At 72.8% G+C, this 57671-nt stretch carries 46 protein-coding genes (1 of these 46 running past the window's edge); 31 read left to right on the top strand and 15 right to left on the bottom strand.

The genetic code is table 11. The features are described 5' to 3' along the window. From ACFUJY_RS19885 to ACFUJY_RS19840, 10 genes are all read left to right on the top strand, one after another. Positions 1 to 742, top strand: partial view of a PucR family transcriptional regulator gene (locus ACFUJY_RS19885; protein WP_383301179.1) — the final stretch only. Its footprint begins 833 nt before the window's first position; the window shows 742 of its 1575 coding nt (coding positions 834–1575); its start codon lies beyond the left edge, outside the window; its stop codon occupies positions 740 to 742. 108 nt (positions 743 to 850) lie between these two features. Next, positions 851 to 2296 (top strand): aldehyde dehydrogenase family protein, encoded by a 1446-nt coding sequence (locus ACFUJY_RS19880; protein ID WP_383301177.1) that lies wholly within the window; start codon positions 851 to 853, stop codon positions 2294 to 2296. Positions 2297 to 2490: 194 nt separating this feature from the next. Continuing rightward, positions 2491 to 4437 (top strand): acyl-CoA dehydrogenase family protein, encoded by a 1947-nt coding sequence (locus ACFUJY_RS19875; RefSeq protein WP_383301174.1) that lies wholly within the window; start codon positions 2491 to 2493, stop codon positions 4435 to 4437. A gap of 84 nt (positions 4438 to 4521) precedes the next feature. Continuing rightward, entirely contained in the window at positions 4522 to 5757 is a 1236-nt protein-coding gene (aroA, locus tag ACFUJY_RS19870) for a 3-phosphoshikimate 1-carboxyvinyltransferase (protein ID WP_383301173.1), read from the top strand. Positions 5758 to 5833: 76 nt separating this feature from the next. Further along, positions 5834 to 7096, top strand: a complete 1263-nt coding sequence (dxr, locus tag ACFUJY_RS19865; protein WP_383301170.1) for a 1-deoxy-D-xylulose-5-phosphate reductoisomerase — start codon at positions 5834 to 5836, stop codon at positions 7094 to 7096. Continuing rightward, positions 7093 to 8403, top strand: a complete 1311-nt coding sequence (locus ACFUJY_RS19860) for a M50 family metallopeptidase (protein ID WP_383301167.1) — start codon at positions 7093 to 7095, stop codon at positions 8401 to 8403. The genes dxr and ACFUJY_RS19860 overlap by 4 nt, the downstream gene beginning before the upstream one ends. Before the next feature lie 186 nt (positions 8404 to 8589). After that, on the top strand, positions 8590 to 9744 hold the full coding sequence (gene ispG / locus ACFUJY_RS19855; protein WP_361029190.1) for a flavodoxin-dependent (E)-4-hydroxy-3-methylbut-2-enyl-diphosphate synthase: 1155 nt from the start codon (positions 8590 to 8592) through the stop codon (positions 9742 to 9744). A gap of 163 nt (positions 9745 to 9907) precedes the next feature. Next, positions 9908 to 10753 (top strand): GNAT family N-acetyltransferase, encoded by an 846-nt coding sequence (locus ACFUJY_RS19850; RefSeq protein ID WP_383301163.1) that lies wholly within the window; start codon positions 9908 to 9910, stop codon positions 10751 to 10753. A 91-nt stretch (positions 10754 to 10844) separates the two neighbouring features. After that, the gene (locus ACFUJY_RS19845) at positions 10845 to 11414 is read left to right on the top strand and encodes a GNAT family N-acetyltransferase (RefSeq protein ID WP_383301161.1); all 570 of its coding nucleotides are present in this window, start codon (positions 10845 to 10847) and stop codon (positions 11412 to 11414) included. A 69-nt stretch (positions 11415 to 11483) separates the two neighbouring features. After that, the gene (locus ACFUJY_RS19840; protein WP_383301158.1) at positions 11484 to 13187 is read left to right on the top strand and encodes a proline--tRNA ligase; all 1704 of its coding nucleotides are present in this window, start codon (positions 11484 to 11486) and stop codon (positions 13185 to 13187) included. 57 nt (positions 13188 to 13244) lie between these two features. Here the strand turns inward: ACFUJY_RS19840 and ACFUJY_RS19835 are convergent, their stop codons facing one another. Genes ACFUJY_RS19835 through ACFUJY_RS19825 form a run of 3 tightly spaced genes read right to left on the bottom strand, consistent with a single transcriptional unit; the run spans position 13245 to position 15205 of the window. Then, positions 13245 to 14168: an aminoglycoside phosphotransferase family protein gene (locus tag ACFUJY_RS19835; RefSeq protein WP_383301156.1), complete on the bottom strand. Its 924-nt coding sequence runs from the start codon at positions 14166 to 14168 to the stop codon at positions 13245 to 13247. 42 nt (positions 14169 to 14210) lie between these two features. Then, on the bottom strand, positions 14211 to 14693 hold the full coding sequence (locus tag ACFUJY_RS19830; protein ID WP_383301153.1) for a ferritin-like domain-containing protein: 483 nt from the start codon (positions 14691 to 14693) through the stop codon (positions 14211 to 14213). Next, entirely contained in the window at positions 14690 to 15205 is a 516-nt protein-coding gene (locus tag ACFUJY_RS19825; RefSeq protein ID WP_383301150.1) for a hypothetical protein, read from the bottom strand. The genes ACFUJY_RS19830 and ACFUJY_RS19825 overlap by 4 nt, the downstream gene beginning before the upstream one ends. 175 nt (positions 15206 to 15380) lie before the next feature. Here ACFUJY_RS19825 and rimP point away from each other — a divergent pair, with 175 nt between their 5' ends. The 9 genes from rimP (at position 15381) to ACFUJY_RS19780 (ending at position 27163) form a co-directional block, all read left to right on the top strand. After that, positions 15381 to 15878 carry a ribosome maturation factor RimP gene (gene rimP, locus ACFUJY_RS19820; protein WP_383301147.1) on the top strand — a complete coding sequence of 166 codons (498 nt, stop codon included), beginning with the start codon at positions 15381 to 15383 and terminating at the stop codon, positions 15876 to 15878. A 2-nt stretch (positions 15879 to 15880) separates the two neighbouring features. Then, on the top strand, positions 15881 to 16921 hold the full coding sequence (gene nusA / locus ACFUJY_RS19815) for a transcription termination factor NusA (protein WP_383301144.1): 1041 nt from the start codon (positions 15881 to 15883) through the stop codon (positions 16919 to 16921). A gap of 117 nt (positions 16922 to 17038) precedes the next feature. Next, a complete protein-coding gene (locus tag ACFUJY_RS19810) occupies positions 17039 to 17317 on the top strand; it encodes a YlxR family protein (protein ID WP_383301141.1) in 279 nt (92 codons plus the stop codon). A gap of 147 nt (positions 17318 to 17464) precedes the next feature. Beyond that, on the top strand, positions 17465 to 20530 hold the full coding sequence (gene infB / locus ACFUJY_RS19805; RefSeq protein WP_383301138.1) for a translation initiation factor IF-2: 3066 nt from the start codon (positions 17465 to 17467) through the stop codon (positions 20528 to 20530). 137 nt (positions 20531 to 20667) lie between these two features. Next, the gene (locus ACFUJY_RS19800; RefSeq protein ID WP_018521454.1) at positions 20668 to 20964 is read left to right on the top strand and encodes a DUF503 domain-containing protein; all 297 of its coding nucleotides are present in this window, start codon (positions 20668 to 20670) and stop codon (positions 20962 to 20964) included. Positions 20965 to 20987: 23 nt separating this feature from the next. Continuing rightward, positions 20988 to 21431: a 30S ribosome-binding factor RbfA gene (rbfA, locus tag ACFUJY_RS19795; RefSeq protein ID WP_143625185.1), complete on the top strand. Its 444-nt coding sequence runs from the start codon at positions 20988 to 20990 to the stop codon at positions 21429 to 21431. Then, a complete protein-coding gene (gene truB, locus ACFUJY_RS19790; protein ID WP_383301134.1) occupies positions 21428 to 22330 on the top strand; it encodes a tRNA pseudouridine(55) synthase TruB in 903 nt (300 codons plus the stop codon). The genes rbfA and truB overlap by 4 nt, the downstream gene beginning before the upstream one ends. A gap of 206 nt (positions 22331 to 22536) precedes the next feature. After that, on the top strand, positions 22537 to 26166 hold the full coding sequence (locus tag ACFUJY_RS19785) for a trypsin-like peptidase domain-containing protein (RefSeq protein WP_383301132.1): 3630 nt from the start codon (positions 22537 to 22539) through the stop codon (positions 26164 to 26166). Positions 26167 to 26209: 43 nt separating this feature from the next. Next, entirely contained in the window at positions 26210 to 27163 is a 954-nt protein-coding gene (locus tag ACFUJY_RS19780) for a bifunctional riboflavin kinase/FAD synthetase (RefSeq protein ID WP_383301129.1), read from the top strand. Between the two features lie 45 nt (positions 27164 to 27208). Here ACFUJY_RS19780 and ACFUJY_RS19775 read toward each other — a convergent pair whose 3' ends face one another. The 8 genes from ACFUJY_RS19775 to eccE all read right to left on the bottom strand — a co-directional run bounded on the left by ACFUJY_RS19775 (position 27209) and on the right by eccE (position 38338). Beyond that, positions 27209 to 28210 carry an oligopeptide/dipeptide ABC transporter ATP-binding protein gene (locus ACFUJY_RS19775; protein WP_383301126.1) on the bottom strand — a complete coding sequence of 334 codons (1002 nt, stop codon included), beginning with the start codon at positions 28208 to 28210 and terminating at the stop codon, positions 27209 to 27211. After that, entirely contained in the window at positions 28207 to 29235 is a 1029-nt protein-coding gene (locus ACFUJY_RS19770; RefSeq protein WP_383301123.1) for an ABC transporter ATP-binding protein, read from the bottom strand. Before ACFUJY_RS19770 ends, ACFUJY_RS19775 begins: the two co-directional genes overlap by 4 nt. Next, entirely contained in the window at positions 29232 to 30182 is a 951-nt protein-coding gene (locus ACFUJY_RS19765) for an ABC transporter permease (RefSeq protein ID WP_383301120.1), read from the bottom strand. The genes ACFUJY_RS19770 and ACFUJY_RS19765 overlap by 4 nt, the downstream gene beginning before the upstream one ends. Continuing rightward, a complete protein-coding gene (locus ACFUJY_RS19760; RefSeq protein ID WP_383301117.1) occupies positions 30179 to 31258 on the bottom strand; it encodes an ABC transporter permease in 1080 nt (359 codons plus the stop codon). The genes ACFUJY_RS19765 and ACFUJY_RS19760 overlap by 4 nt, the downstream gene beginning before the upstream one ends. 100 nt (positions 31259 to 31358) lie before the next feature. After that, positions 31359 to 33233 carry an ABC transporter substrate-binding protein gene (locus ACFUJY_RS19755; RefSeq protein WP_383301114.1) on the bottom strand — a complete coding sequence of 625 codons (1875 nt, stop codon included), beginning with the start codon at positions 33231 to 33233 and terminating at the stop codon, positions 31359 to 31361. Between the two features lie 196 nt (positions 33234 to 33429). Further along, on the bottom strand, positions 33430 to 36120 hold the full coding sequence (locus tag ACFUJY_RS19750; protein WP_383301111.1) for an SCO5717 family growth-regulating ATPase: 2691 nt from the start codon (positions 36118 to 36120) through the stop codon (positions 33430 to 33432). Between the two features lie 326 nt (positions 36121 to 36446). Next, on the bottom strand, positions 36447 to 37172 hold the full coding sequence (locus ACFUJY_RS19745) for a hypothetical protein (protein WP_383301108.1): 726 nt from the start codon (positions 37170 to 37172) through the stop codon (positions 36447 to 36449). Then, the gene (gene eccE / locus ACFUJY_RS19740; protein ID WP_383301105.1) at positions 37169 to 38338 is read right to left on the bottom strand and encodes a type VII secretion protein EccE; all 1170 of its coding nucleotides are present in this window, start codon (positions 38336 to 38338) and stop codon (positions 37169 to 37171) included. Before eccE ends, ACFUJY_RS19745 begins: the two co-directional genes overlap by 4 nt. A gap of 266 nt (positions 38339 to 38604) precedes the next feature. Here eccE and eccB point away from each other — a divergent pair, with 266 nt between their 5' ends. The 3 genes from eccB (at position 38605) to ACFUJY_RS19725 (ending at position 41018) form a co-directional block, all read left to right on the top strand. Beyond that, entirely contained in the window at positions 38605 to 40149 is a 1545-nt protein-coding gene (gene eccB / locus ACFUJY_RS19735) for a type VII secretion protein EccB (protein WP_383301103.1), read from the top strand. Between the two features lie 174 nt (positions 40150 to 40323). After that, a complete protein-coding gene (locus tag ACFUJY_RS19730; protein WP_383301100.1) occupies positions 40324 to 40674 on the top strand; it encodes a hypothetical protein in 351 nt (116 codons plus the stop codon). A gap of 38 nt (positions 40675 to 40712) precedes the next feature. Continuing rightward, positions 40713 to 41018, top strand: coding sequence for a WXG100 family type VII secretion target (locus ACFUJY_RS19725; protein ID WP_383301097.1), 306 nt, complete (start codon positions 40713 to 40715; stop codon positions 41016 to 41018). Positions 41019 to 41108: 90 nt separating this feature from the next. On the opposite strand, the gene ACFUJY_RS19720 is transcribed toward ACFUJY_RS19725, so the two are convergent. Then, positions 41109 to 41342, bottom strand: coding sequence for a DUF397 domain-containing protein (locus tag ACFUJY_RS19720; protein ID WP_361029265.1), 234 nt, complete (start codon positions 41340 to 41342; stop codon positions 41109 to 41111). A gap of 98 nt (positions 41343 to 41440) precedes the next feature. Beyond that, the gene (gene eccCa, locus ACFUJY_RS19715; protein WP_383301093.1) at positions 41441 to 45367 is read right to left on the bottom strand and encodes a type VII secretion protein EccCa; all 3927 of its coding nucleotides are present in this window, start codon (positions 45365 to 45367) and stop codon (positions 41441 to 41443) included. Between the two features lie 209 nt (positions 45368 to 45576). On the opposite strand from eccCa, the gene eccD reads away from it, so the two are divergent. The 6 genes from eccD to ACFUJY_RS19685 all read left to right on the top strand — a co-directional run bounded on the left by eccD (position 45577) and on the right by ACFUJY_RS19685 (position 52620). Beyond that, the gene (gene eccD / locus ACFUJY_RS19710; protein WP_383301090.1) at positions 45577 to 47016 is read left to right on the top strand and encodes a type VII secretion integral membrane protein EccD; all 1440 of its coding nucleotides are present in this window, start codon (positions 45577 to 45579) and stop codon (positions 47014 to 47016) included. Positions 47017 to 47192: 176 nt separating this feature from the next. Beyond that, positions 47193 to 47483: a 30S ribosomal protein S15 gene (gene rpsO, locus ACFUJY_RS19705; RefSeq protein ID WP_018102307.1), complete on the top strand. Its 291-nt coding sequence runs from the start codon at positions 47193 to 47195 to the stop codon at positions 47481 to 47483. A 270-nt stretch (positions 47484 to 47753) separates the two neighbouring features. After that, a complete protein-coding gene (locus tag ACFUJY_RS19700; protein ID WP_383301669.1) occupies positions 47754 to 49967 on the top strand; it encodes a polyribonucleotide nucleotidyltransferase in 2214 nt (737 codons plus the stop codon). Further along, entirely contained in the window at positions 49964 to 51343 is a 1380-nt protein-coding gene (locus ACFUJY_RS19695) for a M16 family metallopeptidase (RefSeq protein ID WP_383301088.1), read from the top strand. The genes ACFUJY_RS19700 and ACFUJY_RS19695 overlap by 4 nt, the downstream gene beginning before the upstream one ends. Positions 51344 to 51382: 39 nt before the next feature. Continuing rightward, a complete protein-coding gene (gene dapB / locus ACFUJY_RS19690; protein ID WP_383301086.1) occupies positions 51383 to 52135 on the top strand; it encodes a 4-hydroxy-tetrahydrodipicolinate reductase in 753 nt (250 codons plus the stop codon). Between the two features lie 11 nt (positions 52136 to 52146). Beyond that, positions 52147 to 52620 (top strand): hypothetical protein, encoded by a 474-nt coding sequence (locus tag ACFUJY_RS19685; protein WP_383301083.1) that lies wholly within the window; start codon positions 52147 to 52149, stop codon positions 52618 to 52620. Positions 52621 to 52687: 67 nt separating this feature from the next. On the opposite strand, the gene ACFUJY_RS19680 is transcribed toward ACFUJY_RS19685, so the two are convergent. Both ACFUJY_RS19680 and ACFUJY_RS19675 read right to left on the bottom strand, forming a co-directional pair. Continuing rightward, positions 52688 to 53239, bottom strand: coding sequence for a hypothetical protein (locus tag ACFUJY_RS19680; RefSeq protein ID WP_383301080.1), 552 nt, complete (start codon positions 53237 to 53239; stop codon positions 52688 to 52690). A 94-nt stretch (positions 53240 to 53333) separates the two neighbouring features. Beyond that, complete coding sequence (locus ACFUJY_RS19675) at positions 53334 to 53573, bottom strand: hypothetical protein (protein WP_383301078.1); 240 nt, start codon at positions 53571 to 53573, stop codon at positions 53334 to 53336. Between the two features lie 195 nt (positions 53574 to 53768). Between ACFUJY_RS19675 and thyX the strand changes: the two genes are divergently transcribed. The 3 genes from thyX (at position 53769) to ACFUJY_RS19660 (ending at position 57405) form a co-directional block, all read left to right on the top strand. Beyond that, a complete protein-coding gene (thyX, locus tag ACFUJY_RS19670) occupies positions 53769 to 54509 on the top strand; it encodes an FAD-dependent thymidylate synthase (RefSeq protein WP_383301075.1) in 741 nt (246 codons plus the stop codon). Between the two features lie 153 nt (positions 54510 to 54662). Next, positions 54663 to 55562, top strand: coding sequence for a 4-hydroxy-tetrahydrodipicolinate synthase (dapA, locus tag ACFUJY_RS19665; protein WP_383301072.1), 900 nt, complete (start codon positions 54663 to 54665; stop codon positions 55560 to 55562). Positions 55563 to 55719: 157 nt separating this feature from the next. Further along, positions 55720 to 57405 carry a ribonuclease J gene (locus tag ACFUJY_RS19660; protein ID WP_383301069.1) on the top strand — a complete coding sequence of 562 codons (1686 nt, stop codon included), beginning with the start codon at positions 55720 to 55722 and terminating at the stop codon, positions 57403 to 57405. Positions 57406 to 57671: the final 266 nt, after the last annotated feature.

Genomic DNA, 57671 nt, shown 5'->3' with positions numbered 1-57671 from the left:
GCGGATGCTGCTCGCCGGCCAGCCCGACCACGCCCGCGCGGTCGCCGGGGACCTCTACGGCGGGCTGCTCGACGCCCCCTTCCGGCTGCTCATCGCCGAGGGCCAGGACCCCTCGGCCACGGCGCTCCTGGCCGACGCGCTGGACACCGCCGCGGACCGGTCCGGCGAGACCCTGCTGATGGTGCCCGAGGGCGAACGCCTCCTGGTGCTGGCCGCCGACGGCGGCGCGGCGGTGACGGCCTGCGCGGCGTACGCCGAGGCGCAGGACGAGCTGACCCCGCGCGAGCCGGCCGCCGCCCAGGAGACCGATGTCGTGGTGGGCATGTCCGCACCGGCGGGCCCGGTCGCCGTGTCCGCCGCGTACAAACAGGCCGAGCAGGCCCTCTCGGTGGCCCGCCGCCGGGGCCGGGCCCTGGTCGAGCACGCGGAGCTGGCCACCGGGTCCGTGCTGCCGCTGCTCGCCGACGACGCGGTGCGGGCCTTCGCGGACGGCATGCTCCGCGCGCTGTACGAGCACGATGCCAAGGGCCGGGGCGATCTCGTCGCCTCCGTGCGCGCCTGGCTCTCGCACCACGGCCAGTGGGACGCGGCCGCCGCCGACCTGGGGGTCCACCGGCACACCCTGCGGTACCGGATGCGGCGGGTGGAGGAGATCCTCGGGCGCTCGCTGGACGACCCGGACGTCCGGATGGAGCTGTGGCTCGCCCTGAAGGTCACCACACCCCCCGGCACTGGCCAATAAGGCGCGCCCCGGCCCCGCTCCGCTCCACGAGGGACAAACGCCAGGCGGCCTCCCCGGCCCTACCGTGGGGCGGACACACACCCCACGCCATCGAAGGGCCGGAACTCCATGACCTCCACCCACGCCTTCTGGCTGGCCGGCCGCCAGGCCACCGGCGAGGAAAGCTTCGACGTCACCAACCCCTGGGACGGGCGCCTCGTCGGAACGGTCTCCGTCCCGACCGAGGCCCAGGTCGAGGAGGCCGTCGCCGCCGCGCACGGCGTGCGCGAGGAGTTCGCCGCGACCCCGGCCCACGTCCGCGCCGCCGCGCTCGACCACGTGGCCCGTCGGCTCGCCGAGCGCACCGAGGAGATCGCCCAGCTGATCTCCGCCGAGAACGGCAAGCCCGTCAAGTGGGCGCGCGGCGAGGTCGGGCGGGCCGTGTCCGTCTTCCGCTTCGCCTCCGAGGAGGCCCGCCGGTTCAACAGCGGCGAGGCCCAGCGCCTGGACACCGACGCCGGCGGCACCGGCCGCCTCGGCCTGACCCGGCGCTTCCCGCGCGGCACGGTCCTCGGCATCGCGCCCTTCAACTTCCCGCTGAACCTGAGCGCCCACAAGGTCGCCCCGGCCATCGCCGTCGGCGTCCCGATCATCCTGAAGCCGGCCCCGGCCACCCCGGTCTCCTCGCTGGTCCTGGGCGAACTGCTGGCCGAGACGGACCTCCCGGCCGGCTCCTGGTCGGTGCTCACGGTCCCCAACGACCGGATGCCCGCCCTGGTCCAGGACGAGCGGCTGCCCGTGATCTCCTTCACCGGGTCGGCCCCCGTCGGCTACGCGATCATGGACTCGGTCCCCCGTAAGCACTGCACGCTGGAGCTCGGCGGCAACGGCGCCGCCGTCGTCCTCGGCGACTACGCCTCCGACGAGGACCTGGACTGGGCCGCGACCCGTATCGCGACCTTCTCCAACTACCAGGGCGGCCAGTCCTGCATCTCCGTCCAGCGCGTCATCGCCGACGCCGCGGTGTACGACCGGCTGCTGCCCCGGATCGTCGCCGCCGTGGAGGCCCAGGTCACCGGCGACCCGTCCGACCCCACGACGGACGTCGGCCCGCTCGTGGACGAGGCCGCCGCCCGGCGCGTCGAGTCCTGGGTGGACGAGGCCGTCGCGGCGGGCGCCCAGCTCCTCGCGGGCGGCAAGCGCGACGGGTCGACGTACGCGCCGACCGTCCTCGCCGGGCTGCCCGACGGCGTCACCCTCGCCTCCGAGGAGGTGTTCGGGCCGGTCCTGTCCGTGCAGAAGGTGACCGGCGAGGCCGAGGCGTTCGCCGCGGTCAACGCCTCGCAGTACGGGCTCCAGGCAGGCGTGTTCACCCATGACATCCAGGCCGCCTTCCGCGCCCACCGCGCCCTGGAGGTCGGCGGCGTGATCATCGGCGACGTCCCCTCGTACCGCGCCGACCAGATGCCGTACGGCGGGGCCAAGCAGTCCGGCGTGGGCCGCGAGGGCGTCCGCTACGCGATGGACGACTACACCTACGAGCGCGTCCTCGTCCTCACGGGCCTCGCCCTCTGACGCCCACGCGGACGCCCGCCGCACCCGGCGGCGGGCAGTGGAGTGGCGGCCGACCCGATCGGCACCCCGGGGCTGGTCGGACCGGTGGGAATCGGGTACATACGGACGAGTAGAACCGGCCAGGTACGCACGGGCGCCCCCGCCCGTGCGCCTGCCGGGTCCGCCCACCCGACGACGCGGCGAGGTGAGCCCTCATGTCCGCTCCATCCGCACAACAGCCCACGCCCAAGGTCACCGAACGCGAAGCGCGCCAGGTCGCCGAGGACGCCCGGGAACAGGACTGGCGCAAACCCAGCTTCGCCAAGGAGCTCTTCCTCGGCCGCTTCCGCCTGGACCTGATCCACCCGCACCCGCAGCCCGCCGGCGAGGACGTCCGGCGCGGCGAGGAATTCCTCGCCCGGCTCCGCGAGTTCTGCGAGACCCGGGTCGACGGCGCCCTCATCGAACGCGAGGCGAAGATCCCCGACGAGGTCGTGAACGGCCTCAAGGAGCTCGGCGCGCTCGGCATGAAGATCGACGTCAAGTACGGCGGCCTCGGCCTGACCCAGGTCTACTACAACCGGGCCCTCGCCCTGGCCGGCTCCGCGAGCCCCGCGATCGGCGCCCTGCTCTCCGCCCACCAGTCGATCGGCGTGCCGCAGCCGCTGAAGACCTTCGGCACCCAGGAGCAGAAGGACACCTTCCTGCCCCGGCTGGCCCGTACCGACATCTCCGCGTTCCTCCTCACCGAGCCGGACGTGGGCTCCGACCCCGCCCGGCTCGCCACCACCGCCGTCCGGGACGGGGACGACTACGTCCTCGACGGGGTGAAGCTGTGGACCACCAACGGCGTCGTCGCGGACCTGCTGGTCGTCATGGCCCGCGTACCCGAGTCGGAGGAGGGCAAGGGCGGCATCACCGCCTTCGTGGTCGAGGCGGACGCCCCCGGCATCACCGTGGAGCACCGCAACGCCTTCATGGGCCTGCGCGGCATCGAGAACGGCGTCACCCGCTTCCACCGGGTGCGCGTGCCCGCCGCCCACCGCATCGGACCTGAGGGCGCCGGGCTCAAGATCGCGCTCACCACGCTCAACACCGGCCGGCTCTCGCTGCCCGCGATGTGCGTCGGCTCCGGCAAGTGGTGCCTGAAGATCGCCCGCGAGTGGTCCGCCGTCCGCGAGCAGTGGGGCAGGCCGGTCGCCCGGCACGAGGCGGTCGGCTCCAAGATCGCCTTCATCGCCGCGACCACCTTCGCCCTCGAAGCCGTGGTCGACCTCGCCTCGCAGATGGCCGACGAGGACCGCAACGACATCCGCATCGAGGCGGCGCTCGCCAAGCTGTACGGCTCCGAGATGGGCTGCCTGATCGCCGACGAACTGGTCCAGATCCGCGGCGGACGCGGCTTCGAGACCGCCGCGTCCCTCGCCGCCCGGGGCGAACGGGCCGTGCCCGCCGAGCAGATGCTCCGCGACATGCGGATCAACCGCATCTTCGAAGGCTCCACGGAGATCATGCACCTGCTGATCGCCCGCGAGGCCGTCGACGCCCACCTCAAGGTCGCCGGCGACATCATCGACCCCGACAAGCCGCTCTCCGCCAAGGCGAAGGCCGGTGCCAACGCGGCCGGCTTCTACGCCAAGTGGCTGCCCAAGCTCGTCGCGGGTCCTGGACAGCTCCCCACCACCTACGCCGAGTTCCACCCGTCCGGCCACCCGGACCTGGCCACGCATCTGCGCTACGTCGAACGCGCCTCGCGCAAGCTGGCCCGCTCCACGTTCTACGCCATGTCCCGCTGGCAGGGCCGGATGGAGACCAAACAGGGCTTCCTCGGCCGGATCGTGGACATCGGCGCCGAACTCTTCGCGATGAGCGCCGCCTGCGTCCGCGCGGAGCACCTGCGCGGCACGGACGAGCACGGCCGCGAGGCGTACCAGCTCGCCGACGCCTTCTGCCGCCAGGCCCGCATCCGCGTCGAGGAGCTGTTCACCCGGCTCTGGTCCAACACCGACGACCTCGACCGGCGCGTCGTGGAGGGCGTCCTGTCCGGCACGTACGGCTGGCTGGAGGAGGGCGTGGTCGACCCCAGCGGCGAGGGCCCCTGGATCGCCGACGCCACCCCCGGCCCCTCCACCGAGGAGAACGTCCACCGGCCGATCCGCTGAGCCGCCGGGCCGTCACCGCAGGGGCGCGTCCAGTCGCTGGACGCGCCCCTGCGCACGTGCCGGTTCACGGCAGGATGGACGCCCGTGACCGTCATCCATGTTCCCGGTTCCAAGTCCGTCACCGCGCGCGCCCTTTTCCTGGCCGCCGCCGCGAACGGCCGCAGCACGCTCGTACGCCCGCTCAGCTCCGACGACACCGAGGGCTTCGCAGCCGGTCTCACCGCGCTCGGCTACGAGGTCGGGCAGGAGGCGGACGCCTGGCACATCACCGGCCGCCCCGCCGGGCCCGCCGCCACCGAGGCCGACGTCTACTGCCGTGACGGGGCCACCACCGCCCGCTTCCTGCCCACCCTCGCGGCGGCCGGCGCCCGCGGCAGCTACCGCTTCGACGCCTCCGCGCAGATGCGCCGCCGCCCCCTGGCCCCGCTCACCGAGGCGCTGCGCACCCTCGGCGTCGACCTGCGCCACGAGGAGGCCGAGGGCCACCACCCGCTGCGCATCGAGGCCGCCGGCATCAAGGGCGGCGAACTCACCCTGGACGCCGGGCAGTCCAGCCAGTACCTCACCGCCCTGCTGATGCTCGGCCCGCTCACGGAGACCGGGCTGCGGATCACCGTCACCGACCTCGTCTCGGCGCCCTACATCGAGATCACCCTCGCGATGATGCGCTCCTTCGGCGCCCGGGTCACCCGCAGCGGCCCCGCCGGCACCGTCTTCACCGTGGAGCCCGGCGGCTACCGCGCCACCACCTACGCCGTCGAACCCGACGCCTCCACCGCGAGCTACTTCTTCGCCGCAGCCGCCCTCACCGGCCGCGAGATCACCGTCCCCGGACTCGGCCGGGTCGCCCTCCAGGGGGACCTGCGGTTCACCGACGTCCTGCGCCGCATGGGCGCCGACGTGACCATGGAGGACGGCGCCACCACGGTCCGCTCGACCGGCACCCTCAGCGGCCTCACCGTCAACATGCGCGACATCTCCGACACCATGCCCACGCTCGCCGCGATCGCCCCCTTCGCCTCGGGGCCGGTGCGCATCGAGGACGTCGGCAACACCCGCGTGAAGGAGTGCGACCGGCTGGAGGCGTGCGCGGACAACCTGCGCCGCATGGGCATCACGGTCACCACGGGCCCCGACTGGATCGAGATCCGGCCCGGTACGCCCAGGCCCGTCGAGATCGAGACCCACGGCGACCACCGCATCGTCATGTCGTTCGCCGTCGCCGGCCTGCGCACCCCCGGCATCACGTACGACGACCCCGGCTGCGTACGCAAGACGTTCCCCGGCTTCCACGAGGCGTTCGCCGCCGCCACCGGCTGAGGCGGGACGCGGGGGCGGGGACACGCACGGGTCAACCCGGGACACCCTGTCCCCGCGCACAGGGGGAGCGGCGACAATGGGGCGCATGACCGACAGCCCTGCCCCTCTCGCCGACCCGCACCTCGTCTTCGACGCCGTGGAAGGACGCCGGGATCTCGTCATCCTCGGCTCCACCGGGTCCATCGGCACCCAGGCCATCGACCTGGTGCTGCGCAACCCCGACCTCTTCCGCGTGACCGCGCTGTCCGCGGCCGGCGGCCGGGTCGCCCTCCTCGCCGAGCAGGCCCGCCTGCTGAAGGTGCGCACGGTCGGCGTCGCCTCGCCCGAGGCCGTACCCGCCCTGCGCGAGGCGCTGCGACAGGAGTACGGGGCCGGCGAACCGCTCCCCGAGATCCTCGCCGGACCCGAGGCGGCGACGGAGCTGGCCGCGAGCGACTGCCACACCGTGCTCAACGGCATCACCGGCTCCATCGGCCTCGCCCCCACCCTGGCCGCCCTGAAGGCGGGCCGCACCCTGGCGCTCGCCAACAAGGAGTCCCTGATCGTCGGCGGCCCCCTGGTCAAGGCGCTGGCCGCCCCGGGGCAGATCATCCCCGTCGACTCGGAGCACGCCGCGCTCTTCCAGGCGCTCGCCGGCGGCACCCGCGCCGACGTGCGCCGGCTCGTCGTCACCGCGTCCGGCGGTCCCTTCCGCGGCCGGACCAGGAGCGAGCTGGCCGAGGTCACCCCGGAGCAGGCCCTGGCGCACCCGACCTGGGCCATGGGCCCGGTCATCACCGTGAACTCGGCCACCCTCGTCAACAAGGGCCTCGAAGTCATCGAGGCGCACCTGCTCTACGACATCCCCTTCGACCGCATCGAGGTCGTCGTCCACCCCCAGTCGTACGTGCACTCCATGGTCGAGTTCACCGACGGCTCCACGCTCGCCCAGGTCACCCCGCCCGACATGTGCGGCCCGATCGCCATCGGCCTCGGCTGGCCGCTGCGGGTGCCCGACGCGGCGCCCGCCTTCGACTGGACGAAGGCGTCCACCTGGGAGTTCCTCCCGCTGGACACCGAGGCCTTCCCGTCCGTCGGCCTCGCCCGGCACGTCGGCGCGCTGGGCGGCACCGCGCCCGCCGTGTTCAACGCGGCCAACGAGGAGTGCGTCGACGCGTTCCTGTCCGGCAAGCTGCCCTTCAACGGCATCATGGACACGGTCACCGCGGTGGTGGGCGAACACGGAACGCCCGCGTCGGGAACTTCTCTGACCGTCGCGGACGTACTGGAAGCGGAGACCTGGGCGCGGACCCGGGCCCGGGAACTCTCGGCCAAGGCCATTGCGGAGGCACGCGCATGAGCATGACGACGATCCTGCTGACGATTCTCGGCATCGCCGTCTTCGCGTTCGGTCTGCTCTTCTCCATCGCCTGGCACGAACTGGGCCACCTCTCCACCGCCAAGCTCTTCGGCATCCGCGTCCCCCAGTACATGGTCGGCTTCGGCCCCACCATCTGGTCCCGCAAGAAGGGCGACACCGAGTACGGCATCAAGGCCATCCCGGCCGGCGGCTACATCCGGATGATCGGAATGTTCCCGCCCGGCCCCGACGGGAAGCTGGAGGCCCGCTCCACCTCGCCCTGGCGCGGCATGATCGAGGACGCCAGATCCGCCTCCTTCGAGGAGCTCCAGCCGGGCGACGAGGACCGCCTCTTCTACACCCGCAAGCCGTGGAAACGCGTCATCGTGATGTTCGCCGGCCCCTTCATGAACCTGGTGCTGGCCGTCGCGATCTTCCTCGGCGTCTCCATGACCTTCGGCTTCCAGACCAACACCACCGAGGTCGCCGGCGTCCAGAAGTGCGTCATCCCGCAGAGCGCGAAGCGCGACACCTGCGAGAAGTCCGACGCCGTCTCGCCCGCGCAGGCCGCCGGGCTGAAGAAGGGCGACCGGATCGTCGCCTTCGACGGCGAGCGGATGGACTCCTGGGACACCCTCTCCGACCGCATCCGCGGCACCGTCGGCCCCGCCACCATCACGGTCGAGCGCGACGGGCACGAGAAGACCCTGCACGCGGTCCTCATGAAGAACGCCGTCCTGAAGAAGGACGCCGACGGCGAGGCGGTCGCCGGGAAGTACGTCACGGCCGGCTACCTCGGGTTCGAGGCGAACAGGGAGATCATCCCGCTCTCCTTCGGCGACTCGGTCGTGCGGATGGGCGACATGCTGGAGAACGGCGTCGACTCGATCATCGCCCTGCCGTCGAAGATCCCCGCCCTGTGGGACGCCGCCTTCAGCGACGGCGAACGCGCCGCGGACTCCCCGGTCGGCGTCGTCGGCGCGGCCCGGATCGGCGGCGAGGTGATGACGCTGGACGTACCGGCCCAGAGCCAGATCGCGATGATGCTGTTCCTGCTGGCCGGCTTCAACCTCTCGCTGTTCCTCTTCAACATGCTCCCGCTGCTCCCGCTCGACGGCGGCCACATCGCGGGGGCCCTGTGGGAGGCGCTGCGCCGGAACACGGCCCGGGTCTTCAAGCGCCCCGACCCCGGCCCCTTCGACGTCGCCAAGCTGATGCCCGTCGCCTACGTGGTCGCCGGGGTCTTCATCTGCTTCACCCTCCTCGTCCTCGTCGCCGACGTGGTCAACCCGGTCAAGATCACCTGACCGGGGCGTGCCGGACGCGCCCGGTGCACCGCCGGTGACCGGCGGTGTGCGGGGCGCGCCCGGCGGGCCGACATTCCGTACCGGCCCGGACGCGGTGTGCTCCCGGCTGCTTCCGGTGACGTAACCTCGAAGGCCGGAGCCCGCCGATACCGGGACCTCGATCCACACCTTGGGGATGCTCAGCGCATGACTGCGATTTCTCTCGGAATGCCCGCCGTTCCGACCAAGCTCGCCGAACGGCGGGTCAGCCGGAAGATCCAGGTCGGATCGGTTGCGGTCGGCGGGGACGCCCCCGTCTCGGTGCAGTCGATGACGACCACCCGTACGTCCGACATCGGCGCCACGCTTCAGCAGATCGCCGAACTCACCGCCTCCGGCTGCCAGATCGTGCGCGTGGCCTGCCCCACGCAGGACGACGCGGACGCCCTGAAGACCATCGCGGCCAAGTCGCAGATCCCGGTGATCGCGGACATCCACTTCCAGCCGAAGTACGTCTTCGCCGCGATCGACGCCGGCTGCGCGGCGGTGCGCGTGAACCCGGGCAACATCAAGCAGTTCGACGACAAGGTCAAGGAGATCGCGCGCGCCGCGAAGGACGCCGGCACGCCGATCCGGATCGGCGTCAACGCCGGCTCGCTGGACGCCCGGCTGCTGCAGAAGTACGGCAAGGCCACCCCCGAGGCGCTGGTCGAGTCCGCGCTCTGGGAGGCGTCCCTCTTCGAGGAGCACGACTTCCGCGACATCAAGATCTCGGTCAAGCACAACGACCCCGTCGTGATGGTCAACGCCTACCGCCAGCTGGCCGCCCAGTGCGACTACCCGCTGCACCTCGGCGTCACCGAGGCCGGCCCCGCCTTCCAGGGCACCATCAAGTCGGCCGTCGCCTTCGGCGCCCTGCTCAGCGAGGGCATCGGCGACACCATCCGCGTCTCGCTCTCCGCGCCGCCCGCCGAGGAGGTCAAGGTCGGCATCCAGATCCTGGAGTCGCTGAACCTGCGCCAGCGCCGCCTGGAGATCGTCTCCTGCCCCTCCTGCGGCCGCGCCCAGGTCGACGTCTACAAGCTCGCCGACCAGGTCAGCGCCGGTCTGGAGGGCATGGAGGTCCCGCTGCGCGTCGCCGTCATGGGCTGCGTCGTCAACGGCCCCGGCGAGGCCCGGGAGGCCGACCTCGGCGTCGCCTCCGGCAACGGCAAGGGCCAGATCTTCGTCAAGGGCGAGGTCATCAAGACCGTGCCCGAGTCGAAGATCGTGGAGACCCTCATCGAGGAAGCCATGAAGATCGCCGAGCAGATGGAGAAGGACGGCGTCGCCTCCGGCGAGCCCGAGGTCTCCATCAGCTGACCCCCCCCGGACCCAGGCAGCGCCCCGCGAGGACCCCTCCGCGGGGCGCTGCCGTGTGCGGGTTCACAGCGGGTGCGCACCGCCTTTCCCGGGCACGGGCGGCGTCGCTCAGGCTCTTCGGTTACAGTGCGGAAATCAGCAGACCGCATGGTGAGGCCCCCTCGTGTTGACGCACACCACTACCCGGGTCCTCGAACCCAGCGACCTCGGTGCCGCGCTCGCCGTCCTGGAGAGCGAGCCCGTGGCCAACGCCTTCGTGACGTCCCGCGTCCAGATCGCCGGACTCGACCCCTGGCGCCTCGGCGGCGAGATGTGGGGCTGGTACGCCGACGGCCGACTGCGCTCCCTGTGCTACTCGGGCGCCAACCTCGTCCCCATCTGCGCCGGCCCCGAAGCCGTCCGCGCCTTCGCCGAGCGCGCCCGCCGGGCCGGCCGCCGCTGCTCCTCGATCGTCGGCCCCGCCGAGCCCACCGCCGAACTGTGGCGCCTCCTCGAACCGGGCTGGGGCCCCGCCCGCGAGGTCCGGGCCAACCAGCCCCTCATGGTCACCGAGAGCCCGTCCGCCGACGTGGAGCCCGACCCGCTGGTCCGCCGCGTCCGCAAGGACGAGATGGACGTCCTCATGCCCGCCTGCGTGGACATGTTCACCGAGGAGGTCGGCGTCTCCCCGCTCGCCGGCGACGGCGGACTCCTCTACCAGGCCCGCGTCGCCGAACTCATCGGCGCCGGCCGCTCCTTCGCCCGGATCGACGACGGCAAGGTCGTCTTCAAGGCGGAGATCGGCGCCACCACACCCCAGGCGTGCCAGATCCAGGGCGTGTGGGTCGCCCCGGAGTTCCGCGGCCGCGGCCTCTCCGAGACCGGCATGGCCGCCGTACTGCGGTACGCCCTGGCCGACGTGGCCCCGGTCGTCAGCCTCTACGTCAACGACTACAACACCCCCGCGCGCAAGGCGTACCGCCGCATCGGCTTCCGGGAGACCGGCGCCTTCATGAGCGTGCTCTTCTGACCGGCCCCCAGGGGGCCCTTCGTGGGGATCACGCTGAGCCGGCCTGATCCAAACGAAGGACCCCGGGCGGCCCGGACAGTAGGGTCGGCCCATGGCAGCAGATTCCGGGGGCGGCCCCCGCACCACCGGCGTCCGGGTCGGGCCGATCGACCTCGCGGCCCGCGTCGACGAGGCGCTGGCGGTCCAGGCCGTCGCCTTCGGGCTGAGCGCCGGAGAGGTCGAGGTCCGCCGGCACATCGTGCTCCGGCACCTGGACCACCCGCACGCCCGCGCGCTCGGCGCCCTGACACCCGAGGGCCGGCTCGCCGGCTTCGTCTACGGCATGCCCAACGACCGCGGCCACTGGTGGTCCACCGTGGTCGAGCCCTACCTCCGCGCCACCGGCAGCGCCCACTGGCTGGACGACGCCTTCGTGATCACCGAACTCCACGTCCACCCGGACTTCCAGAACCGGGGCCTCGGCCGCACCCTGATCACCACCGTCACCGACGCCGTCGCCCAGCCCCGCTCGATCCTCTCCGCGATCGACACCGAGAGCCCGGCCCGCGGCCTGTACCGCTCCCTCGGCTACCAGGACCTGGCCCGCCAGGTGCTCTTCCCCAGCGCCCCCAAGCCGTACGCGGTCATGGGAGCGCCCCTGCCACTGCGCCGGACTCGCTGAATGGATTTCCGCCCGCACGGGCCGCCCCGCTAACCTCGGGCCCATCACCCTTCCGAGCAGGAGTTCACCATGGCCCAGGTCCAGCGCATGTCCCGATTGATGATCAAGACACTGCGCGACGACCCGGCGGACGCCGAGACGCTCAACCACAAGCTCCTCGTCCGAGCCGGCTACGTACGACGCACCGCCGCCGGAATCTGGACCTGGCTGCCGCTCGGCAAGAAGGTCCTGGAGAACATCACCCGCGTCGTCCGCGAGGAGATGGACGCCATCGGCGGCCAGGAGGTCCTGCTCCCCGCGCTGCTGCCCAAGGAGCCCTACGAGGCGAGCGGCCGGTACGACGAGTACGGCGACCTGCTGTTCCGGCTCCAGGACCGCAAGGGCTCCGACTACCTCCTCGGCCCCACCCACGAGGAGATCTTCACCCAGGTCGTCAAGGACATGTGCTCGTCCTACAAGGACCTGCCGGTCATCCTGTACCAGATCCAGACGAAGTACCGCGACGAGGCCCGCCCCCGGGCCGGTGTGCTGCGCGGCCGCGAGTTCCAGATGAAGGACTCGTACTCCTTCGACACCACCGACGAGGGCCTGGCCGAGGCGTACCAGCTGCACCGCGCCGCGTACATCCGCATCTTCGAGCGGCTCGGCCTGGACCACCGCATCGTCTCCGCCGTCTCCGGCGCCATGGGCGGCTCCGCCTCCGAGGAGTTCCTGGCCCCGGCGCCCGCCGGCGAGGACACCTTCGTGGACTGCCCGAACTGCGACTACGCGGCCAACACCGAGGCCGTCACCTTCAACGCCGCCCCCGGCGACGCCTCGGGCACCGGCCCCGTCGAGGAGCTGGACACCCCCGACACCCCGACCATCGAGACCCTGGCCGCCCACCTCGGCGTACCGGCCTCCGCCACCCTGAAGAACCTGCTGGTCAAGGTCGACGGCGAGATCGTGGCCGTGGGCGTCCCCGGCGACCGCGAGGTGGACCTCGGCAAGCTGGGCGAGCACCTGGCCCCGGCCGTCGTCGAGCTGGTCACCGCCGAGGACTTCGTGGGCCGCCCCGACCTCGTACGCGGCTACGTCGGCCCCCAGGGCCTGGAGAAGGTCCGCTACATCGCCGACCCCCGCGTCGCCCCCGGCACCTCCTGGATCACCGGCGCCAACAAGGACGGCAAGCACGCGAAGAACGTCGTCGCGGGCCGCGACTTCGAGGTGGACGACTACCTCGACGTCGTCGTGGTCGAGGCGGGCGACCCCTGCCCCGAGTGCGGCACCGGCCTCCAGGTCGACCGCGCCATCGAGATCGGCCACATCTTCCAGCTCGGCCGCAAGTACGCCGACATCTTCGCGCTCGACGTGCTCGGCCAGCAGGGCAAGCCCGTCCGCGTCACGATGGGCTCGTACGGCATCGGCGTCTCCCGCGCCGTGGCCGCCCTCGCCGAGCAGACCGCCGACGACAAGGGCCTGTGCTGGCCCCGCGAGGTCGCCCCGGCCGACGTCCACGTCGTCGCCGCCGGCAAGGCGCTCCAGACCGAACTGGCCCTGGAGGTCTCCGACAAGCTGGCCGCCGCCGGACTGCGCGTCCTGGTGGACGACCGCGCCGGCGTCTCGCCCGGCGTCAAGTTCACCGACTCCGAGCTGATCGGCGTCCCGAAGATCCTGGTCGCCGGCCGCCGCTCGGCCGAAGGCGTCCTGGAGCTGAAGGACCGCCGCACCGGCGAGCGCGAGGAGCTGACGGTCGAGGAGGCCGTCGCCCGCCTCTCCGAACAGCAGGACTGACGCTCCGCACGCGCAGGGGCCCCGCACGGAACTTCCGTGCGGGCCCCTGCGCGCGGTCTACAGCCAGCCGGCGAACTCCAGGGTCACTTCGCCCTCCTGACGGCGCCCGGCCGCCAGCGCCCGGGTGCCCGACTCCACGGCACGGAACAGCGTCCAGCCGTGCAGCCGTTCCTGGTCCACGTCCAGCGAGTCGGCGAGCTTCCTGACCCTGCGCCGGGCCGTCGTCGCCCCGGCGGGCGACGCGATCAGGTCCTCCACCCGGTCCCGGACCAGCCGCGCCAGGTCATAGGCCCGCTCGCCGACCAGCGGCTCCGGCCCGACCGTCAGCCAGGGCGCCCGCTCACCCGCGAGCACCTTGCTCTGCCGGAAGTTGCCGTGCAGCAGCAGCGTCTCGAAGGAGCCGGCGACCAGCTCGTCGCGGGCCGCCAGCGCGGCGGTGACCAGCGGTTCGAGCGCGGGATCGGACGCGGCGGCGGCGCGCATGGCGTCCACCCGCCGCCCGGTCCGCTCGGCCACCGTCTCGAAGCCGTGCCCGGCCGGCGGGTCGACCCACAGCCGGCGGACCGTCCCGGCGGCCTCCAGGAGCGCCTTCGCCTCCGGCAGCGAGCGCAGCGACATCTCGGGGTGCAGCCGCTCCAGCAGCAGCGCGCCCGGCACGGGCCGCCCGCCGTCCGCGGGGTCGAGCAGCCGCACCGCGCCCCAGCCGTTCCAGTGCGCCAGCGCCGCCTGTTCGAGCTCCGGCGCGGCACCGGACGGGGCCAGCTTCAGGGCGGCCGGGGTGGAGTCGGCCCCCCGGACCAGCAGAACCAGACTGCTGCGCCCGCCGGGGGCCGCGACCCGCTCCACGACCGGGGCGCGGCCGGTCGCGGCCAGCGCCTGTGCGGTCAGTGCGGGCAGCCCCGCGAGCCAGTCCCCGGCGGCCGTATCCCCGTACGACTCACCGAGCGCTCGCACCAGACGCTGCGGCGGTTCAAAACCCATACGTGCTGTGTTCCCTTTCAAGCCTTCTGCGGTGCGCCCGTGTCAGCGCCGGGCACCGGCTCCGGCCTTCGCGTCCGTTCCGGCCTTCGCCCCGGCCCGCTCCGCGAGCCCGGGAAAGGGTACGCCGCTGCCCCGCCAGCGCGCCGCGCGTACCGCGGCCTCCCGCAACGCGTCCGCCGCGCTGCGCCGCAACGAGCCGTCGGCGGCCCGGACCAGGTCGGAGTAGACGTACCCGACGCGGTCCTCCAGCACGGCGGCGAGTCGGACCGCCGCCGCCGCGTCCGGCACCGCGAACGGCAGGGCGTACGCGGCGTCCGAGGCCACCGGCTCACCGCCCAGGTCGCGGACCGTGCGCACCAGGGCGTCGCGGCGGGCGCGGTGGGCGTGGAACGCGGCGGTGGCCTCGGCCCGGCGCTCCGCGGCGACCCGGCCGCCCGCGACCCCGTAGCCGTAGACGGCGGCGTGCTCGGCGGCCAGCGCCGCCTGGGCCGCCGCCAGCGGGCCGTCGTTCGTGCCGTCGCTCATGCCGGGGTCTCCTTGGCCAGTTCGGTCAGCAGGTAGGCGTGCGCCGCGCAGGCGGCGGCGACCGAGGCCAGCAGCCGGGCCAGCTCGCCGGGCGCCTCCGGGAGCAGCGCGGTGTAGGCGTCCGCCGCGGAGCGTTCGGCCGCCGCCAGCTCCTTGACCGCGGCGGCGGGTCCGGTGGCGCGCGAGCGGGCCGTACCGGGCGCGGGGGCCTTCTCCGGGGAGAGCGCCTTGAGGTGGGCGCGGACCGCGTCGCGCAGGGGGGTGAGGGCCGCCGCCGCCGCCGGGTGGGCCCGCAGCGCGTGCTCGTAGCCGGCCAGCAGGGTCGCCGTGGTGCGGGTGGCGCCGGCGCGCAGCGCCTTCTCCGCGCGCATTGAGGAAGCCCCGTGCGCGGAGCCCTTGGTGCCTCCGCCCGTGCCGTCGTCGTCGCTTCCGCAGCCGGACAGCACCGCCCCGGCGGCCAGCGCGCCGGTCGCCGCGAGCGCGCCCCTGCGCGTCGTCCCCGTACGCCGCACTTGCTCTCCTTCGGGCTGGACCTGTCTTGACTGGATCTGTCCGGAAGTGATCACCGCCTGTGAGCGTACCCGCGCTCGGGGGACCGGCGGACAGCAACACCCCTTGCGACCGGATACCCTTTGACCAGACACGCGAGATCCCCACAACAGCACACGCGGCCGAGGAGTCACCCGGATGAGCACCACCCAGAGCGAGAGGCTGCGCGGGCTGGTCGAACCGCTCGTCAGCGCCGAGCAGCTGGAGCTGGAAGAGATCGAAGTCTCCCGGGCAGGCCGCCGCAGGGTGCTGCGGATCGTCGTGGATTCCGATGAGGGCGTCGAGCTCGACGCCTGCGCGGAGCTGAGCCGCGCGATCTCCGCGAAGCTGGACGAGACCGACGTCATGGGCGAGGACGAATACGTCCTGGAGGTCAGTTCGCCCGGCGCCGACCGCCCGCTCTCGGAGCACCGCCATTACGTACGCGCCACCGGGCGCCTCGCCAGGCTGACCCTGCGCGAGGGCGGCGAGCTGGTGGCCCGCATCCTCGCGGTGGACGAGGACGGTCTCGACCTGGAGGTGCCGGGCGTCAAGGGCCGCAAGCCCACCGCCCGCCGGATCGCCTTCGACGAGATCGCCAAGGCCCGCGTGGAGCTGGAATTCAACCGCAAGGACAAGAAGGAAGAGGAGGCGTAGCCGTGGACATCGACGTGAAGCTCCTGAAGGGCTTGGCGCAGGACAAGGAGATCCCGTTCGACGTCCTGGTCGAGGCGATCGAGTCGGCCCTCCTCATCGCGTACCACCGCACGGACGGCAGCCACCGCAGGGCGCGCGTGGAGCTGGACGAGCGCGGCCATGTGACGGTGTGGGCCAAGGAGGACGCGGCTGACCTGGAGGAGGGGCAGGAGCCCAAGGAGTTCGACGACACCCCGTCGGGCTTCGGCCGGATCGCCGCGACCACCGCCAAGCAGGTCATCCTCCAGCGTCTGCGCGACGCCGAGGACGACCGCACGTTCGGCGAGTACGCCGGCCACGAGGGCGATGTCGTCACCGGCGTCGTCCAGCAGGGCAAGGACCCGAAGAACGTCCTGGTCGACATCGGCAAGCTGGAGGCCATCCTGCCGGTGCAGGAGCAGGTGCCCGGCGAGGAGTACACCCACGGCCTGCGGCTGCGCACGTACGTTGTGCGTGTCGCCAAGGGCGTGCGCGGTCCCTCCGTCACGCTGTCGCGGACCCACCCCAACCTGGTGAAGAAACTCTTCGCGCTGGAGGTCCCGGAGATCGCCGACGGTTCCGTCGAGATCTGCGCGATCGCCCGCGAGGCCGGCCACCGCACCAAGATCGCGGTCCGCTCGACCCGTTCGGGGCTGAACGCCAAGGGCGCCTGCATCGGCCCGATGGGCGGACGCGTGCGCAACGTGATGGCCGAGCTGCACGGCGAGAAGATCGACATCGTCGACTGGTCGGACGACCCGGCGGAGATGGTCGCCAACGCGCTGTCACCCGCACGGGTGAGCGAGGTCGAGGTCGTCGACCTCGGTGCCCGTTCCGCCCGGGTGACCGTGCCGGACTACCAGCTCTCCCTGGCGATCGGCAAGGAGGGGCAGAACGCCCGCCTGGCCGCCCGGCTCACCGGCTGGCGCATCGACATCCGCCCGGACACCGAGACCGACGCCGAGCGCGACGTCGCCGACCGGGAGCGCGCCGAGCGGGCCCGGGAGCGCTCGGACCGGCGCTGACGCACGCGGAGCGGCCCCCGGGAATAGATCCCGTCGGCCGGTCGCTGAGATCACGACAACGTACGTTCGATTTTTGCCCCAAAGGGGTGAGGTCGGTGCGGGGAGGTAGACTTAGCCGTGTCTGGCCGGACGCTCGCCCGCGCTTGCCCTGAGCGAACCTGTGTGGGATGCCGGGAGCGGGCGGCCAAGAACGAGTTGCTGCGCATCGTCGCGGACGGGGACGCCTGCGTCCCCGATCCTCGCGGTACGCTGCCCGGCCGGGGTGCGTACGTGCATCCCGTCCCCGACTGTCTGGACCTGGCGGTTCGCCGCCGGGCATTCCCCCGGGCCTTCAAGGCCAAGGGGCCGTTCGACCCGACCGCGGTACAGCGGTTCGTCGAGCGGGTGACACCGTAAGAAATGAACGGCACGGGTCCCCGTGCGGTCAGGTACCTCGCGAGTTGGAAGTAGGTCGAGATTGCGATGAGCACTCGATGAGTACGCGATGAGTACGCCCATGAAGTAGCGACGGTCCGGCGGTAACCCGGACCTAAAAGGAGCGAAGTGGCTAAGGTCCGGGTATACGAACTCGCCAAGGAGTTCGGTGTGGAGAGCAAGGTCGTCATGGCCAAGCTCCAAGAACTCGGTGAATTCGTCCGTTCGGCGTCCTCGACGATCGAGGCGCCGGTCGTGCGCAAGTTGACTGACGCACTGCAGGGGCCCGGCGGCAACGCCGGCAAGCCCGCTGCCAAGCCGGGCGCGCCCCGCAAGGCCGCCCCCGCCAAGCCCGCGGCGCCGTCTCCGGCCCCCGCGGCACGTCCCGCTGCCCCGAAGCCCGGCGCCCCGGCCCCCAAGCCGGCCGCCGCCGAGGCCCCGAGCAGCACCCCCTCCGCCCCGTCGGCGCCGGCCCCCGGCCCGCGTCCGGGCCCGAAGCCCGCGCCGAAGGCCCCGGTCACGCCGGTGCCCGCCGCGGAGTTCTCGGCCCCGGCCCCGGCCCAGCCGGCCGCGCCGCAGGCACCGCGCCCCACCGGCGCGACCCCCGGCCCCCGTCCCGCGCGTCCGGCCCCGTCCGGTCAGCAGGGCGGCGGCCAGCGTGACGGCGGCCGCGGCGGCGAGCGCCCCGCGCGTCCCGCCGGCCAGGGCGCCCCGCGCCCCGGCGCCCGTCCGGCCGGTCCCCGTCCGGGCAACAACCCCTTCACCTCCGGTGGCTCGACGGGCATGTCCCGTCCGCAGGCCCCCCGTCCCGGCGGCGCCCCGCGTCCCGGTGGCGGCCAGGAGCGCCCCGGCGCCCCGCGTCCGCAGGGCGGCCCCGGTGGCGCCCCGCGCCCGCAGGGCCAGGGTGGCGCGCCGCGTCCGACCCCGGGCGGCATGCCCCGGCCGCAGGCGCCCCGTCCGGGCGGCGGCCCCGGTGGCAACCGGCCCAACCCGGGCATGATGCCGCAGCGTCCCGCTGCCGGCCCGCGTCCCGGTGGTGGCCCCGGCGGTGGCCGCGGTCCCGGCGGCGGCGGTCGTCCGGGCGGCGCGGGCCGTCCCGGCGGCGGTGGCTTCGCCGGTCGTCCGGCCGGTCCCGGCGGCGGTGGCGGCGGCTTCGCCGGCCGTCCCGGTGGCGGCGGTGGCGGCGCGGGCCGTCCCGGCGGCGGCGGTGGCTTCGGCGGCCGTCCCGGCTTCGGTGGACGTCCCGGCGGCCCCGGTGGCCGTGGTGGAACGCAGGGCGCCTTCGGCCGTCCCGGCGGTCCTGCGCGTCGTGGCCGCAAGTCGAAGCGGCAGAGGCGCCAGGAGTACGAGGCCATGCAGGCCCCGTCGGTCGGCGGCGTGATGCTGCCTCGCGGCAACGGACAGGCCGTCCGGCTGTCGCGCGGTGCCTCGCTCACCGACTTCGCCGAGAAGATCAACGCCAACCCGGCTTCGCTGGTCGGCGTCATGATGAACCTCGGCGAGATGGTCACCGCCACGCAGTCCGTCTCCGACGAGACGCTGAAGCTCCTCGCGGACGAGATGAACTTCGTCCTGGAGATCGTCAGCCCGGAGGAGGAGGACCGCGAGCTGCTCGAGTCCTTCGACATCGAGTTCGGCGAGGACGAGGGCGGCGACGAGGCCCTGCTGCCGCGTCCGCCGGTCGTGACCGTCATGGGTCACGTCGACCACGGTAAGACGCGACTCCTGGACGCGATCCGCAAGACGAACGTCATCGCGGGCGAGGCCGGCGGCATCACCCAGCACATCGGTGCCTACCAGGTCTCCGCGGACGTCAACGGCGAGGACCGTCGGATCACCTTCATCGACACCCCGGGTCACGAGGCGTTCACCGCCATGCGTGCCCGCGGTGCGAAGTCGACCGACATCGCGATCCTCGTGGTGGCGGCGAACGACGGTGTGATGCCCCAGACGATCGAGGCGCTGAACCACGCCAAGGCGGCCGACGTGCCGATCGTGGTCGCGGTCAACAAGATCGACGTCGAGGGCGCCGACCCGACCAAGGTGCGCGGCCAGCTCACCGAGTTCGGTCTGGTGGCCGAGGAGTACGGCGGCGACACGATGTTCGTCGACATCTCCGCCAAGCAGGGTCTGCACATCGACCAGCTGCTGGAGGCCGTCGTCCTCACCGCCGACGCCTCGCTCGACCTGCGGGCCAACCCGGAGCAGGACGCGCAGGGCATCGCGATCGAGTCCCACCTCGACCGCGGCCGCGGTGCCGTCGCGACCGTCCTGGTCCAGCGAGGCACCCTGCGGGTCGGCGACACGATGGTGGTCGGCGACGCCTACGGCCGTGTCCGCGCGATGCTCGACGACAAGGGCGAGAACGTCGAGGAAGCGGGTCCGTCGACCCCCGTCCTCGTGCTCGGTCTCACCAACGTCCCGGGCGCCGGCGACAACTTCCTCGTCGTGGACGAGGACCGTACGGCCCGCCAGATCGCCGAGAAGCGTGCCGCCCGCGAGCGCAACGCCAACTTCGCCCGCAAGGGTGTCCGGTTCTCCCTGGAGAACCTGGACGAGGCGCTCAAGGCCGGTCTGGTCCAGGAGCTCAACCTCATCATCAAGGGCGACGCGTCCGGTTCGGTGGAGGCCCTCGAGTCCTCGCTGCTCCAGCTCGACGTCGGTGAAGAGGTCGACATCCGGGTCCTGCACCGCGGTGTGGGTGCGGTCACCGAGTCGGACATCGACCTGGCGACCGGCTCCGACGCCATCGTGATCGGCTTCAACGTGCGCGCCGCCGGGCGTGCGCAGCAGATGGCCGACCGCGAGGGTGTGGACGTCCGCTACTACTCGGTCATCTACCAGGCGATCGAGGAGATCGAGGCGGCCCTCAAGGGCATGCTCAAGCCGGAGTACGAAGAGGTCGAGCTGGGTACGGCGGAGATCCGCGAGATCTTCCGCTCGTCCAAGCTGGGCAACATCGCCGGTGTGCTCGTCCGGTCCGGCGAGGTCAAGCGCAACACCAAGGCGCGCCTGCTGCGCGACGGCAAGGTCGTCGCGGAGAACCTCACCATCTCCGGTCTGCGCCGCTTCAAGGACGACGTCACCGAGATCCGCGAAGGCTTCGAGGGCGGTATCAACCTCGGGAACTTCAACGACATCAAGATCGACGACGTCATCGCGACGTACGAGATGCGCGAGAAGCCGCGAGGCTGACCCGTACCTCAACAGTCGGGGCCGGTCGACGGGACCTATTTCCGTCGATCGGCCCCGGCCGTTCCGTGTACGGTTCTTGTGTCCCCGCCGATCATCGGCGGGGCGCGAACCCGAACCGGCGGGACATCCGGGCATACATGTATGTGGGGACACTGTCCTTCGACCTGCTTCTCGGCGACGTACGGTCGCTGAAGGAGAAGCGTTCCGTGGTCCGTCCGATCGTCGCCGAACTCCAGCGCAAGTACGCGGTGAGCGCGGCGGAGACGGGCGGGCAGGACCTCCATCGCAGGGCCGAGATCGGCCTGGCCGTGGTTTCCGGGGACACCCGGCACCTCACAGACGTACTCGACCGGTGCGAGCGCCTCGTCGCCGCCCGGCCGGAGGTGGAGCTGCTGTCCGTACGACGGCGGCTGCACAGCGACGAAGACGATTGAGCAAGTCAGAAGGAGACGGACCAGTGGCCGACAACGCGCGGGCTAAGAAGCTGGCGGACCTCATCCAGGAGGTGGTCGCCGGGAAACTGCAGCGCGGCATCAAGGACCCGCGCCTGGGGACCCACGTGACGATCACGGACGTCCGGGTCACCGGTGACCTGCGGGAGGCCACGGTCTTCTACACGGTCTACGGGGACGACGAGGAGCGGGCCAGCGCCGCGGCCGGTCTGCAGAGCGCCAAGGGCATCCTGCGCTCGGCGGTCGGCTCGGCGGCGGGGACGAAGTTCACCCCGACGCTGACCTTCGTGGCCGACGCCCTCCCGGAGAACGCCCGGGCGATCGAGGACCTGCTCGACCGGGCGCGGGCCTCGGACGCCAAGGTGCGCGAGGCGTCCTCGGGCGCCACGTACGCCGGCGACGCGGACCCGTACCGCAAGCCGGAGGACGAGGACACCGCCTCCGAATGACGACGCAGAACAACAGGACGCCGGATGGCCTTGTCATCGTCGACAAGCCGTCCGGCTTCACTTCGCACGACGTCGTCGCCAAGATGCGCGGCATCGCCCGCACCCGTCGCGTCGGCCACGCCGGCACCCTGGACCCGATGGCGACCGGTGTGCTCGTGCTCGGCGTCGAGAAGGCCACCAAGCTCCTCGGCCACCTCGCGCTGACCGAGAAGGAGTACCTGGGCACGATCCGGCTCGGCCAGGACACGGTCACCGACGACGCGGAGGGCGAGATCACCTCGTCCGCCGACGCCTCCGGGGTCACCCGGGAGGCGATCGACGCCGGGGTCGCCGCCCTGACCGGCGACATCATGCAGGTGCCGTCGAAGGTCAGCGCCATCAAGATCGACGGCAAGCGGTCCTACGCGCGGGTGCGCGGCGGCGAGGAGTTCGAGATCCCGGCCCGGCCGGTGACCGTCTCGTCCTTCCGCGTCTACGACGTCCGCGAGGCGGTCGCCGAGGACGGTACGCCGGTCCTCGACCTGGTCGTCTCGGTGGTCTGCTCCTCGGGGACGTACATCCGCGCCATCGCCCGCGACCTGGGCGCCGGGCTCGGCGTGGGCGGCCATCTGACCGCCCTGCGGCGCACCCGCGTCGGCCCGTACGGGCTGGACGCCGCGCGCACGCTGGACCAGCACCAGGAGGAGCTGACCGTCATGCCGGTGGGCGAGGCCGCCGCGTCGGCGTTCCCCCGCTGGGACGTGGACGAGAAGCGGGCCAAGCTGCTGCTGAACGGCGTACGCCTGGACATGCCCGCCCACCCGCCGGGGCCGGTCGCCGTCTTCGGGCCGGACGGGCGGTTCCTGGTGCTGGTCGAGGAGCAGAAGGGCAAGGCCAAGAGCCTCGCCGTCTTCGGCTGACCGGGTGACGGCGCCTTCGCCGGACCCTCACCGTGGAGCGGGCAGAACCCCCTGTGCCCGCTCCACGACCCCCCACCCCTTTCTGTCCGGCGAACGCCCTGGATTCACCCCAACGGGCAGGCGCTCGGAGTGAATCAGGGGGGTGACGGGGGCGCTTTCGCCCGGAGTGGTCCGCGCGGGGATCTTCGGCGGCCTACCGTCGGATCATGGGATGCGGGGACCGGGCGACGCTGGTACGACTGTGCGATCCGGCCGGCCGGCCGCGGGGGACCGGCTTCGTCGCCGACGACCGGGGCACGGTCGTCACCAGCCACGAAGCGGTCGACGGCCTTCCGCACCTCCTGCTGCACGGCACGGACGGCCGCATCCGGCGCGTCGAGGCCGCCGAGATCACCGCCGTGCCCGAATGGGACCTCGCCCTCCTGCCCACCGGCGGCCCCGACACCCTCGGCGTCCGGCCGCTCCCCATCCGCGTACGGGAGCGCATCGACCCCGGTACGTACGTGACGGTCGCCGCACACGGTCTGCGCGAGGCGCGCGTGCTGGGCCGCACGCCGGTCACCTACACCAGTCGCGGCCGCACCCACCGCATCGACAGCGCCCTGGAACTGGCCCTCGGAACGGACGGCAGCGACGCGCTCCGGCTGGGCGGCGCGGCGGTGGGCGGGCCCGTGCTCGACCCGGACAGCGGCGCCGTCATCGCCGTCCTCGGGCTCGCCCTGCGCGCCTCCCACGCCACGGCCGGCTGCGCGGCGCCGCTCGCCGGGGCGCCCGCCGACGGGCCGCTGGGCGAGCTGCTGCGGCGCAACGCCGCGACCGTCCCCGGCTACGGCCCCGATCTCAACCTGGCCGGCGCCCTCCAGCTCACCGCCATGTCCGTCGGCTCGGCGGGCGGCCCGGGCGAGCGTCCCGAGCCGGTGGAGCGGCCCGACGTCCGCGCCGAGGCGGAGGCGTTCGCGGCGGCCGGCCCGGTCGGCACGGCCGGACCGGAGGAACCGCCCGTGGTCCTCGGTCTCGTCGGCGAGCCGGGCACCGGCCGGACCACCGAGCTCGCCGCGATCGCCGCGCGCCGGGCGACGGGTCCGGTGCCCGCGCCCACGCTGTGGCTGCGCGGCGCCGACCTCCTCGCGGACGACACCTCCGTCGCCGACGCCGTCGCGCGCACGCTCCAGCAGGCCGGGCGCATCGTCGCCGCCGCCGGGACCCCGGGCGACACGGCCGACGCCACGCCCGAGCGGGTCGCCCGGCTGGCCGCGGGCTCCGGCGTCCCGCTGCTGGTCCTGCTGGACGCCCCGGAGGAGATGCCGCCCGTCCTGGCCCACCGGCTCGCCGAGTGGACCACCGGAACGGCCCGCTGGCTCCGCGAGAACCGCGCCCGGCTCGTCGTCGGCTGCCGCCCCGAGCACTGGGAGACGGCCGGCGCGCTCTACCCGCCCGAGGCCCTGCACCGGCCCTCCAGGCCCGCCCGGCGGCTCCCTCCGGCGGTCCGCGTCACCGACTTCACGGCCGGCCAGGCCGAACGGGCCCGGGAGGGGCTCGGCCTCCCGCCCGACGCCCTCGCCGCCGGCCACGACCGCCACCCGCTGACCCTCCGCCTGCTCGCCGAGGTACGCGAGGCCCTGCCGCCGGGCACACCCGCGCGCCCCGGCACGGAGGAGGTCTTCGCCGCCCACCTCGACCTGATGTGCCTGCGCGTCGCCGTCCGCATCGCCGCCGGGAGCCGCCCCGGGCCCACCGCGGTGCGGCGCCTGGCGGCCCGGGTGGCCGGACAGGTCCACGAGGCGGCCCGCCGCTGCCTCGGCCCCGGACAGGGCGAGCTGGACCGGACCGCCTTCGAGGAGCTGTTCCCCTGGCGCACGGGGTGGGCCCGGGCGGTCCTCGGCGAAGGGCTCCTCGTCCCGGCCGGCGCCGGCTACCGCTTCGCCCACGAGGAGGTGGGGGACCGGATCCAGAGCGCGCACCTCGATCTGGACGCGGCCCTGCGGGCGCTGGTGCACCGGTGGCACGCGGAGCCGGCGGAGGACGGCGCCCGGGTGCCGCGCCCCCGGCGGGGCGGGCCGGCCGAGGACCCGCCTCCGGCCGGGCCGCGCAGCCTGCCCGTGCCCCGGCACCGGATCGGCCCCGTGATCCAGGCCCTGCTCCTCCTCTCCCGCCGCCAGGGCACGGCCGCCCTGGCCCACCGGCTGGCGGACCTCATCGAGGCGCTGGACCGGCTGCCGGAGGGGGCGGACGGCGACCGGGCCCGGCCCCTCTCCGACCCGCGCTGGTGGGCCGCGCACCTGCTCGCCGAAACCCTGCTCAGGGTGCCCGACGCCCGCCCGTACCTCGGTGTGCTCCGGCTGCTCGCCGGGCGCGTCGTGCGGAGTTCCGCCGAGGCGGGCGGGGGAGGGGCGCGCGGGGCGTACGCGGAGTTCGGGCCGTGGTTCTGGCGGAGACTGCGGCTGCCCGAGGCGGACCGGATGGACCTCTTCCGCCGCCTCGTCCCGGCGGACGGGCCGCCGGGCGAGGGGGACGGCGACGCGCGGTTCCTCGACGCCGTCGCCCGGCGGCTCGCCGCCCATCCGCGTACGGTGCAGCCCCTCCTGTGCGCCTGGTTCACGGACGAGCGCCCGTTGCCGGCCGCCGGCGCCGAGCCGCCCACGGACGCCGTCCCCGGCCGCCCCACCGTCGCCGCCGCGGCCCAGGCCCTCCTCCACGCCCGCCGGGACCTCGCCGTCGACGATCTGACCGACGCGCTCGTCGACGCCGGGCACCCCCGGGCCGAGGAACTGCTCGCCGCGCTCGCCGAGGACGAGCCCGCCGCGCTGTGCCGGGCCGTCGAGCGGTGGACCGGGGACGAGGACCGCCGCCCGCGCCGGGTCGCCGCCGTCCAGTACGCGACGCTCGTCGCCCCCCGCCTGACCCTGGACGCGGACCGCGACCGGGTGCGCCGGGCCGTGCTCGCGGTGCTGGCCCGCCCGGCCGACAGCGAACTGCACGGGCCGGTCCTCGCCCTGCTCGTCGCGGACCCCCGGACCCGGGCCCGCTACCTCCCGCAGGCCGTCCGGGCCTTCGTCGCCGAGGGCCCGCAGGACGTGCGGGTGCCCGCCGCCGCGCTCGCCGCAGCCCTCCCCACGCACGCGGACATCGTGGTGACCGCCTACCGGGACCGGCTCGCGCGGCCGGACCAGGGCGCGGGCGAGGTGCTGCGGGCCCTGGCCGGGATCGACGCCCCGGAGCTCGCGCTGCACGCCGCCGGACTCGTACGCGCCTACGCCGGGGGCCACCCGGAGGACACGGCGCACACCGCCGCGTACCTCGACCGCCGCCTCGAACACGGGCCCGCCGCCCGCGCCCTGCTGCTGCCGCTGCTCACCGCGCTGCTCCGGGACCGTCCGGCGGCGGCACCGGTCCGGGGATCGCTGGCCGCGGTGCTCGCCTCCCCGGGCAGCCCCGCGTCGCAGCCCACCCGCGACGAGCTCCTGGAGGTGCTGCTGGACGCAGAGCAGCGCGGGGGGAGCCCGGACCCGGTGGTCCTGGAGGCCCTGCTGCGGGCCGCCGCGGCCGGCTGCGCCGGGCGGACGCCGGTGCGCACCCGGGCGCTGGTCCACCGGACCGGCATGCTCCTCGTGCGCACCCCCGAAGGGGCCGCCCTGTTCGACCGGCGGCTCGTCGCGCTGGTGCGCGAGGTGCCCGGGTTCGGCGCGCTGGTCGCGGGCTGGCTGGCCGAGGCGCCACAGGAGTGGGCGGCCGTCGTCGGGCCCAGCGCACGGCGCACGGTTGAGGCGCTGAGGGCTCCGATGCCCATGCCGATGCAGGCCGCAGGGCGTGAGCATGGCAGTCTTAGACCTGCGTAAGCGAGAAATCCACGTACACAGGTTCGGGCGAGGAGCGGTCAGAGTGCAGCGCTGGCGAGGCTTGGAGGACATCCCCCAGGACTGGGGGCGCAGCGTCGTCACCATCGGCTCGTACGACGGGGTGCACCGCGGACACCAGCTGATCATCGGCCGCGCCGTCGAGCGGGCCCGCGAGCTGGGCGTGCCGTCGGTCGTCGTGACCTTCGACCCGCACCCCAGCGAGGTCGTCCGGCCCGGCAGCCACCCGCCGCTGCTGGCCCCGCACCACCGGCGCGCCGAGCTGATGGCGGAGCTGGGCGTGGACGCGATGCTGATCCTGCCGTTCACCACGGAGTTCTCACGGCTCGCCCCGGCCGACTTCATCGCGAAGGTGCTGGTCGACAAGTTGCACGCCCAACTGGTCATCGAGGGCCCCAACTTCCGTTTCGGCCACAAGGCCGCGGGGAACGTCGAGCTGCTGGCCGAGCTGGGCGCCGAGCACGACTACCGCGTCGAGGTCATCGACCTGCGGGTGAGCGGCGCGGCGGGCGGCGGCGAGCCGTTCTCCTCCACGCTCACCCGGCGCCTGGTCGCCGAGGGGGACGTGGCCGGCGCCGCCGAGATCCTGGGCCGCCCGCACCGCGTCGAGGGCGTCGTCGTCCGGGGCGCGCAGCGCGGCCGCGAGCTGGGTTTCCCCACCGCGAACGTCGAGACCCTCCCGCACACCGCGATCCCCGCCGACGGCGTCTACGCGGGCTGGCTGCACGTGAACGGCGAGGCGATGCCCGCCGCGATCTCGGTCGGTACCAACCCGCAATTCGACGGCACCGAGCGCACCGTCGAGGCGTACGCCATCGACCGCGTCGGCCTGGACCTGTACGGCCTGCACGTGGCCGTGGACTTTCTGGCGTACGTACGCGGGATGCTGAAGTTCGACACGATCGACGACCTGCTGGTGGCGATGGCCGCCGACGTGAAGCGGTGCAGCGAGCTGATCGCCGCCGCCGAGCAGGACTGACCGCGCGGTTTCCCGGCCGGTGCGGCCGGGAAACCCGTAGGCCCGTCAGGACGTGGGCGCGGTCACCTTCGCCGTCGCCCAGTGGCACGCCACCTGCGTCTCCCCGCCGCCCGACAGGACCGGCAGGTCCTGCGTACGGCAGGCGTCCGCGACGCCCGCCCGCTCCGCCTCGCCCGAGGCCAGCACCTGGCAGCGGGCGTGGAAGCGGCAGCCGGACGGCACCCGGGACGGGTCCGGCGGCTCGCCGGTCAGCACCACCGGATCGCCCGGCGCCTCCGGCAGCACCGACAGCAGCGCCTGGGTGTACGGATGGCGCGGGGCCGTCAGGATCTGCTCGACGTCACCCGTCTCCACGATGCGGCCCAGATACATCACCGCGACCCGGTCCGCGATGTTCCACGCCAGACCGAGGTCATGCGTCACGACCAGCGCGGAGAGCCCCAGCTCCTCGCGCAGCCGCAGCAGCAGCGCCAGGATCTCGCCGCGCACCGACGCGTCCAGCGAGGCCACCGGCTCGTCCGCCACGATCAGCTCCGGCTCCAGGACCAGGGCCCCCGCGATCACGACGCGCTGGCGCTGACCGCCCGACAGCTCGTGCGGGTAGCGCAGGAAGAACCGCTCCGGCGGACGCAGCCCGGCCCGGGACAGCGCGTCGTGCACCGCCTGCCGCTCGTCGCCCGCGTAGCCGTGGATGCGCAGACCCTCGGCCACCGCGTCGTACACCGTGTGGCGCGGGTTCAGCGAGCCGCTGGGGTCCTGGAGGACCAGCTGCGCGCGCTTGCGGTACGCCTTGAGCGCCCGGCTCCCGTAGTCCAGCGGCTTCCCGTCGAACGTGATCTGCCCGGCCGTGGGCGGGACCAGACCCAGCAGGGAGCGGGCCAGCGTCGTCTTGCCGCACCCCGACTCGCCGACCAGGGCCACGATCTCACCGGGCCGGATGTCCAGGTCCACCCCGTCCACCGCACGCGCCGGCTCGGCCCCGTGCCGGCCGGGGAAGGTGATCCGGAGCCCCTGCGCGCTGAGCAGGTCCACGGGGGTCGTCGTCATGATGTGCTCCTTGCTTCCTCGGCGCCCGGCAGGACCGGTGCCGCCGCCCCCTCGGGACCCACCAGCACGCACGCCGCCTGCCGTCCCGGGCCCGCGTCCCGCAGCACCTGGTCCTGTGTGGCGCAGGAGTCCAGGGCCAGGGCGCAGCGCGGGTGGAAGGTGCAGCCGGCCGGCAGCGCCGACGGGTCGGGCGGGTCGCCGGGCAGGCCCTGCGGCGCGAACCGGGACGACGGGTCCCCGATGCGCGGGAAGGCGCCCGACAGGGCCCTGCTGTACGGGTGGTGCGCGCTCTCGTAGACCTCGGACGCCGGGCCCTCCTCGACGACCCGGCCCGCGTACATCACGGCGAGCCGGTCGCAGGTGTCGGACAGCACCGCCAGGTCGTGGCTGATCATGACCAGGCCGAGGTCCTGCTCGGAGACCAGCTGCTCGATCAGGCGCAGGATCTGGGCCTGGATCATCACGTCCAGGGCCGTCGTCGGCTCGTCCGCGATGATCAGGCCCGGATCGCAGGCCAGCGCCATCGCGATCATCACGCGCTGCCGCTGCCCGCCGGACAGCTCGTGCGGATAGGCGTCCACCCGGGCGGCGGGCAGCCCCACCTGCTCCAGCAGCTCACCGGCCCGCTTGCGCGCGGCGGCCTGGGTGACCTTCTTGTGCAGCAGGATCGGCTCGGCGATCTGGTCCCCGATGCGGTGCACCGCGTTCAGCGAGTGCATCGCGCCCTGGAAGACGATCGACGCGCCCGCCCAGCGCACGGCCCTGACCTGGCCCCACTTCATCGCGAGGACGTCCTCGCCGTTCAGCAGGATCTCGCCGGTCACCTTCGTCCCCGCGGGCAGCAGCCGCAGCAGGGCCAGCGCCAGCGTGGACTTGCCGCAGCCGGACTCCCCGGCGATGCCCAGCTTGCGCCCGGCCTCCACCCGGAGGTTCACACCGCGGACGGCCTGCGCGCCGCCGGCGTACGTCACCGTCAGGTCGCGTACCTCCAGGAGAGGCGTCTTGCGGATGCTCGTCGTGCTCAACGGGCCACCCCCAGCTTGGGATTGAGGACGGACTCGATCGCGCGGCCGCACAGCGTGAACGCCAGGGCCACCAGGGCGATGGCGATGCCGGGCGGGGCCAGGTACCACCAGTCGCCGGCGCTCACCGCCCCCGCGGCGCGCGCGTCCTGGAGCATGCTGCCCCAGGAGGTGATGGTCGGATCGCCGAGGCCGAGGAAGGCCAGCGTGGCCTCGCTCAGGATCGCGCTGGAGATGGCCAGCGTGGTCTGGGCGAGCACCAGCGGCATCACGTTCGGCAGGACGTGCCGGAGCATGATGTGGCCGTGGCCGCCGCCCAGCGCGCGGGCACGCTCGATGTACGGGCGGGACTCCACGGCGAGGGTCTGCGCCCGCACCAGACGGGCGGTGGTCGGCCAGGTCGTGACGCCGATCGCGATGACGATGGTCCACAGGGAGCGGTCCATCACCGAGGCGAGGGCGACCGCGAGGACCAGCGTCGGCATCACCAGGAACCAGTCGGTCACCCGCATCAGCACCGTCGAGTACCAGCCGCGGAAGTGGCCCGCGACGATCCCCACGATCGTGCCGATGGCGACGCACAGGAACGCCGCGAGCAGCCCCACGGTGAGCGAGACGCGCGCACCCCACACCAGCAGCGCGAGCACACTGCGCCCGAACTGGTCGGTGCCGAGCGGGAACTCGCCGCTGGGCGATTCGAGCGCGCCGCCGGACGCCTCGGTGACGCTCTCCGAGTCGGCGCCGACGAGCTGGGGCGCGGCCAGGGCCACCAGGGCGATGAGCACCAGGCCGCCGAGGCCCCACATGCCGCCCTTGTGCGTGCGGTACTCCCGCCAGAAGCGGGCCGCGGACCGGCGTTTGCGGGCCCGGGCCAGCGCACGGGCGCTCCGGACGGGCTCGGGCGGGGCCGGCGCCGGGGTCGGCGTGGGCATGGAATCGGTCGTGGTCATCGGCCCACCCGGGGATCGAGCAGCGGATACAGCACATCGGCAAGGGTGTTCGCCAGGATCACCGCGGTGGCGAAGACGAAGAACAGGCCCTGGACGAGTGGCAGGTCGGGGGTGCTCAGGCCCTGGTAGAACAGGGAACCGAGGCCCGGCCAGGAGAACACGGTCTCCACCAGGATCTGCCCGGCGACCACATGCCCCAGGTTGACGAACATGAGCGTGAAGGTGGGCAGCATCGCGTTGGGCACGGCGTGCTTGCGGCGTACGACGTCGTCCCGCAGCCCCTTGGCGCGGGCCGTCGTCAGATAGTCGCTGCCCATCTCGTCCAGCAGCGAGGACCGCATCACCAGCAGCGTCTGCGCGTACCCGACCGCCACCAGGGTGATGACCGGGAGCACCATGTGGTGCGCCACGTCGATGACGTAATCCAGACCGCTCGTGTCCCCGGACGACATCCCGCCCGTCGGGAACATGCCCGGGATCGGGCCGACGCCCACCGAGAAGACGATGATCAGGAGCAGCCCGAGCCAGAACGACGGCACCGAGTACAGCGTGAGCGCGAGTGCCGTGTTGAACCGGTCGCCGGCCGAGCCGTTGCGCCAGGCGGTGCGGGTGCCGAGCCAGAGGCCGATCAGGCTGTAGAGGACGTAGGCGGTGCCGGTGAGCAGCAGCGTCGCCGGCAGTTTTTCGACGATCTTGTCGATGACCGGTGCGTGGTACGCGTACGAGTCACCGAAGTCGCCGGTGAGCGCGTCCTCGATGTAGCTGGTGAACTGCTGCCACATCGGCTGGTCGAGCCCGAACTGATGGCGCATCGACTCCAGCTGTTCGGCCGAGACCCGCCGGCCGCCCGTCATCTGTTTGACCGGGTCGCTGGGAATGAGCCGGAAGAGGAAGAAGCTGGTGACCAGAACCGCGAACAGCGAGACGACGGCGCCCGCGATCTTGGCGGCCACATATTTCAGATAGGCCGTGGTGTTGCGCGCCCGTGGACCGCGTGCGGCCGAGGGGCCGGCCGGAGGGCCGTCCGTGGCCGCGTCCGCCTGTTGCACGAGCGCCGGAGTGCTGTCAGCTGTCATGGGGAACTCTCGTTACTCGTGTCGTTCCTGGAAGGAACCGGCCGGCGCGGGCCTGGTACCGCACCCGCGCCGGCCGGTTCCTCGCATCCCGTTCGAGAACCTACTCGCGATCGTCCGCGCTGGTGCGGCGGCGCCGCGAGATCAGGAACCCGCCACCTGCGAGGACCACGACCGCCACCACGATTCCGATGATCACACCGGTGGAGGAGCCGGAGCTGCCGCCGTCCGACGTGCCGTCACCGCCCGCCGGAACGGCCGACCACCAGCTCCAGTAGCCGTCCTGGCCGTAGATGTTCCCGGCCGCCTCGGGCATGGTCGTGATCGACTTGATCTGGTCGGTGCGGTACGCCTCGACCGCGTTCGGGTAGGCCATGACGTTCATGTACCCGGAGTCGTACAGCCAGGACTGCATCTGCCCGACGATCTCCGCCCGCTTCGCGGGGTCGTACTCGGCGAGCTGCTTCTTGTACAGCTCGTCGTACGACTTGTCGCAGATGAAGTTGTCGGTGGCGGCGCTCGCCTTGGCCTTGGTGGGCAGGGCGGCGCAGGTGTGGATGCCGAGGACGAAGTCGGGGTCCGGGTTGACCGACCAGCCGTCGAAGGCCAGGTCGTACTCACCGGCGTACCAGGGCACGGAGACGTCGTCCAGGCAGTCGACCTTCAGCCCGATGCCGAGCTTGCCCCACCACTCCTTCAGGTACTTGCCGACCGCCTTGTCGTTCGGGTCGGTGGCGTGGCACAGGATGCGCAGGTCGAGCGGCTTGCCGTCCTTGCCGACGCGCTGGTCGCCCTTGAGCTTGTAACCCGCCTCGTCCAGCAGCTTCGCCGCCTTGTCGGGGTCGTAGCTCAGCGCCTGGTCGGCGGAGGGCTCCCAGGCGTACGCCGAGAAGCGCGGCGGGATGTAGCCCTTGCCCTCGACGGCGTGCCCCTGGAACACCCTGTCGATGATCGTCTCGCGGTCGATCGACAGGAACAGCGCCTGGCGCACCCTCTGGTCGAGCAGCGCCTTGTTGCCGTTGCCGAACTTCTTGCCGTCCTTGGTGCGCGCGCCGGGGTTGGTGGCCAGCGCGTAGAAGCGGCGGCCGGGGCCCTCGTTGACCTTGATGTTCTTGTCGCCCTTGAGCGAGTTCGCCTGAGCAGGTGTCAGCGCGGGCGAACCGGCGACGAAGGAGACCTCACCCTTGCGCAGCGCGGCGACGGCGGCGTCCTGGTCCTTGTACGTCTTGAAGACCAGCTCGTCGAACTTGGGCGCTCCGCGCCAGAAGTCCTTGTTGGCCTTGAGCTTCACGTACTGGTCGACCTTGTAGTCCGTCAGGATGAACGGGCCGTTGCCGACGACGGGGAACTTCGTGTCGTTGTTGAACTTCGAGAAGTCGCCGACCTTCTCCCACACGTGCTTCGGCACGATCGGCACATCGAGCGCGGCCATGGTGGCCTGCGGCTTCTTGAGCTCGATGACCAGCTCGGTCGGGCTGGGGGCCGTGACCTTCTTGAAGTTGGTGACGAAGCTGCCGTTGGCCTGGGCCGCGGCCTCGTCGTCCATGATCTTGTTGAACGTCCAGGCGGCGTCCTCGGCGGTCGCCTGCTGCCCGTCGGACCACTTCGAATCGCTCCGAATGGTGTACGTCCACGTCAGCTTGTCGGCGGAGGGCTCCCACTTGGTCGCCAGGCCGGGGATGGCGTGGTTGTCCTTGGCGTCGTAGTTCGTCAGGAAGTCGTACATGAGCCGCGAGACGCTGGTGCTCAGCAGCTTCTGGGCGAGGAACGGGCTCAGGGAGTCGACGCTCTGCGCGACCGCGACGGTGAGTGTCTTGTTACCGCTGTCGGCGGCCTGCGCCTGCTGGGGCGCGGCCCCGAGGGGCATTCCCGGTACGACGGACCCGGCCGCGAGAGCGAGGGCGGCGGCACCGGAGGCCAGGAGCACCCGCAGACGTGAGCGTGGCGGGGCGGAGGAGGACGGAACTCTTACGACCATGGTCTGGGACCTCGTGTCATGACTCGCACGGGAAGGCGTGTTGAACTTCGGTTCGCCGGCTGGTGTTGCGAAGGTTTATCAGCGGTGGTCGAGCCGCGTCAACGGTCCCCGAAACGGCGTGTGGTCTGCGGATATGCCAAAAGGGTCCGCATCGCGGAGGCGATGCGGACCCTCATTGGTTCAGACCTCTGACGCCCTACTGCTGAGGCGCTGGCGGCGGCTGCTGCTGCCATCCGGCGGGCGGTACGGGACCGTGCAACTCGGGGTGTCCGGGCTGGTCGGCCGGGGGTTGCGGCTGGGCCGGTGGCTGCTGCCAGTTCTGCCCGGCGCCGGGACCCGGCTGCGGGGGGTAGGGCTGCCGGCCGTCGTGCGGCTGCTGCTGGTAGGGCTGACCGGGTTGCTGCGGCGCGTACGGCTGTCCGGGGTACTGGGGCTGACCGGGCTGCTGAGGATGCTGGGGCTGCTGGGAAGGCTGGGGCGCGTACGGCTGCTGGCCCGGGGCCTGCTGTCCGGGGACCGGCCGGCCCGGCAGCGGCGGCGCGTACTGCGGCGGCGGCCCGCTGCCGTCCGACGTCCACAGCCCCTGCTGCTGCTGGGCGCGCGCGAAGTCCTCGGCGACCAGGGCGGAGAGGTCGAAGTACGCCTCCCGGGTCTTCGGCCGCATCATGTCGAGGTCGACCTCCGCACCGGCCGACAGGTGCTCGTCGAACGGCACGACGACCACTCCGCGGCAGCGCGTCCGGAAGTGCTGCACGATGTCGTCGACCTTGATCATCTTTCCGGTCTCGCGGACGCCGGAGATCACGGTGATGGACCGCTGGACCAGCTCCGCGTACCCGTGCGCCGACAGCCAGTCCAGCGTCGTAGACGCACTGGACGCGCCGTCGACCGAGGGCGTCGAGACGATGATCAGCTGATCGGCCAGGTCCAGCACACCGCGCATCGCGCTGTACAGCAGACCGGTCCCCGAGTCCGTGAGGATGATCGGGTACTGCTTGCCGAGCACGTCGATCGAGCGCCGGTAGTCCTCGTCGCTGAAGGCCGTGGAGACCGCCGGGTCCACGTCGTTGGCGATGATCTCCAGTCCGGAGGGCGCCTGCGAGGTGAACCGCCGGATGTCCATGTACGAGTTGAGGTGCGGGATCGCGTGCACCAGGTCGCGGATGGTCGCCCCGGTCTCGCGGCGCACCCGCCGGCCCAGCGTGCCCGCGTCAGGGTTGGCGTCGATCGCGAGGATCTTGTCCTGCCGCTCGCTGGCCAGGGTCGCGCCGAGCGCGGTGGTCGTCGTGGTCTTGCCGACACCGCCCTTGAGGCTGATCACCGCGATCCGGTAGCAGGAGAGCACCGGCGTACGGATGAGCTCCAGCTTGCGCTGCCTCTCCTGCTCCTCCTTCTTCCCGCCCAGCTTGAAGCGCGAGGCACCGGAGGGGTTGCGGCTGCTCCGGGTCTTCTGCTTGCCCCGGATGAGCCGGTCGGAGGTGAGCTCCACGGCGGCGGTGTACCCCAGCGGCGCGCCGGGCCCGGACCGCGGGTCCCGAGGCGCGGGGGTGGGCCAGGAGGTACCGGCCCGGGGGTCGACGGGCTGCTGCGGCTGCGGCTCCGGCTGGACCTGCGCGGGGAGGTTCGGGGTGCCCGCGTCGGCCGCGGGGGCGGGGGTGCCCTGGGCCGGGGCCTGGGCGCCCTGCGGGAAGCCGTAGCCGCCCTGGGGCTGCTGCTGCGCGGACCAGGGAGCCTGCGACGGGGGCGCCTGCGGGGTCTGGGGCGCGGGCGGCTGCGGGCGCTGCGCCGGGAGGCCGGCGGCCGGGAGGGGCTGCGCGGGCTGGGGCTCCGGCTGGTGCGGCTGCGGTGCCTGCTGGGGGAAGCCGTAGCCGGACTGCGGGGCGGGCGGCTGGGGCTGGGGCGCCTGGGGCGGGGCGGGCTCGGGCTGCGGTGCCTGCGCCTGCTGGGCGGCGGCCGGCTGGAAGGCGGGCGGCAGCGGCGGGAGACCCCCCTGCGCGGGGGCGGCCGGTGCCCAGGGGGACGGCGAGGCGTCCTGCGGTGCGCTGTCCGCCGGTACGTCGCGGGGCGCCGCGTCCGGGGTGGCGTCGGTTACCGGAGCCTCGTCGTCCGGCTCGGCGGAGGCCGCCTCGCCGGAAGCCGCGCGGACCTCGTCGGAGGGCGCGGCGTCCGAGGGCGCGGAGTCCGAGGATGCGGCGTCCGCCGGCTCCGCGTCGTACGGCTTCGAGGTGTACGGCTTCGGGGTGTACGGCTCCGAGGGCGCGCCGGCCGACGCGGGGTCGGCCTTCTCGCCCTCCTCGCCGTCCTCGGCGGCGGGGGAGCTTCCCGCCGTGTCCGCGGGCTCCGGGGCGACCTCGGCCGCCTCGGGCTCGAAGTCGAAGACCCTCCCCAGGACGTCGTCCCAGGACTCCTCCGGCTCCGCGTCGGGCGTACCCGCCGCGTCGTCCGGAACGGCACCGGCGGCCTCGGACAGGTCGTCTCCGCCGCCGGCGGACGGCGCGTCGCCGCCCCCCGCCCCGGCGTCCGTCTCCGCCGCGCGCGCCGCGCGGTCCCGCTCCTCGATCTCCCGCTTCAGCGCGGAGGCCGAGAACCGCATGGTGGCGCCGCTGTCGAGGTCGCCGGTGTCCGGCGGAGCCGGGGTCCAGTCGGGGTCGAAGCCGCGCTGCGCCGGGGGCGGGGGGAGCGGCACCGGGTCCCCGCTCGGCGGCGGGGGCGATGCCGGCGGCGTACCGGCGCCGCCCAGGGAGTCGCCCGGCGCGTTCTGCGTGTACCAGGCGGGCGGGGTGTAGTCGATGGTGAACTCACCCGTCGTCTCGGCGGGCTCCGCGTCGGACGACTCGTCGACGGGCTTGTCCCAGCCCCCGCGCATCTCGTCCCGATCGCCGTTCACTTTGCCTCCTGGTGTGGTCGAGCACCCTTGTGCCGTGGTGGGTGGGGGCGTTCCCGTAACGCGAACCGCCCGGCTCTCCCCCTGGGACGCACATGGCCTGTCCCCAGGTTCTCCGCCGCGTCCGGACCCAGCCTAAACGCCATGGGCCCCGCCGAGGCAGGCCGTACAGCACCGCGCACCCTGTCCCGTACGTCACGTAGTGCACCCAAGTGGAGTGAGTGCGACGGGGAGTGAAACCCAAAGCGGTCAAACAGGCACAACCACACCGGTGATCCCGTCCGTCGCCCCCCGGAACGCACGCTCGCGGTCTCCCGGGCGTACGCCCGTCAGTCCACCCGGCGCGCGGCGCCCAGGAGCCCGGTCTCCGCGTCGGTCGCCCGGGTCGTCACCAGCCGGCTCTCCCGCCGGGTGCACCAGAGGGTGGCCCCGTCCGCCAGTGCGGGCAGCGCGCGGACCGCGCCGGCCGGCAGCCGCAGGAGACGCCCGGCCTCCTCCGCCTCGCCGGGTGACACCCGCTGCACGCCCACCAGCGACGCCTTCTCCGTCAGCGCGGGCGCGGCCGGTCCCAGATACGGCAACAGGGTCAGCACCGACTGCCAGGGGCCGGACACGGCCCGCCCGGGCGGCGGACGCATGCCGCAATCCCGTACGACGACGACCGGCGAGGCCGCCGAGGGGCCCATCGGCGGCACCCGGCCGACCTCGTGCAGTGCCACGCACCCGCTGCCACCGGCGGCCCGGACCAGGCTCCCCCAGGCGTGCGCCCGCCCCGTCTCCACCGCGATCCGCGCACCCGTCGCCGCTGCCCGCAGCGCGAGCACCTGTGCCGTCCACAGCCCGCCGACGAGCGTGACGTCGTACGGCGAAGGGCGGTTGAGCCCGAGAACGGCGGGGAAGCCCTCCTCGTCCACGCCGATCACCACCCCGTCGTCGCCCACCGGCATCTCCAGCGCGGCCAGCTGCTCGGGGCCGATGGTGTACCGCCGCCGGCGCGGACCGACCGGCCCGAACCCCAGCCGGCCCCGCACCCCTCCGGGCACCGCCGCCGTCACCGGGACCCGCCCAGCGGGAGCGTGGCGAGCACCCCGGGCAGCTGCTCGCGGTCCAGCCGCACGAGCGAGACCCGCACTCCGCGTGCCACACGCTCCAATGCGCGCCGCGCCGATCGCAGTTCGTCACCGGTGCGCGCGCTGACGCGCAGGTACCCCGCCGCCGCGACCTCCTGCCGGTCACCCCGCGCCAGCGTCAGGCTGAACGTCGTGGCCAGCGCCGGCACCGAGGTGAGCAGCGCGACCAGCCGGGGCATCGGCGCATCGGCGGAGCGCGGCCACCGGCGCACCCAGTACGCGGTGTGGCGGAGCCCGTCGCAGGTCCACGTCCGCGAGGTCTCCCGGGTGCGGCGGACGGTCCGCGGGGACCCGTCGGCACGCGGGGCCGTCGTGGCGTCCGCGCAGGCGGCGGCGGCGAGCGCGGCACCCAGCTCCTGCTCCGTCAGCACCGTCGCGCCGAACCCCGCCCCGGCCAGCCGGCCGGACAACTGGTCGGCCGCCCGCGACAGGCACCGCTGCGCCCCGGTCAGGCCGCCGCCCCGCATGCGCACGGCCTCCGGGCAGAGCTCCGGGTCGAGCGTCAGCGTGACCCAGGTGATCCGTACCGCCGGTGACCCCGTACGGGCCTGCAGCGGCGCGTAGTTGAGCGCGGCGATCGCGTCGCCGGGGAGGTGCGGGGCGGGGGCGGGCCGGGTGTGCTGCACGATCCGCGCCGATTCCAGGCGGATGCCGTCGACGTCCATCACGTCCCGGACGAGCCCCGGCGGCAGCGGCCGGACGGTCCGGTCCGCCCGCAACAGCGTGTCCTCCGCGTCCACCCGCACCACCACGGTGAGGTGCGTGTCGTCGCCGATCATCCCCACCGGACGCCGGTTCCGGTGCGTGAACGAACAGGTGCGCAGGGCCGGGGCGCACTCGTTCAGCGGGGCCACCGGCGACCAGGGGCCCGGACCGGGCGCCGGGGTCCGCGAGGCCGCCCGCCGGTTCCGCGCCCGGAACGCGACGACCGTGCTCAGCCAGGCCGGAAGGGAACGGCGGCGTCTGCGCACGACGGCGACGACCACGAGCAGCGCGGACGTCATCCCCGCAGGGCCCAGGAGCGCGGGCCCGAAGACCCGGGCGCACAGCAGGACCGCCACCGCCACTTCGAACAGAACCAGCTGTTGCAATCGAAAAGTGCCGATCGGTCCGGCCCGCCGGTTCAGACGCGCGCCGCCCCTGTCCGCCATCGTGCCCCGCCCCCGTCCGAGCCGTTCCGGCCCGCGTCGCACCCGTCCACCGAACTCTCCGCCGGAAGCGCACAGCGTACCGGGTTTCGGTCAACGCCCAGGTGCGGGCGGCATAGTGGTCGCCGACAGCGGGCAGCCCCGCGCAGCTGCGAGCGGTGCGCGCCCGCAGGTGTGCGGCGCGGGTGGAGAGGAAGGCGGGCCGGGCCATGGTGACCCGACGGGACGAGCTGAACGCGTACACATTTGCGAAGAGGCGGGCCCTGGCCGCCTTCCTTCAGCCCTCTCCGGACGGCACCGACGAGGGCGCCCCGCGCCCGCTGCGTGCCGTCCTCCCCGGTGTGCTCACCGGCGCCCTGCTCCTCGCCGGGTTCGGCGCGTACGGCATGTTCCGCCCGGTCGCACCCCAGGGCTGGGACCGCCCCGGCGCCAAGGTCGTCGTCGGCCGCACGTCGACCACCCGCTACGTGGTGCTGACCACCGGCCGGGGCGCCCATCGCCGTACCCGGCTGCACCCCGTCCTGAACCTCGCGTCCGCCCGGCTGCTGCTCGACCCCGGCGACTACGGCGTCGTCCGGGTCGCCGACGACGTCCTCGACGCGGGCAGGCCCCCGCGCGGACCGGTCATCGGCATCCCGTACGCCCCCGACCGGCTCCCCGGCGAACGGGACGCGGGCACCGCCAAACGGTGGGCCGTCTGCGTACGGCCGGGGGACGGGGGCACCGGTGTGCGGAAGGCCGGCTTCGTCCTCGCCGCCCGCGACCACCGGCTGACGGAGGGCCCGAACCGGCTCACCGGCGGCCAGGTCCTCTACGTCCAGGACCCGCACGGCACCCGGTACCTCGTGGACGCACGGGGCACCAAATACCGCGTGGACGAGCGGCCCGGCGACCTCGGACACCTCACCGAGGCCCTGGTCGGACGCGCCCGGCCGCGAGCCGTCACCGGAGACTGGCTCGCCACCCTGCACACCGGCAGCCCCGTCGCCTTCCCCGTCGTCCCGGGCGAGATCGGCGCCCCCGCCCGCGTCGAGGGCCACCTGTCCGCCCGCGAGAACCGGGTCGGCGCGGTGCTCCGGACCAGGAACGGCGCGGGCACCGCCTACCACGTGGTGCTCGACGGCCGGGTGCGCTCCGTCTCCGAGTTCACCGCCTGGCTGATCGTCAACTCCCCCCAGACCGCCGTCCTCGACCAGGCCGGCACCGCCTACCCGGCGGGGCTCCAGGACTTCGTGCCCGACCCGGCACCCTTCGCCGGCCAGGCCGCGCACTGGCCCGCCCGCAAGGCCGTCCGCGTCGACACCGCGCACCGGAGCACCGTCTGCTCCGTACTGCGCGCGACGGACGACCGGGGCCGCACCACCCTGAGCACCTGGGCCGGCACCACGTACCCCGCCGCCATCGGCGAGAGCGGCACCGGCACCTACGTCACCCCGGGCAGCGGGCTCCTCTACACCCAGGTCCGGGGCAGCCGGACCGGACCCGGGGGATCACTCTTCCTGGTGACGGACACGGGATTGCGGTACGCGGTTCAGGGGAACGGCGACGGCGGCCCCGGGCTCTCCGCGGGCAGCGCCCCGCCCGCTCCGGGGCGGGCCGGCGAGGCGCTGACCCGGCTCGGCTACGAGGACGTGGAGCCCGCCCGCGTACCGGCCGAGTGGTCGGAGTTCCTTCCCCGCGGCCCCCGGCTCGACACCGCGGACGCGCGCCGCCCGTATCGGACGGACCGCGGAACGCTCCGTCAACGGCCGTGACCGCTTCGTCGGATGGGGTGAGGTCGTTCCCCGTCCGCGCACCCGGTCCGGCGCCGCTGTCCGCAGCGGACACGCCGGGGCGGCGCGACCGGCGCCGCGCCGCCGCGACGCCCGGGAACGGACGCCGGACTGGCTAGCCTGAGCCGCCTCAACGGCCCAGAGAGAGGACCTCGTATGACCAGCCCCACGGGTGGATTCGCGCTCGCCGACGATCCTGTCGTCCAGGCCAGGAACAAGATCGTCCACACGGCCGAGGCGGTGTCCCGGCAGGCCCGTGAGCTGGCCGACGTCCTCGCGACGGTCGGGGCCGGCTGGACCGGCGCGGGCGCCTCGGGGTTCACCTCGGCGCAGCTCGTGGTCAACGAGGACCACGACGAGATCCGGCGCCTCCTCGGCGTACTGCTCAACGCCGTCGACGGCACCAGGAACCTCAGTAACGCGAACGACGAGGAGGTCCGCGCGGCCTTCAAGGCGGTGCGGGAACCGGCCTCCGCCGGCGGCGGCTCCGCCCTGAACGGCGTCTGAGACCGGCGCCGTCCCCGACACGAACCAGAGGAAACCCGATGGGGTACGACCCGCACACCAAGGTCCGGTACGAGAGCGTTCAGGAGGTCGCCAACCGCATCCGCGCGGTCTCGCGGAACATCTGCCGGGATCTGGAGGAGATGGACGGCGCGCTCAAGGTCGTCACCGACACCTGGGACGGCCAGGCGCACGCCGAGTACGTGACGCTCCAGCACAAGTACCGGAACAAGGCCGACCACATGAGGGCCCGGCTCGACGAGGTCGCGCGGCTCGTCGAGAGCGGCAAGGACCACTACCGGGCCACGGACCTGCGGTCCTCACGCCTGTTCACCGAGGCCTACTGACCGGGGCGCGCCGACGATCCGGACCCACGGGGCCCGGACGTACGAAGGGGCACGTTCACCCGAACGTGCCCCACAGGAACCCGTCGACGGCTACGGAAGGTCGAACTCGCCGTCCCGCGCGCCGAGGACGAACGCGCGCCACTCGGCCTCCGTGTACCTGAGCACCGTGTCCGGGTCCAGAGAGGACCGCATCGCCACCGCGCCGCCGGGAAGGTGCGCGATCTCGACACGCTCCTCCTCCTGCTCCGTCCCGGGAGCACACAGCCATTCCACCCCCGAGATGTCGAGTGCGTACAGCTCGTCCTTCTCCGCCTGCGTGCCCATCGTGATGGCTCCTTTCCCTGCCTGGCTCTGCACGGCACCGTACAGGCAACACGGCGGCCGGGGACCCGCTCCTCCGAACCCGTGACCCGCCCGGACGCTCAGCCCCGTTCGGCCAGCCAGCCGGTCTGCACGAGGCTCTGCCCGCCGCGCCGGGTCGCCATGCGCGCACGCCCCGGCGGCATCGGACGGGCCCGCACCGAGCCGACCAGATCGCCCTCCCCGGGATCGCCCGACAGCACGACCCCCTGTGCGCCCAGCTCCTTGATCCGCTGGAGGAACGGTTCGTACATCGCACGGGACGCGCCGGCACTGCTGCGCGCGACGACGAAGCGCACGCCGGTGTCCCGCGCGAACGGCAGGCAGTCCGCGAGAGGGCCGAGCGGGCTGCCCGTACCCGTCGCGACGAGGTCGTAGTCGTCCACGACCACGAAGATCCGCGGCCCCGTCCACCAACTGCGCTCCCGCAACTGCCGGGGCGTGACGTCCGCCGGAGGCCGTCGCCGCGCGAACACCCCGGCCAGCGCCTCCATATGCGTCGCGAGCGCGTCCGGCGTCGGCGCGTACTCCAGCAGATGACTCTCCGGCAGGGCGCCCAGCAGCCCCCGCCGGTAGTCCCCGACGACGAGCTTCGCCTCACCGGGGGAGTAGCGGCGGGCGATCTGCCGCGCGAGCAGCCGGAGCAGAGCGGTCTTCCCCGATTCGCTCTCCCCGAACACCAGAAGGAAGGGATCGGCGTCGAAGTCCACGAACACCGGCTCCAGATCGGCCTCGGCGATGCCGATCGCGACACCCCGCTCCGGGAACTCGTCCCCCTTGGGCAGCCGTTCGGCGGGAAGCACGGCGGGCAGCAGCCGTACGGGCGGGGCCGGCGGCCCCGCCCAGTCCGCCCGGATGCGCCCGGCCAGGGCCGCCGTGCGGTCCGGGAGACCGGCCGCGTCCTCCACCGGGCCCAGGCACGGCGCCGCGGCCAGGAAGTGCAGCCCCTCCGCCACCTGGCCCCGGCCCGGCACCCCGGCGGGCACCCGCGCGGCGACCCGCCGGTCGAACTCGGAGTCCGACACGTCACCGAGCCGCAGTTCGAGCCGCCCCGTCAGCTGGTCCTTCAGCGCGGCCCGCACCTCCGCATAACGGGCGGCGGTGAGCACCACATGCACCCCGTACCCCAGACCCCGGGCCGCGATGTCGGTGACGACGGGCTCCAGCTCCTCGTACTCCGTACGGAAACCGCCCCAGCCGTCCACGACCAGGAAGACGTCACCCCACGCCTCACCGGGCAGACCGCCCCCGGCCCGCTCGCGCCGGTACGCGGCCATGGAGCCGATGCCCCGGGCACGGAACACCTCCTCGCGCGCCCGCAGCACCCCTGCCACCTCCGCGACCGTACGCCGCACCCGCTCGGCATCCAGCCGCGAGGCGACCGAGCCGACGTGCGGCAGGCCCGACAGCGAAGCGAGCGCCCCACCGCCGAAGTCCAGGCAGTAGAACTGGACCTCAGCCGGGGTGTGGGTGAGCGCGAAGGACATGACCAGGGTGCGCAGCACCGTGGACTTGCCGGACTGCGGCCCGCCGACCACCAGCATGTGCCCCGCCGCCCCGGAGAAGTCCTGGAACAGCACCTCGCGCCGCTGCTCGAACGGCTTGTCCACGAGCCCCAGCGGAACGGTCAACCCGCCGCGTCCGCCGTCCCCCGCGACAGTGAACCCGCGCTCCGGGTCCGTACCGAGCTCCGGCAGCAGCGCGTCCAGACCCGGCGCCCGGTCCAGCGGGGGCAGCCACACCCGGTGGGCGGGCACGCCCCGCCCTTCGAGCCGCCGCACCACCACATCGAGCACGGATTCCGCGACCGCGTCGTCCCCGTGCACCTCCGCCACGGACACGGGCGCAGACACCGGCAACGGCACCGGCAGCGCGCTGAACAGCGCCGCCGAGAGACCGCCCGGCCCCTCCCCGGCAGCCCGCCCCGGCCCACCCGGCCGGTACGCCCCCGAGACGTACGCCGCTTTGAAACGGGTCAGCCCTCGCGTACCGGTCTTCAGGAACCCCGAACCGGGCAGCGGCGGCAGGTCGTACGCGTCCGGCACACCCAGCGCGGCCCGCGACTCCTCCGCCGAGAACGTGCGCAGCCCGATCCGGTACGAGAGATAGGTCTCCAGGCCCCGCAGCCTCCCCTCCTCAAGCCGCTGGGACGCCAGCAGCAGATGCACGCCCAGCGAACGGCCGATGCGCCCGATCCGGATGAACGTGTCGATGAAGTCGGGCTGGGCGGTCAGCAGTTCGGAGAACTCGTCGATGACCAGCACCAGCGTCGCCAGCGGTTCGAGCGCGGCGCCCGCCGCCCGGGCCCGCTCGTAGTCCTGGATGCCGGCGAAGTTGCCCGCCGCGCGCAGCAGTTCCTGACGCCGCTGGAGCTCGCCGCGCAGCGCCTCGCCCATCCGGTCGACCAGCGCCAGGTCATCGGCCAGATTCGTGATGACGGCCGCCACGTGCGGCATCCCCGCCATCCCCGCGAACGTCGCCCCGCCCTTGAAGTCGGCGAGCACGAAGTTCAGCGTTTCGGAGGAATGAGTGACGGCGAGACCGAGCACCAGCGTCCGCAGCAGCTCGGACTTCCCCGACCCGGTCGCGCCCACACACAGCCCGTGCGGCCCCATCCCGTCGAGCGCCGACTCCTTCAGGTCGAGCACCACCGGGACACCGTCCTCGCCCACCCCGAGGGGCACCCGCAGCCGCTCCGCCACCGGCCGGGGCCGCCAGGTCCGCTCCACCTCCACCGCACCCGCGTCGCCCAGGTCCAGCAGATCCGTGAAGTCCAGCGCGGCCAGCAGCGGCTCGTCCCCGTCCCGCCCACCGGCCCGCAACGGAGCGAGCCGCCGGGCCAGCGCCTCCGCCGCCGGCAGCGAAAGACCGTCCGGCACACCCACCCCGCACTCCGCCTCCAGCACACCGGGGCGCACCCGCACACACAGCGCACCGCGCGGCCCCTCCGCCTCACCCGGGGCCACCTCGACGAGCGTCACCCCCTCCACGCCCCCCGCCGTACCCAGCACCGAACCCGGAGCCACCCCCGCCCCGTCCAGCACCACAACGACATGCGGCCGGTCCGCCACCGGCGCCCCCTCCGGTACGAAACGCCCCCGCCCCGCCAGCAGCGCGCCGAGCAAGGGCTCCAGCCCAGCCGTATCCCGCGCGAACAGCCTCTTCGTACCCGCACCGTCCACCTCACCGGGCACCTGGACATGCGGCAGCCACTTCACCCACTCCCAGCACGCCGCCGCATCCCGCGCGGCCACCACCGCCACCACCAGGTCCCGGGGCGAGTGCAACGTCACCAGCTGTGCCACCAGCGCCCGCGCCGCCGCCCCGACCGGCTCGGCCGGCCCGCTCAGCCGCACCCGGTACGCCTCCCGCAGCGGAACGCACAACGGCAGGCCGTCCAGGGAGCCGTGCACCGCCACGAACCGCCGCACCGCGTCCGCGCACACCGGCTCCGGCTCACCCGGAGCGTGCTCCGGCACGGCCAGCGGCGTCGCCAGCCGCTGCCTGCCCAGCCCGATCCGCACCACCCCGAAGTCCGCGTCGCCGGGCCGCCGCTCCCACACCCGGCTCCCGCCGGCGACCACCGCCCACAACTGATCGGGAGCGGGATGCGTGAACAGCAGACCGTCGCGCTGGAGCCGCGCCGTCCGCCGCACCGCACGCCGGGCCCGCGCCAGCCGGGCGAGATGATCGCCCCGCGCGTCCGCCGTCCGACCCTGCGTACCGCGCCGGTACCGCACCACCTGGGCCACCACCATCGCCAGCGTCGACACCAGCATCAGCACACCCATGATCCGCATGAACGGCGGCGCCTGCGGCGAGAAGAAGAACACCACCGACGACGCCATGCCCAGCACCGGAAGAAGCTGCATCAGCACCCCCTCCCGCTGCCCGCGCGGCAGCACCGGAGGAGGCTCCAACAACACCTCCTTCGAGGGAACTTCCGGGGGCAGCAGACGGGGCGGACGCTTCACGACGATCTGACTCACCGGTGCATCGATCCTTGGGTGCGGAGGTGTGCGGGCCGAGGCGGAAAGGGGAGGAGCGCACCGGCGCGTGCGCACATCGGAGAGACGCCCCCCGCCCCGAAGCGCCCGTGATCCTACGCACTGTCAGCCTTCGCCCCGATCCGCCCGATAGGGTGGCCCGCCCATCGTGCGGACACCGCCGACCAGCGACGAACAGGGGCCCCCGCCACGTGAGTCCGACCGCCACGACCGGTTTCCGCCGCGTCACCGTCGTCACGCCCGACAGCCGCGTCGACGTCGCCCTCCCCGAGGACATCGCCGCCGCCGACGTCTGGCCCGAGATCCTGCGCCTCACCGGCCCCACCGGGCCCGCCACCGCACCCCCCGGCCACCACCTCGTGCGGCTCGACGGAACGGTCCTGGACGGCGCCCGCACCCTTGCCGCGCAACGCGTCCTCGACGGCGACATCCTCACGCTCCGCCCCTTCGCCGCCTCCCTTCCCCCGCCCGTCTTCGACGACGTCGCCGACGCCATCGCCTCGGCCGCCGGCCGCGACCGCCACCTGTGGAGCGACGACCTGCTGCGCGGCACGGCCCCGGCCGCAGGCGCGCTGCTCCTCCTCCTGGCGGCCCTCGTCCTGTGGCGAACCGACCCGGTCCGCCACGACATGCACGGACCACCCGGAGCCGTCGCGGGCGCCGCCGGACTCCTGTCGGCCACCGTCGCCGCCGTACGCGCCCGGGTCCACGCCGACCGCGTCACCGCCGCCGCGCTCGGCCTGGGCGCCCTGCCCCTCGTCCTCCTCGCCGGATCGGGCCTCATCGCCCCGGACCCGGGCGGGGGAGCGGGCCGGCCGCAGTTGCTGCTCGGCTGCGCCGCCGTCCTCGTCGTCTCGGCCGCCCTCACCGCGCTCACCCCGCGCGGCGACGCCCCCTTCGCCGGTGCCGCCTTCCTCGCCGGCGCCGGAGCGCTGGCCGCGTCCGGCGCGATCCTCACCGAGGCGTCCGCCACCGCCACGGCCGCCGTCTGCGTCCCCGCCGCCCTCGGCCTCATCGCGTTCCTGCCCGGCCTCTCCGCCCGGTTCGCCCGGCTCCCGATGGGGTACGCCGCGCCGTCGCCCACGGGTCCCTTCGGCGACGAGGACGGCGAGCACGAGGACACGGACGCCACCCCCGTCGACACCCGTCTCGTCGCGGACCGGGCCCGGCGCGGCCACGAACTGCTGCTCGGCCTGGCCGGGGGCTGCGCGGGCCTGGCCGGCGCGGCGGCGGCCGTCCTCGGCGCCTCGGACAGCACCTGGGCCCGGCTCCTCGCCCTCGCGGCCGGGCTCGCGCTGCTGCTCCGGGCCCGCCTCTTCCGCTACACCGCCCAGGTCGCCTGCCTGCTGGTGGCGGGAATCGGCGCGCTCGCCGCCCCGGTCGCCGGTTTCGCCCTCACCGCCCAGGGAGACGACCCGACCCGGTATCCCCGTACCGCCGGACTGTGCGCGGCCCTCCTCGCCGGTGCCGTACTCCTCGCCGCCGCCGGGGCGACCGTCCCGCGCAAGGGCCTCTCCCCGTTCTGGGGCAGATTCCTGGACCTGGCCGAAAGCGCGCTCCTGCTCTCCCTCGTCCCGCTCTGCCTCGCGGTCCTCGACCTCTACACGCGCGCGAGGGCGCTCACCGGCTGACGACCGGCGGGGCCGGTCCGGGCGGCTGGTAGTCTGGCTGTGGCCGTTTGTGTACGCGTTCCCGGTTCGCTCTGGGAGCTGCGCTCATCGGACCCTCGCTCCCGAGTCACCCAAGCTCCCCTGAGAACCAGACCAGGGGCACTCGTGGGCGCATCGAACACCAAGAGGAGTACCGCGTGCCGCTCGACGCCGCTACGAAGAAGCAGATCATGACCGAGTTCGCGACGAAGGAGGGCGACACCGGTTCCCCCGAGGTCCAGGTCGCCATGCTCTCGCGCCGCATCTCGGACCTGACGGAGCACCTCAAGACGCACAAGCACGACCACCACTCCCGTCGTGGTCTGCTGATCCTGGTCGGCCAGCGTCGCCGCCTCCTGCAGTACCTGGCCAAGAAGGACATCCAGCGCTTCCGTGCGCTCGTCGACCGCCTCGGCATCCGCCGCGGTGCGGCCGGCGGCGCCAAGTAAGACCGCTGCGCAAGGGAGCGGTTCCCTCACTCAGGGAGCCGCTCCCTTTGCCGTACGTGCGGGACCGGGGGCAACCTCAGTAACCTGGACGTACAACAACAGACGAGGAGAGGCGCCGCACGGCCGCCGCCGGTCCTCGGTAGTGGCCCCCGGGACAACGCCCGGGAGCTTCGATCGAAGACCGGCCCCGCACAGACGGCGCGCTTCTCCGCTCCGTCCGGCGCCACACGGGCGCCCGGACGAAAGACGACGAGTATGGAGAATTCACTAGTGGAGAACGAGACCCACTACGCCGAGGCCGTCATCGACAACGGCACCTTCGGCACCCGCACCATCCGCTTCGAGACGGGCCGCCTGGCCAAGCAGGCCGCCGGCTCCGCCGTCGCGTACCTGGACGACGACACCATGGTGCTGTCGGCCACCACCGCTTCCAAGCGGCCCAAGGACCAGCTCGACTTCTTCCCCCTGACGGTGGACGTCGAGGAGCGGCAGTACGCCGCGGGCAAGATCCCCGGCTCGTTCTTCCGCCGCGAGGGACGCCCCTCCGAGGACGCGATCCTCACCTGCCGCCTGATCGACCGGCCGCTGCGCCCGTCCTTCGCCAAGGGCCTGCGGAACGAGATCCAGATCGTCGAGACGGTCATGGCGCTCAACCCCGACCACCTGTACGACGTCATCGCGATCAACGCCGCCTCCTGCTCCACGCAGCTGGCCGGCCTGCCCTTCTCCGGCCCGATCGGCGGCACCCGTGTCGCCCTGATCAAGGGCCAGTGGGTCGCCTTCCCGACGCACACCGAGCTCGAGGACGCCGTCTTCGACATGGTCGTCGCGGGCCGCGTCCTGGAGGACGGCGACGTCGCGATCATGATGGTCGAGGCCGAGGCCACCGAGAAGACCATCCAGCTCGTCAAGGACGGCGCCGAGGCCCCGACCGAAGAGGTCGTCGCCGCCGGCCTGGAAGCCGCCAAGCCCTTCATCAAGGTGCTCTGCAAGGCGCAGTCCGACCTCGCCGCCAAGGCCGCCAAGCCCACCGGCGAGTTCCCGGTCTTCCTCGACTACCAGGACGACGTCCTGGCGGCCCTCACCAAGGCCGTCAGCACCGAGCTCGCCAAGGCGCTCACCATCGCCGGCAAGCAGGAGCGCGAGGCGGAGCTCGACCGCATCAAGGAGATCGCGGGCGAGAAGCTCCTCCCCGAGTTCGAGGGCCGCGAGAAGGAGATCTCCGGCGCCTACCGCGCGCTGACCAAGAAGCTGGTCCGCGAGCGCGTCATCAAGGACAAGGTCCGCATCGACGGCCGCGGCGTCACGGACATCCGTACGCTCGCCGCCGAGGTCGAGGCCATCCCGCGCGTGCACGGCTCCGCCCTGTTCGAGCGTGGCGAGACCCAGATCCTGGGCGTCACCACCCTCAACATGCTCCGCATGGAGCAGCAGCTGGACACCCTCTCCCCGGTGACCCGCAAGCGCTACATGCACAACTACAACTTCCCGCCGTACTCCGTCGGCGAGACCGGCCGCGTGGGCTCGCCCAAGCGCCGCGAGATCGGCCACGGCGCGCTCGCCGAGCGCGCGATCGTGCCGGTCCTCCCGTCCCGCGAGGAGTTCCCCTACGCGATCCGCCAGGTCTCCGAGGCCCTGGGCTCCAACGGCTCGACGTCCATGGGTTCGGTCTGCGCCTCCACCATGTCCCTGCTGAACGCGGGTGTGCCCCTCAAGGCCGCCGTCGCCGGCATCGCCATGGGCCTGATCTCCCAGGAGATCGACGGCAAGACCCATTACGTCGCCCTCACCGACATCCTCGGTGCCGAGGACGCGTTCGGTGACATGGACTTCAAGGTCGCCGGTACGAAGCAGTTCGTCACCGCGCTCCAGCTCGACACCAAGCTCGACGGCATCCCCGCCTCGGTCCTGGCCGCCGCGCTGAAGCAGGCCCGCGACGCCCGCCTCCACATCCTCGACGTGATGAACGAGGCCATCGACGTCCCGGACGAGATGTCCCCGAACGCCCCGCGGATCATCACCGTCAAGATCCCGGTGGACAAGATCGGTGAGGTCATCGGCCCCAAGGGCAAGATGATCAACCAGATCCAGGAGGACACCGGCGCCGACATCACGATCGAGGACGACGGCACCATCTACATCGGTGCCCAGCAGGGCTCGCAGGCCGAGGCCGCCCGCGCCACGATCAACGCGATCGCCAACCCGACCATGCCGGAGGTCGGCGAGCGCTACCTGGGTACGGTCGTCAAGACCACCACCTTCGGTGCGTTCGTCTCCCTCATGCCGGGCAAGGACGGCCTGCTGCACATCTCGCAGATCCGCAAGCTGGCCGGCGGCAAGCGCGTGGAGAACGTCGAGGACGTGCTCGGCGTCGGTGCCAAGGTCCAGGTCGAGATCGCCGAGATCGACTCCCGCGGCAAGCTCTCCCTCGTCCCGGTCATCGAGGGCGAAGAAGACGAGAAGAAGGACGACGCCGCCAAGTGACGTCCCGTAGTTCCGCGACGACGGCCCGCCCCTCCTCGGAGGGGCGGGCCGTCGCCCGTACCCAAACGCTTCTCAAGGGCAGCAACGGCATCGGCACGGTCCGCCGTACGGTCCTCCCCGGCGGCCTCCGCGTCGTCACCGAGACCCTGCCCTCCGTACGCTCCGCCACCTTCGGCATCTGGGCCAACGTCGGCTCGCGCGACGAGACGCCCGCCCTGAACGGCGCGACGCACTACCTCGAACACCTCCTCTTCAAGGGCACCGCCAAGCGCAGCGCCCTCGACATCTCCTCCGCCATCGACGCGGTCGGCGGCGAGATGAACGCCTTCACGGCGAAGGAGTACACCTGCTACTACGCGCGGGTCCTCGACACGGACCTGCCGCTCGCCATCGACGTCGTCTGCGACATGCTGACCGGCTCGCTGATCGCCTCCGAGGACGTCGACGCCGAGCGCGGCGTCATCCTCGAAGAGATCGCGATGACGGAGGACGACCCGGGCGACTGCGTGCACGACCTGTTCGCGCACACCATGCTCGGCGACACCCCCCTCGGCCGCCCCGTACTCGGCACCGTCGACACGATCAACGCCCTGAACCGCGGCCAGATCGCCCGCTTCTACAAGAAGCACTACGACCCGACCCGCCTCGTCGTCGCCGCCGCGGGCAACATCGACCACGCCACCGTCGTACGCCAGGTCCGCAAGGCGTTCGACAAAGCCGGCGCCCTCTCCCGTACGGACGCGGTCCCCACCGCGCCCCGCGAGGGCTCCCGCGCCCTGCGCACCGCCGGCCGGGTCGAGGTCCTGGGCCGCAAGACCGAGCAGGCCCACGTGGTCCTCGGCATGCCCGGCCTGGCCCGCACCGACGAACGCCGCTGGGCCCTGGGCGTCCTCAACACCGCCCTCGGCGGCGGTATGAGCTCCCGCCTCTTCCAGGAGGTACGGGAGAAGCGCGGCCTCGCCTACAGCGTCTACTCGTACACCTCGGGCTTCGCGGACTGCGGCCTGTTCGGCGTGTACGCGGGCTGCCGCCCGAGCCAGGTGCACGACGTCCTCAGGATCTGCCGCGACGAGCTCGACCGGGTCGCCTCGGACGGGCTGAGCGACGAGGAGATCAGCCGCGCCATCGGCCAGCTCTCCGGCTCCACCGTCCTCGGCCTGGAGGACACCGGTGCGCTGATGAACCGCATCGGCAAGAGCGAGCTGTGCTGGGGCGAGCAGATGTCGGTGGACGAGATGCTGTCCCGTATCAGCGAGGTGACACCCGACGACATCCGCTCCGTCGCGGGCGAGCTTCTCGGACACCGCCCCTCGCTGTCCGTCATCGGACCGCTCAAGGACAAGCAGGCCGCCCGTCTCCACGAAGCGGTCGCCTGAAACCACCGTGCCCCGATCCTCCCGTAAGGAAGCAGAGCAATGAGCAAGCTGCGCGTGGCCGTTCTCGGTGCCAAGGGCCGCATCGGCTCCGAGGCGGTACGAGCCGTCGAGGCCGCCGACGACCTGGAGCTGGTGGCCGCACTCGGCCGGGGCGACAAGCTGGAGTCCCTCGCCGAGACGGGCGCCCAGGTCGCCGTCGAGCTGACCACCCCCGCCTCGGTGATGGAGAACCTCCAGTACTGCGTCGGTCACGGCATCCACGCGGTGGTCGGTACCACCGGCTGGACCGACGAACGGCTCGCGCAGCTCAACGGCTGGCTCTCCGCCTCCCCGGAGACCGGTGTGCTCATCGCACCGAACTTCTCCATCGGCGCGGTCCTCACCATGAAGTTCGCCCAGCAGGCGGCCCGCTACTTCGAGTCCGTCGAGGTCATCGAGCTGCACCACCCCAACAAGGCCGACGCCCCCTCGGGGACCGCCGCCCGCACCGCCCAGCTCATCGCCGCCGCCCGCCGCGAGGCGGACCGCGCCCCGCAGCCGGACGCCACCAGCACCGCGCTGGACGGGGCGCGCGGCGCCGACGTCGACGGCATCCCGGTCCACTCGGTCCGCCTCCGCGGCCTCCTGGCCCACCAGGAGGTGCTGCTCGGCGGTGAGGGCGAGACCCTCACCATCCGGCACGACTCCCTGCACCACAGCAGCTTCATGCCCGGCATCCTGCTCGGCGCCCGCCGCGTGGTGACCACTCCCGGCCTCACGTTCGGCCTGGAACACTTCCTCGACCTGAACTGACTGGCCCCGCCATGCGCGCAAAGATCACCTACGTCGTCACCGCTGCCGTCCTGGTCTTCTACTTCGTCCTGGTCGGCAGCCGTGGCGTCCTCCTCATCAAGCACGGCACCCTCATCACGGTGACCTTCGGGATCGCCGTGCTGGTCCTGCCGGCGATCGGCGTGTGGTTCCTGTGGAAGAACACCCAGTTCGTCCGCAGGGCCAACGCCCTGGCCGCCGAACTGGACGCGGAGGGCGGCCTTCCCGTCGACGAACTGCTGCGCACGCCCAGCGGCCGCATCGACCGCGCCTCCGCCGACGCGGTCTTCGAACGCCGCCGCGCGGAGACGGAGGACGCCCCGGACGACTGGCGCTGCTGGTTCCGCCTGGCCGTCGCCTACCAGGACGCCAGGGACACCCCCCGGGCCCGCAAGGCCATGCAACGAGCGATCGCCCTGCACAAACGCAACCGGTCGGGCGAACTCTCCAGCCCGTCCGGCGTTTGAGGACAAAAAGAAGCCGTCCGGTGAATGAGGACACCTCATTCACCGGACGGCTCGCGCAGCCAAACCGCTACCGCGGCCGGTACTCATCCCCCCACGCCTCGATCGTGTCCGCGGCCCGGTCGAACGCCTCCCCCCGCGCAAGGAAATCCGCGTTGGAGTCCGTGAGCAACGGCGGCACCGCGTCCCCGCCCTTGCGGACGACGATCAGCGCCTGACCCTGCACGGTACGGGGGAACCCGAGCCACTTCACCGGCTGCTGCACCGTGCGTACGGCAGTGGCCCGGCTCCACGGCACGGTCGTCGTACGGAAGAAGCCCACCCGGCGCACCCCGTGCCGGCTCACCCAGGCACCGACGCGCAGCATCCGCAGGGCGCACAGGATGATCGCGAGGGCGAGCGCGATGCACGCCCCCGCCCCGGGCAGCGCTCCGGCGAACGCGATGATCATCCCGGCGAACAGGATGAACGAGGCGAGCAGCAGCAGACCGGCCGCGGCGGCGACCCGCCACGGGCCGGGGCGGTAGGGCCGCCGCCAGCTGTCGTGGTCGTCGAACGGCAGCGCCACGTCCTCCGCGTTCGTGTCAAACGCGCGGTCGGCCGTCAGGAAGGGCAGGGGCACGACTGATCCTCACTCACAAGCACGCTCGATTGCTGTGCCCGGTGAGGCTACCGAGGAGATGCCCGGACCGACCACCCCAGGGGGCCCGTCCGGGTCAGCGCCCGTGCGCGGCCTCGGTCTGCTGCGTGTGCGCCGGCGCCTGCCCGGGCCCCAGTGCCGGCAGGCCGAGGAGCAGCGATCCCGCGAGACCGCCGACGACGACGAGGCCGATCAGGACGCGTCCCGCCCGCTCGGAGACCGTACTGCGGGGGCGGGGAGGCGGTGTGACGTTACTGCGGAACCGCTCGGACTCGGCTACGAACGAGAACGGGACGGATTCACGCCGGCGGAACATGGGGTGGCTCTCCTTGGAGTCTCTTTCGGGTGGTGCTACCGAGTCAGACGCACGACTACCCCGTTCGGTGCCCCGAACCGCCGATTCGACCGACGAAATCAGGAAAATCTCGGCTCGGAGGCGCTGGTGAGTCGGTCCCTCCCCAGCCCGTAGAGTGGTCGCCGCCCGAGCGACGCCATTGGAAGGATCCTGCCGGTGACCGACGACACCCCCGAGCCCACGAAGGCCCATTTCCGCAGCGACGTCACCGTCGACCTGGTGAAATCCGCTGCGGGCGACGCCGACGTGCTGTTCGCCGCCCGTGTGTCCACGGCCGGTGAGCAGTCCCTGGAGGAGATCGCCAAGGACCCCGAGCGCTCGAAGGGGCTCATCAACTACCTGATGCGGGACCGGCACGGCAGCCCGTTCGAGCACAACTCGATGACCTTCTTCATCAGCGCCCCGATCTTTGTGTTCCGCGAGTTCATGCGGCACCGCGTCGGCTGGTCGTACAACGAGGAGTCGGGCCGCTACAGGGAGCTGCAGCCGGTCTTCTACGTCCCCGACACGTCCCGCAAGCTCATCCAGCAGGGCCGTCCGGGCAAGTACGAGTTCGTCGAGGGCACGCCGGAGCAGCACGCGGTCACCAGCCGGGCGATGGAGGAGTCGTACCGGCAGGCGTACGAGGCGTACCAGGAGATGCTGGCGGCGGGCGTGGCCCGCGAGGTGGCCCGCGCGGTGCTTCCGGTCGGCCTGTTCTCGACCATGTACGCCACGTGCAACGCGCGCTCCCTGATGCACTTCCTCGGCCTGCGCACGCAGCACGAGATGGCGAAGGTGCCCTCGTTCCCGCAGCGGGAGATCGAGATGGTGGGCGAGCAGATGGAGGCCCACTGGGCGCGGCTGATGCCGCTCACCCATGCAGCCTTCAACAAAAATGGACGCGTCGCCCCATAGGGCGGTGTCCGTATTGCGGCGTTTCGAGAAGTTCATCTAGGCTGATCAAACGGACCCGGCACTGCTTGAACCCCCGAGCAGGCAGTGCCGGGCTCCTCTTGCTTGTCCCCCCGAGGGGGTACCGTGCGTCGAGCAGCGAGTAGCGTGTTACCCATGGCTCCGATCTCCACTCCGCAGACCCCCTTCGGGCGGGTCCTCACCGCTATGGTCACGCCGTTCACGGCGGACGGTGCTCTCGACATCGAGGGCGCGCAGCGGCTCGCCACCCACCTGGTGGACGCAGGCAACGACGGCCTGATCATCAACGGCACCACCGGCGAGTCCCCGACCACCAGCGACGCGGAGAAAGACCAGCTGGTCAGGGCCGTCCTCGAAGCGGTGGGCGACCGGGCGCACATCGTCGCCGGCATCGGGACCAACGACACCCGGCACAGCGTCGAGCTGGCCCGCGCCGCCGAGCGCAGCGGTGTCCACGGCCTCCTCGCCGTGACCCCGTACTACAACAAGCCGCCGCAGGAGGGCCTGCTGCGGCACTTCACCGCCATCGCGGACGCCACCGGCCTGCCGGTGATGCTCTACGACATCCCGGGCCGCAGCGGTGTGCCGATCGACACGGAGACGCTGGTACGGCTCTCCGAGCACCCCCGGATCGTCGCCAACAAGGACGCCAAGGGCGACCTGGGCCGCGCGAGCTGGGCCATCGCCCGCTCGGGCCTCGCCTGGTACTCCGGCGACGACATGCTGAACCTTCCGCTGCTGTCCGTCGGCGCGGTCGGAGTGGTCTCCGTCGTCGGCCATGTCGTCACCCCGGACCTGCGGGCGCTCATCGAGGCCCACCTCGGCGGGGACGTACAGAAGGCCACCGAGATCCACCAGAAGCTGCTGCCGGTCTTCACCGGCATGTTCCGCACCCAGGGCGTGATCACCACCAAGGCCGCCCTGACGCTGCAGGGCCTCCCGGCGGGCCCGCTCCGGCTGCCCCTGGTCGAGCTGACCGCGCAGGAGACGGCCCAGCTCAAGATCGATCTCGCCGCCGGCGGGGTAGAGCTCTGACAACGGACTTCACAACTGAATACGCGAAACACAGCTGAACACGTGGGAAAGCCCGCGCCACAGCACCACAGCACCACCCAAGACAACAGCAAGTGCACGAATGACATGCGCGCCACGTGCCCAAGCGGTACGTGGCGCGCGTGGTAAGGAGAGTCTTTTGAGTCATCCGCATCCTGAACTCGGCACCCCGCCGAAGCTCGCGAAGGGCGCCCTCCGGGTCACTCCGCTCGGCGGCCTCGGCGAGATCGGCCGGAACATGACGGTCTTCGAGTACGGCGGCCGCCTGCTCATCGTCGACTGCGGTGTCCTCTTCCCCGAGGAGGAGCAGCCCGGGATCGACCTGATCCTGCCGGACTTCACGACCATCCGGGACCGCCTGGACGACGTCGAGGGCATCGTCCTCACGCACGGCCACGAGGACCACATCGGCGGTGTCCCGTACCTCCTCCGCCTGAAGCCGGACATCCCGCTCATCGGCTCCAAGCTGACCCTCGCGCTGATCGAGGCGAAGCTCCAGGAGCACCGCATCCGTCCGTACACCCTGGAGGTGGCGGAGGGACAGCGCGAGCGCATCGGCGTCTTCGACTGCGAATTCGTCGCGGTCAACCACTCCATCCCGGACGCCCTCGCGGTCGCCATCCGGACCCCCGCGGGCCTGGCCGTCGCCACCGGTGACTTCAAGATGGACCAGCTTCCGCTGGACGGCCGCCTCACCGACCTGCACGCCTTCGCCCGGCTGAGCGAGGAGGGCATCGACCTCCTGCTCTCCGACTCCACGAACGCCGAGGTCCCGGGCTTCGTCCCGCCCGAGCGCGACATCCAGAACGTTCTGCGCAACGTCTTCGCCAATGCGCAGAAGCGCATCATCGTGGCCAGCTTCGCCAGCCATGTGCACCGCATCCAGCAGATCCTGGACACGGCCCACGAGTACGGCCGCCGGGTCGCCTTCGTCGGACGTTCGATGGTCCGCAACATGGGCATCGCCCGTGACCTGGGCTACCTGAAGGTCCCCGCCGGGCTCGTCGTGGACGTCAAGACCCTGGACGACCTGCCGGACGACGAGGTCGTGCTCGTCTGCACCGGTTCGCAGGGCGAGCCGATGGCGGCGCTGTCCCGGATGGCCAACCGCGACCACCAGATCCGCATCGTCCAGGGCGACACGGTCATCCTGGCCTCCTCCCTGATCCCCGGGAACGAGAACGCGGTCTACCGGGTGATCAACGGCCTCTCGCGCTGGGGTGCCAACGTCGTCCACAAGGGCAACGCCAAGGTCCACGTCTCGGGTCACGCCTCGGCCGGCGAGCTGCTGTACTTCTACAACATCTGCCGCCCGAGGAACCTGATGCCGGTCCACGGTGAATGGCGCCACCTGCGGGCCAACGCCGAACTCGGCGCCCTGACCGGCGTGCCGAAGGACCACATCGTCATCGCCGAGGACGGCGTGGTCGTGGACCTCATCGACGGCAAGGCGAAGATCGTCGGCAAGGTCCAGGCCGGTTACGTGTACGTCGACGGCCTCTCCGTCGGCGACGTCACGGAGACCTCGCTCAAGGACCGCCGCATCCTCGGCGACGAGGGCATCATCTCGGTGTTCCTGGTGGTCGACAGCACCTCGGGCAAGATCGTGGGCGGCCCGCACATCCAGGCCCGCGGCTCCGGGATCGACGACGCCGCGTTCACCGCGGTCGTTCCGAAGATCGAGGACGCGCTCAACAAGTCGGCCCAGGACGGCGTCATGGAGCCCCACCAGCTCCAGCAGCTGATCCGCCGCACGGTGGGCAAGTGGGTCTCGGACACCTACCGCCGGCGCCCGATGATCCTCCCCGTCGTCGTCGAGGTCTGACCCTCCGACAGGCGCGAACTCCGGAGCGGGGCCCCCGATTTGCATCGGGGCGCCCCGCTCCAGTACGTTTACGTCTCCACCTCACCGGGAAGCAGCGAGCGCACCCGTGCGCCCCGAAGCTTCCGAGAGGGGGTGGAAATTCCGACTCAGAACTTCTGATAAAGTCGGAGCCGCCGGAAAGGGAAACGCGAAAGCGAAGAACTGGAAAGCGAAAACTGCTTGACCCGCTTCGACCGGGAATCGGACACGAAAGAGTCTGATAGAGT

The sequence above is a fragment of the Streptomyces sp. NPDC057249 genome (assembly GCF_042669245.1).
Taxonomy (GTDB): domain Bacteria; phylum Actinomycetota; class Actinomycetes; order Streptomycetales; family Streptomycetaceae; genus Streptomyces.
This window is presented reverse-complemented; position numbering and strand designations above follow the sequence as displayed.

Excerpts from the sequence above, each read along its gene's own strand:
- ACFUJY_RS19800 (WP_018521454.1), top strand. The coding sequence starts at position 20,668 with ATGTATGTGGGGACACTGTCCTTCGACCTGCTTCTCGGCGACGTACGG.
- dxr (WP_383301170.1), top strand. The coding sequence starts at position 5,834 with ATGGGGCGCATGACCGACAGCCCTGCCCCTCTCGCCGACCCGCACCTC.
- ACFUJY_RS19835 (WP_383301156.1), bottom strand. The coding sequence starts at position 14,168 with ATGGGTTTTGAACCGCCGCAGCGTCTGGTGCGAGCGCTCGGTGAGTCG.
- eccB (WP_383301103.1), top strand. The coding sequence starts at position 38,605 with ATGGTGACCCGACGGGACGAGCTGAACGCGTACACATTTGCGAAGAGG.
- dapB (WP_383301086.1), top strand. The coding sequence starts at position 51,383 with ATGAGCAAGCTGCGCGTGGCCGTTCTCGGTGCCAAGGGCCGCATCGGC.
- ACFUJY_RS19725 (WP_383301097.1), top strand. The coding sequence starts at position 40,713 with ATGGGGTACGACCCGCACACCAAGGTCCGGTACGAGAGCGTTCAGGAG.
- rimP (WP_383301147.1), top strand. The coding sequence starts at position 15,381 with ATGAGCACCACCCAGAGCGAGAGGCTGCGCGGGCTGGTCGAACCGCTC.
- ACFUJY_RS19760 (WP_383301117.1), bottom strand. The coding sequence starts at position 31,258 with ATGACAGCTGACAGCACTCCGGCGCTCGTGCAACAGGCGGACGCGGCC.
- ACFUJY_RS19830 (WP_383301153.1), bottom strand. The coding sequence starts at position 14,693 with ATGAGCGACGGCACGAACGACGGCCCGCTGGCGGCGGCCCAGGCGGCG.
- ACFUJY_RS19845 (WP_383301161.1), top strand. The coding sequence starts at position 10,845 with ATGGCAGCAGATTCCGGGGGCGGCCCCCGCACCACCGGCGTCCGGGTC.
- dapA (WP_383301072.1), top strand. The coding sequence starts at position 54,663 with ATGGCTCCGATCTCCACTCCGCAGACCCCCTTCGGGCGGGTCCTCACC.
- ACFUJY_RS19875 (WP_383301174.1), top strand. The coding sequence starts at position 2,491 with ATGTCCGCTCCATCCGCACAACAGCCCACGCCCAAGGTCACCGAACGC.
- ACFUJY_RS19720 (WP_361029265.1), bottom strand. The coding sequence starts at position 41,342 with ATGGGCACGCAGGCGGAGAAGGACGAGCTGTACGCACTCGACATCTCG.
- ACFUJY_RS19785 (WP_383301132.1), top strand. The coding sequence starts at position 22,537 with ATGGGATGCGGGGACCGGGCGACGCTGGTACGACTGTGCGATCCGGCC.
- ACFUJY_RS19765 (WP_383301120.1), bottom strand. The coding sequence starts at position 30,182 with ATGACCACGACCGATTCCATGCCCACGCCGACCCCGGCGCCGGCCCCG.
- truB (WP_383301134.1), top strand. The coding sequence starts at position 21,428 with ATGACGACGCAGAACAACAGGACGCCGGATGGCCTTGTCATCGTCGAC.
- ACFUJY_RS19755 (WP_383301114.1), bottom strand. The coding sequence starts at position 33,233 with ATGGTCGTAAGAGTTCCGTCCTCCTCCGCCCCGCCACGCTCACGTCTG.
- ACFUJY_RS19880 (WP_383301177.1), top strand. The coding sequence starts at position 851 with ATGACCTCCACCCACGCCTTCTGGCTGGCCGGCCGCCAGGCCACCGGC.
- ispG (WP_361029190.1), top strand. The coding sequence starts at position 8,590 with ATGACTGCGATTTCTCTCGGAATGCCCGCCGTTCCGACCAAGCTCGCC.
- ACFUJY_RS19685 (WP_383301083.1), top strand. The coding sequence starts at position 52,147 with ATGCGCGCAAAGATCACCTACGTCGTCACCGCTGCCGTCCTGGTCTTC.
- ACFUJY_RS19840 (WP_383301158.1), top strand. The coding sequence starts at position 11,484 with ATGGCCCAGGTCCAGCGCATGTCCCGATTGATGATCAAGACACTGCGC.
- ACFUJY_RS19730 (WP_383301100.1), top strand. The coding sequence starts at position 40,324 with ATGACCAGCCCCACGGGTGGATTCGCGCTCGCCGACGATCCTGTCGTC.
- ACFUJY_RS19860 (WP_383301167.1), top strand. The coding sequence starts at position 7,093 with ATGAGCATGACGACGATCCTGCTGACGATTCTCGGCATCGCCGTCTTC.
- ACFUJY_RS19675 (WP_383301078.1), bottom strand. The coding sequence starts at position 53,573 with ATGTTCCGCCGGCGTGAATCCGTCCCGTTCTCGTTCGTAGCCGAGTCC.
- ACFUJY_RS19775 (WP_383301126.1), bottom strand. The coding sequence starts at position 28,210 with ATGACGACGACCCCCGTGGACCTGCTCAGCGCGCAGGGGCTCCGGATC.